Source organism: Cognatundibacterium luofuense, from assembly GCF_018139685.1.
Lineage (GTDB): Bacteria > Pseudomonadota > Gammaproteobacteria > Burkholderiales > Burkholderiaceae_D > Undibacterium > Undibacterium luofuense.
The window spans coordinates 1-57671 of the sequence record NZ_JAGSPN010000016.1; the positions used below are offsets into that span (position 1 = coordinate 1).

Consider the following 57671-nt stretch of genomic DNA (forward strand, 5'->3'; position numbering starts at 1 on the left):
AAACCGGTTCGCTCTCATTAAGTGCCCACATTTATTGGCTGTTGGTTGTTAAAGAACTGTATTCTTTTCTGCTATCGCTTCGAAGCGTTGTGTTCGTCAGCAGCAGAGAAGCGAGATTATGACCGACCTCCCGGTGTTTTGCAAGCCCCTTCGCTCAAAATCATTTATACCGGGAGTATCGCAAGGCAAAACTCAGCGGTGTTTAAATTCCGCCGGACGTTTTTCGAGGAATGCGCGCATTCCCTCTTTCTGATCTTCAGTGCCAAAGGTTGCCTGGAACATACGGCGCTCGAAATGCACACCTTCAGCCAGCGTGGTTTCGTAGGAACGATTCACGGACTCTTTGATCATCAATACAGCCGGCAAAGACATCGATGCAATCGTGTTCGCTGCACTGAGTGCTTCTTCCATCAGCATTTCCAGAGGAACGATGCGGGAAACCAGACCGGCGCGCTCTGCTTCCGCTGCATCCATCATGCGGCCTGTCAGACACATATCCATGGCTTTGGATTTAGAGATAGCGCGTGGCAGGCGTTGCGTACCGCCAGCGCCGGGAATTGTTGCCAGTTTAATTTCAGGCTGACCGAATTTAGCGTTATCTGCAGCAATAATAAAATCGCACATCATCGTCAGTTCACAGCCACCACCCAACGCATAGCCGGCGACCGCCGCAATCACTGGCTTACGGATCGTGCGAATGGTCTCCCAGTTACGGGTAATGAAATTGCCTTTATAAGTATCCATGAAAGTGTAGTCCACCATGGACGCAATATCCGCGCCTGCCGCAAATGCTTTTTCGCTGCCGGTCAGGATAATGCAATGAATAGCATCATCATGATCAAAGGCTGTCAGCGCCTGACCGAGCTCAGACATCAGCTGATCGTTCAGTGCGTTCAGCGCTTTCGGACGATTCAGGGTAATTACACCCACTTTTTCTTTGGTCTCTACGATGATACATTCGAAATTCATAGGAACTCCTGTCAGTTATAAGATAGTGGCAATCATCTGCGGACAAATTTATTCTGCAGAGTCACCCGGTCAATCAATAAGAAAGGCACAACGATGTGGATACTATTACTGGAAGCCGGCGTTGCAATGCTGATCCTGATCATGATTGTCTGGTGGACGATGTTCAGCAAAAAACCGGATCAACAGACCGGACAAACGAGAGATCAGCAGCAAAAATAAAGTCAGTGCAGCGTACGCGGCAGTGACAGCGTAAATTCCGGAATTTCTACTTCAAACCGGTGCGCATCTTCTGCCACACAAAAGTAGTGGCCGCGCATTGTTCCCTGCGGTGTTTTCAGCACACAGCCACTGGTGTATTCAAAACTCTGACCAGGGCGCAGAAATGGCTGATGCCCGACGACACCGAGACCTTTGACTTCTTCGCGATGATTTGCAGCGTCAGTAATAATCCAGTGACGCGCAATCAGCTGCGCAAGCACATCACCGCTGTTGGTGATTGTGATCGTATAGGCAAACGTGAAATTTCCCTGATCAGGATCGGATTGCTCCGCCAGATATTGCGTAACAACCGCGACTTTCATCTGATAATTGGCCATGAATAGCTTCCCGGATAATTTGTGTGCAGAAAATTGCACAATAACATCATCGCATTTTGCCAGAGCTTCAGCTATCCGGCATAAACAGGCGCGGTAAAATAGCGTATCTTTTTCAGCAGGAAGCAAACATGACTACCTATCGCATTGCCCCAAGCATCTTATCCGCCGATTTCGCCCGCCTTGGTGAAGAAGTCCGGAATGTCGTTGCTGCAGGTGCAGATATGATCCACTTTGACGTGATGGATAACCATTACGTTCCGAATCTGACTGTCGGCCCGCTGGTGTGTGAGGCGATACGCCCGCATGTACAGGTGCCGATTGATGTGCATCTGATGGTCAAACCGGTTGACCGTATTATTCCGGACTTCGCCAAAGCGGGCGCCAATTACATCAGCTTTCATCCTGAAGGCTCCGAACACATCGACCGCAGCCTGCAACTGATACGCGATCATGGCTGCAAAGCCGGTCTGGTACTGAATCCGGCAACACCGCTGCATGTGCTGGAACATGTAATGGACAAACTGGATCTGATTTTGCTGATGTCGGTGAATCCGGGCTTCGGCGGACAATCGTTTATTCAGCACACACTGAAAAAACTGGCCGCAGTCAGAAAACTGATTGACGAATCCGGTCGCGACATTCTGCTGCAAGTCGATGGCGGCGTGAAAGTCGACAATATTGCAGAAATTGCGGCTGCCGGGGCCGACACCTTTGTTGCCGGTTCAGCGATTTTCGGTAAGCCGGATTACACGGCGGTGATCAGCGCAATGCGCGCCGAACTCGCCAAAGTCTGATTTCGCAGATACCACCACCCCGTCGCAGCCAGCGCCGGGGTTTTGTTTTTTGTTTTTTTATCTTTCGTTGTCCCGCGTTTTACCTATCTGAACTTCTCACCATGCAAAAACTTCAGCCTGTCAAAGCACTGATTATCGATCTCGACGGCACACTGGCCGACACCGCTCCCGATTTCGTCGTTGCGATAAATCAGGTCCGCGCTGAACTTGATCTGGCACCTATGCACAGCGACGCGGTCATGCGTATGGTCGGGAAAGGTGCCGAGCACCTGATTTTATCGATGCTGAAGCTGGAATATCCGGAAGATCAGGCTAACAGTAAACATGCCGCCGTGCTGGAAAGATACTTTCATCACTATCAGTTAGTGAACGGCAAATATGCGCAATTATTTCCGGGCGTCACAGAAGGCTTGCAGGCGCTGCAGCAACAGGGATTTCGTCTGACTTGTGTCACCAATAAGTCATTACAGTTTGCAGAAGACTTATTACAGTTGACCGATATCCGCCACCATTTTGAATTCGTGTTCGGCGGCGACAGCTTTGCCCGTAAAAAACCCGACCCGACACCGATGCTGGAAACCTGTCGCGCACTGGCACTGACACCGGAGCAGGTTCTGGCGATCGGCGACTCAGAAAACGATGCACGCGCAGCCCGTGCAGCAGGTTGTCCTGTGCTGATTTTGCCATATGGATATAACCACGGCGAACCTATACAAACAATTGAAAGTGATGGTATAGTCGATTCCCTGATGGTAGTAGCTGAGCTGCTGGCATCAGTAAATACCCAATGAATTTCTCATTCAACATCACGAATGTTTCTCGATAACAAACGTCTGACAGTAATACCAGGTACCTATGAGGCCTGGCTATGGCGACGCTGGCAATTCTGAACCACTGAATGCCGCGAGTGGTTGTGCACATCCTTCGTACAACCACCCGTTTGTTAACTCTTCCCTCGTTTTATTTTTTCAACACCCGGTCGCGCTGCTGCCTGCTTTGGCACAGTCGTATCCGGGCGGCTGAGGAAAATCCATGACAGAACTCGAATTCAAATCGCTGGCCGCGCAGGGCTATAACCGCATTCCTATGATTGCGGAGGCGTTTGCGGATCTGGAAACACCGCTGACGCTGTATCTGAAACTCGCTCAGAGTAAAAATTACGGCAAAAATACCTTTTTGCTGGAATCCGTCAAAGGTGGCGAACGCTTTGGCCGCTACTCCTTTATCGGTCTGACCGCTACCACACTGATCCGTGCCACCGGCAATCAGGTTGAAGTGGTGCGTGATGATCAGGTGACTGAACAGCACGACATGAACCCGCTGGATTTCATCGCTGAGTATCAACAGCGTTTCCGCGTCGCGACACGTCCTGGCTTGCCGCGTTTCTGTGGCGGTCTGGCCGGTTACTTCGGTTATGACGCCGTCCGTTACGTCGAAAAACGTCTGGCAGGCAAAGCGCCGAAAGATGAACTCGGTATGCCGGACATTCAGCTGATGCTGACCGAAGAAATCGCCGTCATCGACAATGTCTCTGGCAAACTGTATCTGATCGTCTACGCTGATCCATCCAAACCGGAAGCCTTTTCTCTGGCAAAACAACGCCTGCGCGAATTGCGCGCGATGCTGCGCCGTCCGGTGGATGTTCCGGTGACATCTGCTTCCGTGCGCACAGAAAGTATCCGCGACTTCAAAAAAGAAGATTTCCTGCAAGCTGTGCTCAAAGCCAAGGAATACATCATGGCCGGCGATCTGATGCAGGTACAGGTCGGTCAGCGGATTAAAAAGCCGTATGTGGATTCGCCACTGTCCCTGTACCGCTCGCTGCGCTCGATCAATCCTTCGCCTTACATGTATTTCTATAACTTCGGTGATTGCCAGATCATCGGTGCATCACCGGAAATTCTGGTGCGCAATGAGGCGCTCAGCGACGGCAACCGCAAAGTCACGATACGCCCGCTGGCAGGCACCCGTCCGCGCGGCGCGACTGCAGAACTGGATGAACAACTGGCAAAAGAATTGCTGGCCGATCCGAAAGAAATCGCAGAACACGTGATGCTGATTGATCTGGCGCGCAACGATATCGGCCGTATTGCCCAGACCGGCAGCGTGCGCGTCACCGAACAAATGGTCATCGAAAAATATTCCCACGTGCAGCATATCGTTTCTAACGTCGAAGGCTTGCTGCGTCCGGAACTCAGCAATCTCGACATTCTGAAAGCCACCTTCCCTGCCGGTACCTTATCCGGCGCACCGAAGGTTCGTGCGATGGAATTAATTGATGAGCTGGAACTGGTGAAACGCGGTGTTTACGGCGGTGCCTGCGGTTATCTGTCGTTTGGCGGAGAAATGGATCTGGCGATTGCGATCCGTACCGGCGTACTGAAAGACGGCATGCTGCATGTACAGGCTGCAGCAGGTGTCGTGGCCGATTCGGTACCGGAAATGGAATGGCTGGAAACAGAAAACAAAGCACGCGCCGTATTGCGCGCTGCGGAACAAGTGCAAGACGGACTGGATGGAGAAATTTAAATGTTACTGATGATCGATAACTATGATTCATTCACCTACAACCTCGTGCAGTATTTTGCGGAGCTCGGTGAAGATGTCCGTACTTACCGGAATGATGAAATCACGATAGAACAGATCGAAGCGCTGAAACCGGATCACATCTGCATTTCGCCCGGCCCGTGCACACCGAAAGAAGCCGGTGTGTCGATTGCCGTGATTCATCACTTCGCCGGCAAAATTCCGATTCTGGGTGTCTGCCTCGGCCATCAGAGCATAGGTGCTGCCTACGGTGGCAATATCATTCGTGCCAAAGAAGTTATGCATGGCAAAACTTCCGCGATTGCGCATACCGGCGTCGGCATTTTCAAAGATATTCCCAGCCCTTACACCATTATCCGTTATCACTCGCTGGCGATTGAACGCGCCACCTTGCCGGACTGCCTCGAAGTCACGGCCTGGACAGATGACGGCGAAATCATGGGAGTACGACATAAAGAATTTAATTTACAAGGCGTGCAATTCCATCCGGAATCGATTTTGTCCGAGCATGGTCATGCCTTACTGCGCAATTTCCTGAAAGGAGAGCAGTGATGGTGATTTCTCAGCAAGAAGCATTAACCCGCTTAATCGAACACCGTGAAGTGTTTCACGATGAAATGCTGTACCTGTTCCGCCAGTTGATGAGTGGCGAGTTATCACCGGTCATGGTTGCGGCGATTACCATGGGCTTGCGCGTGAAAAAGGAAAGCATCGGTGAAATCACGGCTGCGGCGCAGGTCATGCGTGAATTCTCGACCAAAGTTCCACTGGCAAATAATAAGCATCTGATTGATATCGTCGGTACCGGCGGCGACGGCGCGCATACTTTCAATATCTCGACCGCATCGATGTTTGTAGTGGCTGCTGCCGGTGGTCGTGTTGCCAAGCACGGTGGCCGCAGTGTGTCTTCTTCATCCGGCAGTGCGGATGTGCTGGAAGCGCTGGGCGCGAATATCAATCTGACGCCGGAACAGATCGCACAGTCGATAGCACAAACAGGCATCGGCTTTATGTTTGCACCGAATCACCACGGCGCGATGAAGCATGCAGCACCGGTACGTAAAGAACTGGGCGTTCGGACGATTTTCAATATTCTGGGCCCGCTGACCAATCCGGCTGGCGCACCGAATATTCTGATGGGCGTCTTCCATCCGGATCTGGTCGGTATTCAGGTACGTGTATTGCAGCGCCTCGGCGCGCAGCACGCGCTGGTGGTCTGGGGTCGTGACAATATGGATGAGGTATCGCTGGGCGCGCCGACCATGGTGGGCGAACTGGTGAATGGTGAGATCCGCGAATATGACATTCATCCGGAAGACTTCGGCCTGCAAATGGTATCGAACCGTCAGCTGCGTGTGGAAGGTGCCAGTGAATCGCGCGAAAAAGTGCTGGAAGTGTTGCGCAATACCGATGGTCCGGCACGCGATATCGTTGCGCTGAATGCCGGTGCGGCTTTGTACGGTGCCGGCGTGGCAGCATCGATTGCAGACGGCGTCAAAAAAGCGCAGGAAGCGCTGGCTTCCGGTGCGGCAATGACCAAGCTGGAACAGTTCATTCAGGTTACCCGCCAGCTGGGCAAATAAGTCAACGGAGTCGGTATGTCAGATATTCTAAATAAAATCCTTGCGGTGAAAGCGGAAGAAATCGTGGCTGCCAAAGCCCGGTTATCCGCCGCCAGCCTGCAGGCACAGGTAGAACAGGATCAGGCGCTGCGCAGCAATCTGCGTGGCTTTGAACAAGCAATGCGCAAGCGGATTGCCGCCGGTGATCCGGCTGTCATCGCTGAAATCAAAAAGGCCTCGCCATCCAAAGGCGTACTGCGGGCGGATTTTCATCCGGCGGACATTGCCAGAAGCTATGCCGCACATGGCGCAGCTTGTTTGTCCGTGCTGACCGATGAGCAATTCTTTCAGGGCAGTCCGGCGTATTTGCAGGCAGCGCGTGCCGCCTGTGATTTGCCGGTGCTGCGCAAGGATTTCATGATCGACACCTATCAGGTGTATCAGGCCAGAAGCTGGGGTGCGGATTGTATTTTGCTGATTGTGGCGGCGCTGGAACTGGCGCAAATGCAGGAGCTGGAAGCCTGCGCCCATGCACTCGGAATGGATGTGCTGGTCGAAATTCACGGTCAGGATGAACTGGACGCGGCACTGCAACTGAAAACGCCGCTGTTAGGCATCAACAACCGCAATCTGCGCACGTTTGAAGTCAGTCTGGATAACACGCTGCAACTGCTGGATCAGTTACCGGCTGACAAACTGGTGGTCACGGAATCGGGCATTCTGCAGCGCGCAGATGTGGAAATCATGCGCAATGCGAACGTCCACAGTTTCCTGGTCGGCGAAGCATTCATGCGGGCAGACAATCCCGGCGCCTGCCTGCAGCAACTGTTTTACTGAGTAAATTCGGTACGGGTCTGTGCAAATATCGTCATTTGATGTTTGCGGAGGCCCGGACTTTCTGCCGACGACCGCCGGATCGCTATGCTGAAGTCCGCATTTGAGGCATTTTCGGGCTGCGGCGGGCAATAACAGGGCAAGCGAAGATGCTGACAGGTCGTCCTCCGCTCAGACTCAGATTCAGCCTCAGCAAGCGCCGGATCCACGCGCAGATGGTATTTTCTGCAGCAGCTCTCCTGCAAAACAAAACGGCGCACTGATTGGTGCGCCGTTTTGTTTTTTGCTGTCAGGCCGGTTTGTAAGCCAGCCGGAAAATCAGCGTTTGCCTGCTTTACGGAAAGTCGGGCGATGCGTTTGCAGCGCGGCTTTGCCGCCATCCAGCAAACGCAATTGCTGCGCCGGAACATCATCCGCCTGCAGGGTAGCTTTGACGACGATCAGCTCATCGCGACGGAATGCATGAATCTCGACTGTTTCACCAACACGGTAACGTGCCAGCTGACTGTTTAAGCCATCCGCAGCATCGGCTGCGGTCACGCGCAAACCATTGATCGCTACCAGAATATCCAGCGCCGACAATCCGGCCAGATGCGCGGTGCGGCCTTCGAAGGCACTGGCGATTTTGCAATCGTTGCCGTCTTTCACCACGCGCACACCGAGACCGGCTTTGACTGGTACCGGCACATCCAGCGTGACGCCGAACGGTGCATACAGTTTTGCCAGCGGCACATCTTCCGTACCGTACACATGCTTGCTCAGGAATTTACGCAGATCGACACCGGTCACTTCTTCAGCAATCTCCGCAAATGCCTGTTCCGGCAAGCCTTGCTGTTTGCCTTCGGCAGTCAGCGTGTAGAAGTCACGGCCATAACGCTGCCACAGCGCGCGCATCACATCATCCAGCGATTTTTTACCGGCAGTTTCAGCACGGATGGTCAGATCCAGACCCAGCGCGACCAGCGAACCTTTGGTGTAATAGCTGACAATCGCGTTCGGGGAATTTTCATCCTGACGGTAGTATTTGGTCCATGCATCAAAGCTGGAATCCGCCACGCTTTGTTTCAGACGACCGCTGCCGCGCAGCACGCCGTTAATCGTTTTGCTGACCAGTTTCAGATACGCCGCTTCATCGATCAGGCCGGAACGCACCAGCATCAGATCATCGTAATAACTGGTGAAACCTTCAAACAGCCACAACAGGCTGGTATAGCTTTCCTGACGCAGATCGTAGTCAGCAAACACCGCCGGTTTGATACGCTTCACATTCCATGTGTGGAAATATTCGTGACTACACAGACCGAGGAAAGCTTTGTAGCCTTCGCTCATCTCCGGATTGTGTTTCACCGGAATATCGTTGCGGTTACAGATCAGCGCGGTTGATGCGCGGTGCTCCAGACCGCCGTAGCCCTCGCCCACCACCATGGTCATGAACACATAGCGGTCCATCGGTGCTTTGCGGGTTTTCGGTTCGAAGAAGGCAATCTGCGTTTCGCAGATTTTCTTCACATCGGCCACCATGCGGTCCATGTCCATATTCGGTACACGACCGGTGATTACAAAGTCATGCGGAATACCGCAGGCGTCAAACGAAGCGATCGCAAAATCACCCATTTCCACCGGATGATCGACCAGCTCATCGTAATCCGCTGCGATATACGTCCCGAAGCCGTAACGTTTTGCTTTCAGTTCCGGCAGCGAAGTTGCCACGCGCCAGGTTTTGCATGCTGCATCCGGCGCACGCTGGATATCCACCACATGCGCTTCGCGCTCTTTACCTTCTGCGCACAGGAACACACTGGTGCCGTTAAAGAAAGCATGGCTCTGATCCAGATGCGCAGCGCGCACTGACAAATCCCATGCATACACTTCGTAGCGAACTTCCAGCGCTTCTTTGCAGGCTGCGGCTTTCCAGCTGGTTTTGCTGAGTTTTTTCAGCGCGATTTTTTTACCGCCGCTGCGTGCTTCAATACGAATAATGTTGCGCGCAAATTCGCGCACCATGTAGCTGCCCGGAATCCAGACCGGCAGACTCAGCACCTGACCGGCAGGATCAGGATGTTGTACCGTCAGGCTGACTTCAAACAGATGACCGGCCAGATCTTTCGGCACGATCGTATATGCCACTGCAAACTGCTTATCCCCGGTTTGGTTTCTTTTTAATGTTGCCATTTTCGACAATCTTTCTGTATTTCTGTGTTATGTACAACCGTGTGCTGCGCTCAGTTACGCACGTTTGCTGCGATAAAGGTCAGGATCTGGGTCGTGACCACAACGCGAGTCAGTTGCAGACGCAAACGGATAAACCAGTCCGGCATGTGATATGCCTCGTACAGTTTTTTATCGATTTTGTAAGAAGCGATAAATCCGGCTACCTGCACAATGAAACCAATCAGCATATTGCCGATGGAAAACCAGCCGATCAGAATCGGGATCACACCCCAGATCAGCGCCTTGCGGGTTTGCTCATCGTTATCATCACGCGCCATGATGGTTACACCCCAGTGCAAACCACCCAGGAAAGACAAAATCACAATGCCGTACACCAGCTGCGCTTTAATGAAATAGCCAAGCCAGTCCGGATGCACGACCCAGCAACCCAGTGTCATCAGGAAAAACGGGATCAGTCCAACCAGACCCAGACGGGTCAGCAACTTCTGATTTTGTACATGCATCATGTCAGCACACGTCACTTTCATTTCAGTTTCTTCACATCTGCGGCCAAAATCTGACAGAGTTTTCACCGCAAATACGTTAATTCTGAAAATTTTTTATCAAAAAAAGGAAAACGCTATTTTAGGGGCAAAAAGCAATGCGGAATACTGTTATGCAAAAATGCTGCACTGCATTTCCGTGTTCCGCCACACTCTGTGTATTTCAGGGAAACTTACTGTTGCTATTCTTGCCGCATGCCATCTGCAAATCTGCAGGAAAATCAATATCCTGCACCACACCGGCGTCCGTAACCGGCACCTGCAACACAGGGAAGCTGCGTAGCAAAGCCCTTGCCCCCTGATCACCTTCCAGCGCCTTCAGGTGCGGATACAGTGCCGCCGGAAACCGTACCGGATGACCGGGCTGCGCCTGAAACTGTGGCTGCACAATGCGGGGTTCATCTGTGCTGAGCTGCGCCAGCATCTGCAGAGTGTTTGTCTGGATGAATGGCATATCCGCCAGCGCAATCATCACCGATGCACTGTGCTCAGCAGCAGCAACACCGGCAGCCAGACTGTGCCCCATGCCCTTTTCTGCGCTGGCACAATCCACAATCTCACAGCCAGCTTCCGCGAACAACGCAATCAGCTCCTGCTGTTCAGGTCGCACAACGGCAATGACACGGGCAAATACGCTGTTGTATAAAGCCGCAGTCTGTGCGGCAACACGGTTACCGGATGGCAAAAAGGCCAGCAGCTTTTGCTGCCGGCCTTCTGCATCAAACCGTGTTCCCTTGCCTGCCGCCAGTATGACTGCCGTACAAGCGACGGGAGCAATCCGGCTCATCGTTCAGCGCTTTGCCGCCTGTCCGATGCTGGCGAATTTTTCTTCCAGCGCTTTAGCATCCACTGCCCCCGGAATACGGGTACCGTCTGTGAAGAAAACTGCCGGTGTGCCGTTAACATTCAGTTTACGGCCCAGTGCATAGACTTTGTCGTGCGGTGTCACGCAATTTGCCGGCGCAGCAGCCGTCGGCATTTTTCCGTTCAGCATCCATTCATCCCATGCTTTATTGCGGTCCGAAGAACACCAGATGTTTTTCGATTTCGCGACCGAGTCTTCCGACAGAATGTTGTACATGAAGGTGTACACAGTGACGTTGTCCAAGCTGGCCAGCGTTTTACGGAAGCGTTTGCAGTAGCCGCAGTTAGGATCTTCAAATACAGCGATGACGCGTTTACCGTCGCCTTTTACCATTTTCAGTGCGGAATCCAGCGGCAGATCGGAGAACTTGATCTTATTCAGTTCTTCAACACGGTTACGGGTATAGTTAGTACCGGATTTGGCATCCACGACATTACCGACAAACAGAAACTGGGCTTTTTCATCGGTATAAATAATATCGCCGCCGACACGGACTTCAAATAAACCGCTGTAAGGCGTCTTCACAACGCTGTCGACTTTGACACCATCACCGAGACGCGGCTCCACCAGTTTTTTAACAGCTTGTTCCTGCGCTGTCTCCGCCATCGCGCTGCCAGCCAGCAACATCAGCCCGGCGATCACAACTTTTTTCAGCATTTCATATCCTTATTATTCAGCTGCCGCGGTCAGTTATCCGCGTCCCATGGCATGGGAAATCAGCCGGTTTTTAATCAACGGCAAACGATCCAGCAAATTCATGCCGGCTTTTCTTGCCAGACGTACCGGTGCCAGATCCGAACCGAACAGGCGGGCCAGCCCGTCTGTCGTCAGCTGCATCAGCAATACATCTTCTTTGCGCGCACGGCGGTAACGCTCCAGCAAGCGACTATCGCCGCAATCTTCTGTATCGCCAGGTTTACCGAGCACACTGACCAGATCCGCCACATCACCAAAGCCGAGGTTCATACCGTGTCCGGCCAGCGGATGCACGACGTGCGCAGCATCACCCACCAGCGCAACACGCGGTGCAATCAGGCTATGGGTGCGGATCAGTCGTAATGGAAATGCCTGTACATTTTCCGGCAACACCGGCGAGAGCTTACCATGAGTGGCATAACAGTAGTGTTCAAGGCGGCTGATCAGATTTTCCATGCCACCGCGTACCAGCTCGTCCGCCAGCAAATCCGGTGCAGACCAGACCAGCGACACCCGCTGTCCCGGTAAAGGCAGCAATGCAATGATGCCCAGATCTTCAACAAACCACTGATGCGCCACACCATGATGCGGCAGACTGGCTTCAAAATTAGCGACTACGCCTTTTTGTCCGTACGAACGGTAACTCATCCCGATATCGCACTGACCGCGCACCCAGGATTGCGCGCCATCGGCACCAATCACCAGCTTGCTGCGAATCTGCGTACCATCCTGCAAAGTAATGCAGGCATGATCCGGATGCTGCTGCAATCCGGTTGCCATGCCGCCGACAGCCTGCACACCCGGCGCAAAGCGCATTGCAGCGTCCAGCGCCAGCATCAGATTGCGGTTTTCCAGTATCCACGCCAGCTCATTGCTGCGCGCGCCGTAGGCGTCGAAACCAAGGCGACCATCCTGCATGTTTTCACCGCCTTTGACATGCATCGCAGTTACAGGCTCAATACGGGCAGCATTCATCGCATCCCAGACCCTGATCTGCTTCAGCAAAGTATGCGCTGTATGGTTCAGTGCAAACACACGCACATCCCATTCCTCAGAAGGCTGCACCGGCGCCAGCGACGGACTTAACACCGTGACCTTCCAGCCCGACTGCGCCAGCGCCAGTGCTGCAGCCCTTCCGACTGCACCGTTACCGACTACGCAAATATCGCTTTCATACACCTGAGCAGACATGATTTCATCCTGGCGGAGATTAAAGATGCGCCATTATACGGCAGCCATCTGCTGCTCAAAAATGCGCTAGCGCAAGAGCATACAGCGCAGAGATTTCCTTTTTTACCGCCAGCTCTTGCAAAAACCCTCCCACTTCCCTATAATGCGTCCTCGTTGGCCTGGTAGCTCAGTCGGTAGAGCAGAGGATTGAAAATCCTTGTGTCGGTGGTTCGATTCCGCCCCGGGCCACCAAAATATACAAAACGTCGCCTTGTGCGGCGTTTTTTGTTTTCCAAACCTGAAATTCAATCTGCTCAAGCCAGCACCCGCCCTTTTCTTGCGCCACCACCACATCCAGCACTGAGTTTTTTGCAATCCTGTTCAGCAGTTGGTAGCATTAGTCTTTTAGCAGGTGATCTGCAGCGCACGTGTATGATCAACCTGTCTGCGCGTATTTACTTATCTGACTTATGCAAACCAATTCAAGCAGCAAGCCGATAGAGGTCAAAATATCCACGGTAGTGGCTGTTGTCATTTCAATCAGCGATGCTGACCCCGTCAAAATGGAAGAGGCACTGCGCAAAATGACTGCCGGTTCCCCGGACTATTTTGACGACGAGCTCGCTGTAATTGATGTCGCCGCAGTCAGCGGTCAGCAGCCGGACTGGAACGCGATGCTTGCACTGTTCCGCCGCTACGGCTTGCATGTCGTTGCAGTCAGAAATGCCAGCGATGATGAAGAAACTGTTTTGCGCGAACTGGGACTCAGCATTGATGTAGTCAGTAAATCACGCACAGAGCCTGTCGCAGAGGCTACCACTGAACCTGCTCCTGCTCCGGTCGAGCCTGCACCGGTACCAGAGCCACAAGTAATCTACCGCAATCAGCCGGCAATGGTTATTGATCAGCCTGTGCGCGCAGGTCAGCGCATATATGCACGCGGCGGCGATTTAATCATTATGGCCGCAGTGAATAATGGGGCAGAAGTCATCGCCGATGGCAGCATCCATATTTACGCACCTTTACGCGGACGCGCACTTGCCGGCGCAACCGGCGATACGCAAGCCCGAATTTTCGCCCGCACCATGGAGCCGGAACTGGTTTCTATTGCGGGCATTTACCGTACGTTTGAAAACGGCTTTCCCGATCTGCCCGGCAATACGCCCGTGCAGGTAAGGCTCAACGGCGACAGTATTGAATTGTCCGCTGTGAGTTCAGCAAGCTGAATCACCGGCATAAACCCATCATTTCAGATTCATTAAAGGAGCGATTTGTGGCAAGAATCATTGTTGTGACATCCGGTAAAGGCGGAGTGGGCAAAACCACCTCCAGCGCCAGCTTTGCATCCGGTCTCGCGTTGCGCGGCCATAAAACCGCTGTGATTGATTTCGACGTCGGTCTGCGTAATCTGGACCTGATCATGGGCTGCGAACGTCGCGTTGTGTACGATCTGATCAATGTCATCAGTGGCGAAGCGACCCTGAATCAGGCGCTGATCAAAGATAAACATTGCGACAATCTGTTTGTATTACCTGCTTCGCAAACCCGCGATAAAGATGCGCTGACGGAAGAAGGCGTAGAAAAAGTGCTCAATGATCTGGCAGCGATGGAATTTGAATATATCGTTTGCGACTCACCGGCAGGTATCGAAAAAGGTGCAGTCATGGCGCTGACCTTTGCCGACGAAGCAATCGTTGTCACTAATCCGGAAGTATCGTCCGTGCGTGATTCCGACCGCATTCTCGGCATTATTCAGGCCAAATCGCGCCGCGCCCAGAATGGTGGTGAGCCTGTCAAAGAACATTTGCTGATTACCCGCTACTCACCGAAACGCGTTGAAGCCGGCGAAATGCTGTCACACACTGATGTACAGGAAATCCTTCGTATTCCACTGATCGGTGTTGTACCGGAATCTGAGGCAGTGCTGCATGCATCGAATCAGGGTACTCCGGCAATTCATATGAAAGGCTCTGATGTGTCTGAAGCGTATCAGGACATCGTTGCCCGCTACCTCGGTCAGGAGATGCCGCTGCGCTTTATCAACTACGAAAAGCCTGGCTTACTGCAGCGCATTTTCGGAGGTAAATAATATGGCTCTGCTTTCGTTCTTATTTAACAGCAAACCGAAAACAGCTAACACTGCCAAAGAACGCCTGCAAATTATCATTGCCCGCGAACGCATTGGTCGTGACGGCTACGACTTTCTGCCAGCTCTGCGCGAAGAGCTGATTGCCGTGATTTCCAAATATACCAAGGTCAATCCTGACGACATTAAAGTGTCACTGGATCGCCAGGGAAATCTGGAAGTTCTGGACGTCAATGTCATTCTGCCGGAAATGGATAAAAGCAGCTGAGAAAACAACGCAACAACAGTAAAGGCTGAAGAGAAGTCTGACGTTGCGTTTAATGCTTGCAAATTCCTTATGCTCAGATATGCTTTGCGAATAATGCAGGCAAGAAATGCAACAGTTAACACTGAATCTGTACCGCCGGTAAGGCAGTCACAGTAAGCGACTGTTGATGTTTCGGGTTTTGACCATGCATTCGTTATAATGGTAAGAATCACAATCTCCGCCTGTCACTGACGGTAATAATTATGAGAATCGCTGTACTCGACGACGATAACAACCTGCTGGAACTGGTTTGCACCATTCTGAATGCGGCAGGCCACACCTGTCACCCTTTCCTGAGCGGCAAAGAAATGCTGCACCAGTTAAGGCGTGAAAGCTACGATATGCTGATTCTGGACTGGCAGGTTCCCGACCTGAGCGGAACAGAAATCCTGCACTGGGTACGTGAGAAGTTATCACCAACCCTGCCTGTGCTGTTCATGACCAGCCGTTCGGGTGAAGAAGATATCGTCCAAGGGCTGGCTGCCGGCGCAGACGACTATATGATCAAACCGATACGTCGCAGTGAGCTCGTGGCCCGGGTGCAGGCATTATTGCGCCGTGCATATCCGACACAAACTGCATCGGAAACACTGCAATTCGGCAATTACAAATTCGAAACTCGCGCCGGACGCGTCACGATGAGCGACGAACCGGTCGAAATGACACAAAAAGAGTTTGACCTCGCGCTGTTGCTGTTCCGGAATCTGGGACGCCCTCTGTCACGCGCATACATTCTGGAAGCAGTATGGTCACGTGACGTCGACATTCCGTCGCGCACGATGGATACGCACATTTCCCGTGTCCGCAGTAAGCTGGAATTGCGACCAGAGAATGGCTACCGCCTCGCGCCGGTCTACAGCTACGGCTACCGACTGGAACAAGTCACTGCAGAATAAGCATTACCGGGTCAGCTAGTCTGACCCGCTTCGTTTTTACCATCGGGTTTTCTTATGCGTTCAGCTCTTCCTTCCTTTTCTCTCGCGGTACTGATCACTGCAATGAATCACCCGGCGCTGGCAGCGATTGCGCCCGTCAATCCGGCTGAACTGCAAACTACCGCAAGCGATCTGATTTATACAACACGTCAGGGCGATACCCTGATGGATATTTCTCAGCAGTTCACTGGCACTACCCGTAACTGGTCGGCTATTGGTGAGCGCAATAAAATCAGCAATGATCGCACCATACCGATCGGCACGCTGATTCGTATCCCGCTGACATTGCTGCCGGATGAGGAAAGCGAAGCAAAAATTGTTGCGATGGCAGGTTCTCCGTTGATACGCCCCCCCAAAGGTAATGATGCTGCTGCAAGCATAGGTGCGATACTCAAGGAAGGAACAGAAATCCGAACCGGAAAAAGCGGATTCATGACGCTGGCATTGCCCGACGAATCGCGCATTTCCATTCCGTCTAACAGTGCTGTTGCACTGAGCAAACTACGTAAGACCAGATTCACCGCCAGCCCGCGTACGGAAGTATCCGTACTGGAAGGCAAAGTGGAGTCAAGAGTGACATCGCTGGTCAGTAATAAGGGGCGCTTTGAAGTACGCTCCCCTCTGGCGGTCGCCGGTGTACGAGGCACTTTCTTCCGCGTCGGTGTTACGGATGGCGGAACCGCCAGCGAAGTATTGGAGGGAGGCGTTGCGGTCGGTATGGCTGCGACGAAAAAATCGCCGCAAACGCTGGTCAGCGCTGGCAAAGGTAATCTGACAACAGGAAAAGGGGTGGGCTCACCCGTTGATCTGCTGCCACCACCATTGGCAGATGCAGCGAGTCAACTGCAAATTCGTCCGACCATGGTATTTAATGTGCAACCCGTCAAGGGAGCTGTCGCCTACCGTGCGCAGATTGCCCGGGATGCAGAAGCACTGGATATTTTGCAGGAAGCGCAGTTTACACAAGCACGTTTCAAATTCGACAGTCTGGATGACGGGCGCTATTTCCTGAGGACGACCGCAATCGACGCTCAGGGACTGGAAGGAAAACCTTCTGTCACAGCCTTTACACTGAAAGCCAGACCAGAACCGCCATTCACGTCGGAACCGAAAAACAAGGTCCGGGCAGCGCAGGTGAAATTCGTATGGACAGAAGCGACTCAAGCCAGCGCCTATCGCATCCAGGTTGCAACAGACCCGGATTTCCGTCAGCCTCTGATTGATCAGTCAGACCTGCGGGATACGCAATTCAGCACAGACCAGCTCGGAGACCAGCGCTATTACTGGCGGGTTGCCAGTATCGCGCAAAAAAACGGCACAGCCGACCAGGGGCCGTTCAGTGATGCACAGGCGTTCGTCAAAATGCCTGTACAGTCAGGCGCTAGTTTCCGAGATTCCGAAGGTAAAGACATCACGATTAACTGGCAGTCCGAACCGGGGCAGCGCTTCCTGATTCAGATTGCAACGACACCGGATTTTTCCAGCCTCTACCTGACCAGAGAATTATCTGAGGCAGAGTTGAAATTACCACGCCCGCCTTCGGGTGACTATTTCATTCGCGTAAGAGCAACCGATGCAGACGGCTACGTCGGAGCGTTCTCTGCCGCGCAGAAAATCCGGATCGAAGCGCGCTGGGCCGACAGCAGTGGTGAAGCGATCCGCAGCAGCGACGGGGTAATCCGTACCGGATTCTGAGATGAGTCAGCACCGTTCAGAAGTCCGGCATATCGCGTTCCGCGAATGGCTGATTCTTAGTTTACTGCTGTTGCTTGTTACAGCAACTGTCAGTATTTCCGGCATCATGCAACGCTCAGGCCTCGGACTGTATGACAGGTTCATGCAACTGGACTCGCGTCCTGCAAGAGAAGATATCCTGATCGTTGCGATTGATGACTACAGCCTCAGCGAACTGGGAAAATGGCCATGGCCGCGACAGCATCACGCTGCACTGATACGTCAGCTCAGCGCAGCAAAGCCGCTGGCGATTGGGATGGATGTGTTGTTCTCAGAAGCAGACAATACATTGACTGCCGATGGCGGCATACCGGCAGATCAGGCGCTTGCGACTGCAATGAAAGAAGCCGGCAACGTCGTCGTTCCACTGACCTCACAAAGTGCAGGCCGCGGGTTAAGCGCAGCAAAACCAGCTCCGCAAATTGCGGCAGCTGCACGCCAGACTGGCCATATTCACATCGAACTTGACGAGGATGGCGTCGCACGCAGCGTGTTCCTGCGCGAAGGGAATGGCTCAGAATGGTGGCCGCATTTCTCGCTTGCACTGAAAAATGTGGGGCAGAATACCGCTGCAGGTACCGAAACCTGGATTCCCGGCACACGTTTGCCACTGGCAGAACGTAAAACATCCTCCGGAGAAGGCAGCTGGCTGCGTGACTACCATATGCAAATACCGTACTCCGGCAGTTCAGGCCACTTTACTTCGGTGCCGTATGTTGCTGTGTTACGCGGAGAGGTTCCGGCAAGCTTCATTCAGGGTAAGTATATTCTGGTAGGTCCGACAGCGACCGGCATGGCAGATTCCTTCCCTACACCGGTAACTGGAAATGAAGGTGTGGTCTCCGGTATCGAAATCAATGCAAATATTCTGGCCGGTCTGCTGGAACACCGTGCCATAGAATCTGCATCGGTCTGGCTGGCTGCAATTGCAAATCTGCTGCCGGTCCTGCTGACCATGTGTTGCTTGTTGTGGATGACACCAAGGAAGGCACTGATCTGTACCGGCATCATTTTTATGATGACTTTGCTGAGTTGTGGCCTGCTGCTACATACAGGTCACTGGCTGAATCCCGTTCCAGCCTTACTCAGCCTGATTATCGCCTATCCTTTGTGGAGCTGGAGACGGCTGGAAGCAGCTATTCGCTACCTCGGTGCAGAACTGCATTTGCTTGAACAGGAACCGGATTTACTGCCGGAATTTCAGGATGACGATGCACAAACTGAATTACAGACTGTGCTGACAGATAAACTGGAAAAGAATATTCAGGCGGTGCATGACGCGGCAAGCCGCGTCCGCAATTTGCGCCAGTTTGTGACAGACAGTCTGGCCAGCCTGCCGGATGCGACACTGGTTACCACCACCGACGGAAATGTCGTCTTATCCAATCAGCCTGCACGCGCTTATTTTGCTGGTATTGGCATCCCACAGGTCAATGATGCACTGGTGCCGTATCTGTTTGCAAAAATGTCGCAGCCGGTCAACACAGACCCTGTACATTCGCAAAGTTTCAGCTGGTGGGATTTACTGGATCTGAAACAGACCAGACTGATGGCGCAGGGTATCGAAGTCCGCGACCCTGCAGGCAAAGATCTGCTGATTAAAAGCGCCCCTTGCTACGATGCAGATAAACATCTGACCGGCTGGATTGTCAGCATGGTCAACATCACAGCCATTCGTGCTGCCGAACGCAGCCGCGATGAAACTCTGCACTTTATTTCTCATGATATGCGCGGCCCACAGGCATCAATACTGGCTTTACTGGAAATGCAAAAAGATCCGGAAACTGCGCTGAGCAATGAAGAATTCATGAGCCGGATTGAACGTGCCTCGCGGATCACTTTGGGACTGGCAGATAACTTCGTACAATTAGCACGCGCGGAGTCGCAGGATTACCGGTTTGAAGAAGTGGATTTTCAGGACATGCTGATTGATGCCACCGAAGAAATGTGGTCGCTGGCGCGCAGCAAAAAAATCCGCATCCGGACAGAAATTCCGGAAAAAGAATTTCCGGTTCGTGCGGACCGTGCACTGATGACACGTGTTCTGACCAATCTGATCTCGAATGCGGTCAAATACAGTCCGCGCGAAACAACCATTACCTGCTCACTGGAATTACGTCAGGACATGAACGGCTCACTCATCCTTTGCCACATTGCTGATCAGGGATACGGCATACCGAGGGCAGAGCAAAGCAAACTGTTCCAGCGTTTTCAGCGCTTTAAAACTGCAGAGCAACCCAAAAATGACGGTGTTGGGCTCGGCATGGTATTCGTGAAAGCGGTTATTGACCGGCATATGGCAAATATCAGCTTTCAAAGCGCACCGAACGAGGGAACGACCTTCACAATCCAGATACCGTCGAGCCAGTTTTGAGGCATATCAAAGTCCCCCTGTCGGTCAGACTCGGGGATACCGCGCTATAATGCAGGCTGAACTTTGAATCCTGACGAGCATGATACTGACCGCTGTAGGCCTGAACCATACGACTGCCCCGCTGGCATTGCGGGAGAAGGTCGCTTTTGCGCCTGAGCAAATTGGTCAGGCAGTGGCAGCCGCCCGCAGCTGGTTCGGTCAGCGCGCATCGGGATCTGCATCCGGCAATAACGAAGCCGCCATTCTGTCCACCTGTAACCGCACAGAGTTGTATGCCGCATGCAGCGCCGATAATCCGGTTGATGCAGCAGCCCACTTCCTTGCGGATTTCCATCAGTTGTCTTACGGTGATCTTCGTCCGCATCTGTACACCCTGCCACAGGATAACGCGGTACGCCATGCTTTCCGTGTTGCTTCCGGTCTGGACTCCATGGTGCTGGGTGAAGCACAGATTCTCGGTCAGATGAAAAATGCAGTGCGCCAGGCTGATGAAGCAGGCGGGCTTGGCACTTATCTGCATCAGATGTTCCAGCGCACGTTTGCTGTTGCAAAAGAAGTGCGCAGTACGACAGAAATCGGCGCGCACAGCGTTTCTATGGCCGCTGCAGCAGTACGGTTATCACAACGTATCTTTGATGATATTGCCGGTCAGAATGTTCTGTTCATTGGCGCCGGTGAAATGATCGAACTCTGTGCGACACACTTTGCTGCGCAGAACCCGAAATCGCTGACGATTGCAAACCGTACAATGGAACGCGGTGAATCGCTTGCACATCGCTTCAACGGTAAAGCAATCCGTCTTGCAGACCTGCCGGAACAATTATCTCAGTTCGATATTATCGTTTCCTGCACAGCATCTTCATTACCGATTATCGGGCTCGGCCTGATGGAGCGCGTAGTACGCGCACGTCGCCACCGCCCTGTATTTATGGTCGATCTGGCTGTTCCGCGCGATATTGAGCCGGAAGTCGGCAAACTGGACGATGTGTTTCTGTACACCGTCGATGATCTGGGCTCCGTTGTTCAGACTGGCATCGAGAACCGCCAGGCAGCAGTTGCACAAGCTGAGGCTATCATCGAAAACAGAGTCCGCTCTTTCATGCACTGGATGGATGGACGTGCAATTGTGCCAGTCATTCAGGATTTGCATGAAAGCTCCGAGCAGTTACGTCTGGCTGAACTGGATCGTGCGCGCCGTATGCTGGCGCGCGGTGACGATGTTGAGCAAGTGCTGGAAGCTCTTTCGCGGGGTCTGACAGCCAAATTCCTGCATGGCCCGCAGCAAGCCTTACATCAGGCCAGCGGTGATGACCGTGCGCGTCTGGCCAGCCTGCTGCCGCAATTATTCCGCACTAAGCGTTAGATACCCGTCCATTCGCAGGCAGCGCGTTCGTGCTGCCCGCTTCAGAATATCAGCCTGCCGGGCTGTCTTGTAACACCCTCACCGATTATTCAAGATGAAACCATCAATGCTTGCCAAGCTGGAACAGCTGGCGGAACGACTACATGAAGTGGCCCAGTTGCTGATACAGGAAGGTATCACCAACGATATGGAGCAATACCGCAAACTGAACCGTGAACATGCAGAGCTGGAACCAGTGGTTGCTTTGTATCACCAGTACCAGCAAGTTCTCAGCGATCAGGCTGATGCACAGGAAATGCTCGCTGATCCGGAAATGAAAGCGTTCGCTCAGGAAGAGATTCAGCAGGCGCGCGAGCGTATGGAGCAATTACAAAAAGAATTGCAAACCATGCTGCTGCCAAAAGATCCTAATGATGAAAAAAATATTCTGCTGGAAATCCGCGCCGGTACCGGCGGCGATGAAGCTGCTTTATTTGCCGGAGATTTGTTACGGATGTACACACGCTATGCGGAACGGCAGCGCTGGCAGATAGAAATGATGTCCGCGTCGGAATCCGAACTCGGTGGCTATAAAGAAGTCATTATCCGTATTGCCGGTTTCGGCGCGTATTCCCGCCTGAAATTTGAATCCGGCGGTCACCGCGTGCAACGTGTTCCTGCAACGGAAACGCAAGGGCGCATTCACACATCTGCCTGTACTGTTGCTGTGATGCCGGAAGCGGATGAGCTGAATGACGTCATCATCAACAATGCCGATTTGCGCATCGATACTTTCCGCGCAAGCGGAGCCGGTGGTCAGCATATTAATAAAACAGATTCTGCTGTCCGCATTACGCACATCCCAACCGGTATCGTGGTTGAATGTCAGGATGGCCGCAGTCAGCATCAGAACAAAGCGCAGGCAATGCGTGTGCTGGCAACCCGTATCATGGATGGCCAGATCCGTGAAAAGCAGGCGAAAGAAGCTGCAACACGCAAGAGTCTGATCGGCTCCGGCGACCGTAGCGAACGCATCCGCACTTACAACTATCCGCAGGGACGCATGACGGATCACCGTATCAATCTGACCCTCTACAAGCTGGATTTCATTATGGATGGCGAACTGGACGAGCTGACCAATGCCCTGATCGCAGAACATCAGGCAGAACTGCTTGCGGAACTGGGTGAGGATTAAACAGTCAGAACAACAATGCTGGTCAGCCGTGGCCGGCAAAACCAGTCGTATCTGCAAGCCTGAATTCAGGTAAGCTGACGACCTCCTCTTTTTTGAGTGAACACCATGCGTTTGAATTCTTATGTTTATTTCGGTATCGCCGCAGTTTGTTTCAGCCTGATCGGTGCTGCAGTCTATATGCAACTGGCACTGGATATGCTGCCCTGCCCGCTTTGTGTCTTACAGCGCTATGCGTTTATTGGTACCGGTTTATTTGCCCTGATTGCAGGTGTGCAGAATAGCTTTCGCCGTCCTGCCACTGCACTTGCACTGGCATCTGCGCTTGGCGGTGCAGGTGTTGCAGCCAAGCATTTGTACGTACTAGCCAATCCGGCTACTTCTTGTGGTATCGATCCGCTGGAAACTGGTCTGAACAAAATTTTTCTGGCCGACTGGCTGCCTGCCGTTTTTCGTGCTGACGGTTTATGCGATACGCCATATGCACCGATTCTTGGCTTATCCATTCCCGGCTGGACCATGGTCTGGTACTGTCTGATGTCCATCGTACTGCTGGTCTTGCTGCTGCAAAAAAATCGTCCTGTCAGCATTTTCTCGGACGCACGCTGATGAAAGACTGGCGACAGCCCGGTCTGACGCTGGCGGAATATGAGCAACTGGTTCCGCTGGATAAGACCGATATCCGTATGTTGCTGATGTTCGTCACCGGAAAATCACGCATTCAGCTGATTACACAGGGTGACACCGTGCCGGATGCAGCCCAGGCAGAGAGTCTGCAATCATTGCTGGAACGCCGTATAGCCGGTGAGCCAATCGCCTACCTGACGGGCGAGCGGGAATTTTTCGGCCTCAGCTTCATTACCACGCCTGCCGTCCTGATACCGCGTCCTGACACGGAATTACTGGTCGAACTGGCGCTGGAAAAAGGCCCGCCACAAGCAAGGGTACTGGATCTGGGAACCGGTTCCGGTGCAATTGCGATCAGCATTGCCAGTCACCGCCCAGACTGGCAGGTGACTGCTGCCGACATCAGTACGGCCGCTTTAGAGGTCGCAAGACGAAATGCGCACAGGATTTTGCCGACGTCCGCACTAACTCTGGTCGAGAGCGACTGGTTCAGGACGATACCTGCACAGCGCTGGGATCTGATCGTATCCAATCCACCCTATATTGTGGCCGGCGATCCGCATCTGTCGCAGGGGGATTTACGGTTCGAGCCCTTATCTGCGCTGACAGATCACGGTGATGGGCTGAGCGCCTACCGTACGCTGACACGTGACGCGCGAACACGCCTGCAAGCGGGTGGCTGGCTGCTGATGGAGCATGGTTATGATCAGGCATCCGCAGTACGTGACTTACTGGATGCGGAGGCATATACAGAAGTACAGAGCTGGCGTGATCTGGCTGGTATAGAACGGGTCAGTGGCGGCCGTTGCCCGCCGGACTGAATAAGGAGTTGCTGATGGAAATCCGGACTGATTTGCAACAGATGGATCTCGATGCGGTTTACCGTTTTCTGTCAGAACACTCGGCATGGGCCAAAGGCCTGCCGCGCAGCATATTTAATAAATCTTTACAGCACTCTTTGTGTTTTGCAGGCTGGGATCAGGGGCAACAAGTCGCATTTGCAAGGGTCATTACCGATCATGCTACCTTTGCGTATCTGGTCGATGTGTATGTGGAGGAAGCAGCACGCGGGCGCGGCTATAGCAAAATGCTGATGCAACAATTGCTTTCCCATCCTGAATTGCAGCATTTACGGCGCTTTGTTCTGGTGTCCAGTACAGCACGAGGGCTGTATCAGCAATTCGGTTTCCGTGCGCTGGCGAAGCCCGAAACTTACATGGAAATTCTGCAAGCCGACATTTACCGGAACTTCGCTGATCAAAGCTGAGCCGGCAAATTTATCTGACTTGCTGCTTATTCAGCTTACGTGCCAGCGTACGCCTGTGCATCCCTAAACGGCGCGCGGCTTCAGAAATATTGAAATCTGACTCTACAAGAACTTCGTGGATTCGTTCCCATTCCAGCGTTTTAATCGATGTGGCACGGTTTGGTAACTCTGGTTCGCTGACACCGGCGACATGACCGAAAGCAGCTTCAATATCGTCGGTATTTGACGGCTTTGCCAGATACTGACAAGCACCCAGCTTTACAGCCTCCACTGCGGTTGCGATACTGGCGAAACCCGTCAGTACCACGATCAGCATCTCTTCATTGTGGCGGTTCAGCATTTGCACACAAGCAAGCCCGGATGCATTGCCATTAAGCTTCAGATCAACTACGGCATAACCGGGTTTATGCTCGGTCAGCAAGGCGCTGACCTGTTCCAGATTGTCAGCATGCAGCACGGTGTAGCCACGACGCTCGAACGAACGCATCAGCGTCCGCGCAAATGCGGTATCGTCTTCCACGATCAGTAACAGACGATTGTCTGACATTCCACCTATCCTTTTAAAGCTTAAACGCCGTGACCGGCAACTGCACTTCTACGCAGGCACCGCCTGCAGGCAGATTCTGCGCATTGACTGAACCACCAAGTTTTCGTACTACGTTCATCACAAAAAACAAGCCCAGTCCGCTACCGGCACGACCTTTGGTCGACTGATACGGCTGCCCCAGTTTTTCCAGTATCGCAGGACGGAAACCAGGGCCGCGATCCGTTACACGCAAAGTCAGTGCATCCTGCTCACGTAAAACCTCGAAACAAACCCAGTCAGGCGATGCTTCCAGCGCATTGTCGAGCACATTGCAAATCATTTGCTTCAGAGCGACATCGGAAACAACAGGAATATCTTCCGGATTACGGTTGTGATACTCAAATCCAGTGACCTGCCGGGTTGTGCGGAACTCTTCTGCCAGCGCATCCAGAAAATGATTCAGTGTCGTTTTAGCTGCGGATTCACCGCGTGCCTCACCGGCTGATAACAATACACCACTCACGATACTCTTGCAGCGCTTGAGCTGATGCTGCATTTCATTCAGTTCTTCCAGCAATTCCGGATTGTCGCGAAACTCCGGCATACGTCGCCAGTCACCAAGAATCACGGACAAAGTTGCCAGCGGCGTACCCAGTTCATGCGCGGCACCCGATGCCAGTAAGCCCATACGGACAATATGTTCTTCTTCCGCAGCCTGCTGCTGCAGTCCAGCCAGCTGTGCATCGCGCTCCTGTAGATTTCGGCTGATACGGGTCAGAAAATACACCAGCAGCCCTGCATTCAGCAGAAAGCAGATCAGCATACCGTCGCGGTAAAGACCAAACAGACTGAAAGGAGAGTCAAACGGAAGTTGCAGTGGCAGCGAATAACGCGAGAGCCCCATCAGACAAAAGGTTGTAATGGCAACGACCAGCCAGGTCGACCAGACTTCCAGCAAAACTGCGCTCAGAATTACTTGCAACAGATACAGGAATGCAAAGGGATTTCCGGTTCCGCCACTCAGATACAGCTGCGCGGTCAGCGTACCGATATCAACCAGCAGCGCAAAAAATAACTGCCGGTTGGAAACGCTGACTTCTTCATGCCAGCGCAAATGGCTGCCGATATTGAACGCGATCAGCACCGCCAGCACATACAACATCGGCAAAATTGGTAAACGGATCCCAAAGCCTTGCGTCGCCAGCAGGATAGTCGAGATTTGTCCGATCACCGCCAGCCAGCGCAGATGAATCAGTTGCAACATGTTTTTATGGCCGGCAAAGCTTTCAAACTCTGCCGCACCTGCGGACAAAGACTTCCAGTGTTTTTGTAAAGCGTTTCTGGCCGACATTGCTTGCTCCTGCGTTCAGATATCAGTCTCGGTCATCACGACGGTGACGACGGATTAAGCGATATCCGACCAGCGACAACGCAGCAAGTGTGAACCATGTCAGCGCATACACGACATGACTGTTCTGAAAGCGAATCATCGTCAGTCCGGCAACCGGGCCATCACTGACTTCTGTACCGGCTTCCTGATCCACAAAATACGGTGCTAGATCTGCCAGCCCCATCGCTTGCCCCATCGCTTTCACATCACGTGAATACCAGCGACGTGCATCAGGATCGTTCTTACGCAATACACTGCCTCCAGGCTCGCTGATGCGTAACAAGCCCGTAATACTGACTGGCTGCTCATCACGCTTTTTCAGCTCAGCGTCAAAGGCTGCCATGTTTTTCACAAAACCACGATTGATCAAGATGCGTTCGCCGTTATTTCTGATCAGTGGTGTCATAACCCAGTAGCCACTGCCGTGAATCGTTGATGCGACAACTGGCAAACTGCGTGCGTATTGCAGTTGCCCTTGCAGATTCACATGCAGGTATTCTGACTGGTCGCGGCTGACTGCCGGCCAGCCTGCACGATCCGGTGCAGCAACCGCCGTCTGGTGTACACGGCTTTCAACCCGCTGTATCAGATCCAGCTTCCATTGCCAGCGATAAACCTGCCAGCAACCTAGAGAAAATAAAATGACAAAAACCACTCCGGTACAAATCACCAGCCAAAGGCTGGCAGATTGACGGGAGTGGTCACCGGAGCCGGTTACGGCTTGCGCCGTAACCTGATTACCGTGATCTGCCGGAGACATTACATGTTCGGCATTTTCTGGCCATCCTGCTTAACCGGTTCCTGCTGGAACGATTCCGGTTTCGGCTCATGATCCATGATCATGGATGGCATCATGTTGTGATTCAGGTGATGCATTACCCACATAGAACCAGTCAGCATAATAACGACCAGAATCGTGGTAAAGATCAGCGACAACATGTTCCAGCCACCTTCCGATTTGGAATTCATGTGCAGGAAATAGACCATATGAACAACGATCTGAACCGCAGCAAACGCCAGCAGTACATAACCAGTGGTTGCCGGGTCTTTAATTACTTTGCCCATCACCAGCCAGAACGGGATTGCCGTCAGAATCACCGACAGAATAAAACCCGTCGCGTAACTTTTCAGATCGCCATGGCTGTGATCATCGTGGTGGTCGTGATGACCATGTGCGGAATGTTCGTGATGTGCACTCATGGCAGAACTCCCATCAGATAAACAAAGGTAAATACGCCAATCCAGACAATGTCCAGGAAGTGCCAGAACAATGACAGGCAATTCAGACGGCGCATGTTAGCGCCGGTCAGACCGTGACGCTTCAGCTGGAAGCACAGTGTTACCAGCCAGACGATACCAAAGGTAACGTGCAAACCGTGAGTTGCTACCAGAGAGAAGAACGCTGTCAGGAAGCCACTGCGCTGCGGTCCTGCACCTTCATGCAGCAAGTGCATGAATTCGTACAGTTCCAGGCTGATAAAACCTGCACCGAAGATACCGGTCACAACCAGCCACAGAATGGTAGTGTTCAGGCGTTTTTTCTGCGCTTCCAGCATCGCAAAACCGTAGGTAATGGATGACAGCAACAGCAGAGATGTATTAATTGCCACCAGCGGCAGATCAAACAATTCAGCGCCGGTAGGACCACCTGCATAGTTACGGCCGAGCACCGCGTAAGCTGCGAACAGACACGCGAAGATCAGACAGTCACTCATCAGATAAATCCAGAAGCCCAGCATAGTGCCGTTTTCCGGATGGTGTTCCAGAACGTAGTAGCGAGAATTCCCGTGGGTTTTCTGCACTTCAGGAGAAATAACGATATCAGACATGATTAGCTAACAAACGTGTGCGTTCATCTTCAGTGCGGGTTACTTCTTCCGCAGAGATATAGTAATCGCGGTTGTAATTAAAGGTATGGATGATGATGGCAGCCAGCAGAGCAGCGAAACCAACCACTGCAACCAGCCACATGTGCCAGATCACAGCAAAACCAACCAGACCACTCAGCGCGGCGATGATGAAACCCGCACCTGTATTTTTCGGCATGTGAATCGCGATAAAGTCTTTTACCGGACGTGTGTAGCCATTTTTCTTCATATCAGCCCATGCATCAGACTCATGTACATGTGGCGTGAATGCAAAGTTGTAGTTTGCAGGCGGAGAAGAAGTTGCCCACTCCAGCGTACGGCCACCCCATGGATCACCGGTCACATCACGCAACTGTTCACGACGCATGAAGCTGACGAATAACTGGATCAGGAAAGAAGCGATACCCAGGGCGATCAGAACCGCGCCAATCGCAGCGATCACAAACCAGATTTGCAGAGAGCTATCTTCAAAGTGGCTGACTCGACGTGTCACACCCATCAGGCCCAGTACATACAACGGCATAAATGCCATGTAGAAGCCAACTATCCAGAACCAGAACGAGCATTTACCCCAGAAATCGTCCAGTTTGTAGCCGAAAGCTTTCGGGAACCAGTAGTTAATCGCAGCAAACGTACCAAACACCACACCACCAATAATCACGTTATGGAAGTGAGCAATCAGGAACAGACTGTTGTGCAGAACGAAATCAGCAGGCGGAACAGCCAGCAGAACACCGGTCATACCACCAATCACAAAAGTGATCATGAATGCGACTGTCCACATCATCGGCAATTCGTAACGGATACGACCGCGGTACATCGTGAACAACCAGTTGAAAATCTTCGCGCCGGTCGGGATCGAAATAATCATCGTCGTGATACCGAAGAACGAGTTAACACTCGCACCCGAACCCATGGTGAAGAAGTGATGCAGCCATACCAGATAAGACAGGACGGTAATCACAACGGTTGCATATACCATCGATGTGTAACCAAACAAACGCTTGGAGCAGAAAGTGGAAACCACTTCCGAGAACACACCGAAAATAGGCAGAACCAGAATGTAAACTTCAGGATGACCCCAGATCCAGATCAGGTTCACGTACATCATGGCGCTGCCGCCCAGATCGTTCGTGAAGAAGTTCGTACCGAACAGACGATCAACCGACAACATTGCCAGTACTGCTGTCAGTACAGGGAATGCAGCGATGATCAGGACGTTAGTACACAGTGCGGTCCACGTGAATACCGGCATTTTCATCATACTCATGCCCGGTGCACGCATCTTAACGATGGTGACAACCAGATTCACACCGGATAGCAAGGTACCGACACCGGCAATCTGAAGCGCCCAGATATAGTAATCAACACCGACGTCAGGACTTCCCAGAATACCGGACAATGGCGGGTAAGCCAGCCAGCCTGTACGGGCGAATTCACCAACGAACAGCGACACCATCACAAGTGCTGCACCGACAGTAGTCATCCAGAAACTGAAGTTATTAAGGAACGGGAATGCAACGTCACGTGCACCGATTTGCAGCGGTACCACATAGTTCATCAGACCTGTCACGAAAGGCATCGCGACAAAGAAAATCATGATCACGCCGTGAGCTGTAAATACCTGATCGTAATGGTGGGGAGGCAGGAAACCCGCATTGTCACCAAATGCCAGCGCTTGTTGCGCACGCATCATCAAAGCATCAGCAAAACCGCGCAGGAACATGATCAGACCAAGGATCATGTACATAATACCGATCTTCTTGTGATCGATACTGGTGATCCAGTCACGCCACAGGTAACCCCAGAGGCGGAAGTAAGTCAGTGCACCCAGTAATGCAGCGCCGCCAAGGGCAACGCCGCAGAAGGTCGCAATCAGAATTGGCTCGTGGAGCGGGAGCGAATCCCAGCCCAATCTGCCAAGCAATAGCGTAGACATATCCATTTGATTCAACATCCTTATTTCGCAGTGGTAGTCGTTGGTGTCGTACAGATTTCAGCTTCCGGACGACGACCTTGCGGGCTCTGTACCAGCATATTGCCCAGTTTGCCGTTCATGGCGTTTTTCACGTTCGCATCAACAGTCATCATCTTGTCGAGGCAAACTTCACCGTCACGGACGCAGCGGTTCAGAATGGCGTGGTACAAATCTTTATCCACATTCGCAAACTGACGCACAGGATCTTTGATACTTGGTTTTTCCAGTTCCAGATAATTTGCGCGGTTCAGTTCACCCTGACCTGCTTTTGCTTTCTGTACCCATTGTGCAAATTCTTCAGTGCTCAGGCCATGGAAAGTAAAGCGCATATCGGAATAGCCAGCACCGCTGTAGTTTGCGGAGAAGCCTTCATATTTACCTGCTTTATTGATCACAGCGTGTAACTGTGTCTGCATACCAGGCATTGCATAAATCTGGCCAGCCAGTGCAGGGATAAAGAAGGAGTTCATTGCGTGCGTCGCAGTAATCTTGAACTGGACTGGCACATCAACAGGAGCAGCCAGTTCATTCACTGTCGCAATACCTTGCTCTGGATAGATAAACAGCCATTTCCAGTCCATCGCAACCACTTCAACCACCAGTGGTTTTACCGACGCAGGCAACGGACGGTTTTCATCCAATCGCTCTAACTTTCGATATGGATCAAGCTTATGCGTATAAATCCATGTCACCATGCCCAAAGCAATAATGATCAAGAGAGGAGCACCCCAGATCACGAGTTCGAGCTTAGTCGAATGATCCCATTCCGGATCGTACTTTGCGGAAGTGTTACTTTGACGGTAACGCCAGGCAAACAACAGGGTCAGCAAAATCACCGGAACGATGATCAGAAGCATCAAAACTGTCGAAATGACAATCAGCTTGCTCTGCTGAGCAGCGATGTCCCCGGATGGATTCATCACTACAGTGTTGCATCCAGCCATCAGTGCTGCGGAAAGCAATAGCAATCCGCGACGAGCTAAACGTGAGTTCATGCAGAAAAGTCCAGTCGAATCATAAAATCGTGGTAATGTACACTGACTGATAGGCATTAGCGATTGGACGTTTTGTCCTACCCCTTCTATTCTGAAATCGGAACAGTCGGGGCGTGTGCGAGGCGTCCGTACATCAACCACAACGACGGAGACGACTATGCACATCATCAGCCAGAACGGCGACATCCGTGACGCCGGAGACCTCCCTACTTCGACTGACACAAGTCCAGCCAAACCGTATAGCGTTGCCCCCGGCGAAATCGCCATCGGCGTGATTATAGGCCGTGCGTCGGAGTATTTCGACTTTTTTGTCTACGCAATTGCTTCCGTACTGATATTTCCTTCGGTCTTTTTTCCTTTTGAGGACAGACTTGAAGGTACTTTGTACGCATTCACCATCTTTTCTTTTGCCTTTTTGGCACGCCCCATCGGCACCATGATTTTCATGAACGTGCAGCAAAGACTGGGGCGAGAGGCGAAGCTGACCATCGCGCTGGTGTTGCTCGGATTTTCCACGGCAGGAATTGCGTTTCTTCCCGGATTTGATCAGATCGGCGCCAAGGCAATCGTACTGTTAGCCCTGTTCCGCATCGGACAAGGACTGGCACTGGGCGGATCATGGGACGGACTCCCCTCACTGCTTGCACTCAGCGCACCGGAAAACAAACGCGGCTGGTATGCGATGCTGGGTCAGCTCGGTGCGCCGACAGGCTTTGTTCTGGCTGCCGGGATGTTTGCCTATATGCTGGCAGAACTGAAGCCGGATGATTTTCTGGAATGGGGCTGGCGCTATCCTTTTTATGTTGCATTTGCGATTAACGTCGTAGCCCTGTTTGCCCGTCTGCGCCTGGTATCCACCGACGAGTACACTCATTTACTGGAAGATCGCGAACTGCAACCGGTCAATGTGCTGGAATTGCTGAAAAATCAGGGCCGTAACGTCATCATCGGTGCACTCGCTGCTCTGGCAAGCTATGCATTATTCCATCTGGTCACCGTTTTCCCGCTTTCCTGGATCACCTTATATTCCAACCGGAATATGAGTGAGTTCCTCTACATACAGGCTGGATTCGGCATTCTGATGGCTGGCTCCATCGTGTTATCCGGTGTTATCGCCGACAAAATCGGTCGTCGTAACACGCTGGGTACACTGGCGGTACTGATCGGACTTTTCAGTGCGTTTGTTCCTACGCTGCTGAAGGCCGGAGAAGCCGGTGAAAATATCTTCCTGTTTTTCGGATACATCTTACTGGGTTTGTCTTACGGACAAGCTGCAGGCGCAGTAACAGCTAACTTCAGCGCACAGTACCGTTATACCGGCGCTGCGCTGACTTCTGATCTGTCATGGCTGATCGGCGCCGGCTTTGCACCGCTGGTTGCGCTTGGTCTCTCAGCACATTTCGGCCTTGCCTACGTCAGTCTGTATCTGCTTTCCGGTGCAGCCTGCTCGCTGGCGGTTTTGCATCTGAACCGTGCACTGGAAATCCGCAAATAAGCTGGTTTTTGAGTTTCATGACCAATAAAAAACGGACGCAGCTGCGTCCGTTTTTTATTTCCTTTTTGCTTTTCAGGTTTGACTGCCATGCAAAGGCAGACTTACCCTGATCTGACAACCCGCCCCCTTCATTGCCCTGATCTGAATCTCCCCTTGCAGCGCCATCACTCTTTCCCGCATTCCCGCCAGACCGATTCCCTGACTGGCCTGCCCCGGCTCAAATCCGCAACCATCATCGCTGATCTGCATCAGTAACTGATCTGATTCCGCATGCAAGTGCAGGCGGAAGGTCTTCGCCTGCGCATATTTCATCGTATTCGACAGTGCTTCCTGAGCAATGCGGTAAGCAGAAATGGCTAAGCGCTCACTGAGTTCCGGCCAGTTATCCTGCGCCTGAAACTCAAAACGCATTGCCGGACAGGATTGTTGCGCAACCCGTAGCATCTCCTCAAGCGCACCGGCCAGCCCGAGTACTTCCAGCACTTCGGGACGCAAGCGCTGAACCAACTGGCGTCCGTTCGCATATAAAGACCTGCTGATCTCGGCAATTTGCCCTGCCAGTTGCACAATATCCTGCTGCGACTGCGGATTACCGTCTTGCGCAAGTTGCACAATACGCTGCGCGAGCAACTTGGTACCGACCAGAGAAGCGTTCAGTTCGTCATGAATTTCAACCGCAATACTCTGACGCTCCTGCTCAATCGCCTCATGCATCCGCCCCAGCAAGTGACGTATTTCTTCACGGGCAGCCCAGGCATCATTGCGCGACTGTTCAAGTTCACTTGTACGTTCCGCGACCAGTGCTTCCATACGATGCCGCGCAGCATCAAGACTGTCACTCATCTGATTAATACTCTGCTGCAACTCGCCCAGTTCGCCTCTATCCAGTGCTACCAATCGCTCAGGACGCTCCCCCTGCCGAATGGCGCGAATCGTCTGCATGGCCTGTTCCAGTCCACTGGTCAGCCGGCCGGATAACTGAGTCACAACAAACATACTGACCAGCAAAGCCAGCGAAGTAATCAGAATACCGACTGAAAACTGCTGCGAACGCTTGGCAAGCGCCTGCTTTGCCGTCAGCGCAATGCGTACTGTGCCGATTTTTTCCTGATTCAGCGTCGCAGACTGCGCGCCGTTTGCACTGCCGGATTGTTGCAAGCTGACCCAGTACAAAGGCTGACGAATAACAGCCTCCGTATTCATATCCGCAACGCGGGTCTGCCCCTTTGTGCTCGCTTCATGCAGAATCGCCTGCCGCTTATCTCCGTAGATGGTGACGGACAATATCTGGGGATCGGATTTCAGCAAAGCTTGCACACTCTCCTTTATCTGCGCCAGTTGCCCCTGGCTCAGCGCATAGGCAGAGCGGTCGGCCAGCGCGGTTGCAACAGTCTGACCGTGATTGCGTAACTCTTCGCGCACCTCACGGTCACGTGCCGAATAGGCATACCAGACCACAGAAGCAAACAGATACAAAGTCGGCAACACACATAAAGCGATAATCTGCCAGCGCAGGCTGCCACTGGCACGCAATACGGATTGCCAGAGTTCGCGCATCACGGCTCAATCAGGCCGTATTTCACAGCGAGACGGGTAATGTGCGCCGGACGATGCGCATCCAGCTTTTCTTTGATTGCCTGACTGGTATTGCTGATCGTTTTCAGCGACAGTCCCAGACGTTCGGCAATTTCCGCATTGGTTAAACCCTCTGCCATCAGACGGAAAATTTCCAGATCGCGCTCATTCAGCACCGATTGCGGCGACATATCGCCGCGCACCGACAGATTAGCCAGCCGTTCAGCAATCGCACGCGGGAAATACAGGCTGCCTGCTGCTGCCTTCGTGACCGCTTCCAGTAACTCTGCCGGATCGCAGTCTTTACTGACAAAAGCACGTGCGCCGGTGCGATAGGCTTCGCGGATCAGGCTGTCCTGATCAAACTGACTTAAAAAAATCAGATTCGCATCCGCATCCTGCTGCAGAATCTGGCGCGCCGCATCCAGCCCGGTCTGGCGTGTGCCAAACCGTATATCCAGCAAAGCCACATCGGGGCGCAGAGACTGATACAGCGCCAGCGCCTCTTCCGGCGTGCGCGCCCTGCCGACAATCTCCAGACCCGCCGAAGCCAGCGTCATCGCAAAGCCATCCATCACAATCGGATGATCATCCGCCAGCAAAACCCGCAAACCTTCCATAGCAACACCTCAAATTACGCTTGAAGCGCAATTTTAATGCACTTCAAGCGCAACTTTGTTGTTTTTCCTCACTCAGTCTATGTACCTGTTCCGCACTATCGAAAACGATCTTCTTCTTTCATTAGCATCGAAAACTGGGTGAACTTCCGGCTAAATGCACCCAATCCAAAAATAACAGGCCGCCATTGGCGCGGAAAAACCGGACCACCCAACCATCAGCACCATCGAAAATTACGTAAAACTACTTTCAAAGAGCACTTTTAATTGCTATCTTAAAACCATCAAAACCACTCACTGATAGCAAGGAGAGAAGCATGAATATCGCAACCCAACATACCTTCGGAGAGAAAACCGGTAAATTTGCGGCAGTAGCCGGATTGCATATCGCACTGGTTTTCGGTCTGATCCAGGGCATGCAGGTTTTTCATACACCCGCGCCACCGGAAAACACCGGTACCTACCTGCCGCCGGAGCCATTAAAGCCGTTCGATCCACCGCCACAGCCTCAGCCACCGGCTAGCCGGCTCAGCGATCCGGTGATCCATCCGTTTCCGATCCCGGATGAATTTACAACGAAAGAAACAAAAACTATCTCTGATCTGCCACCACTCGACCCTCCCTGCCGCCCCGGCGAATGCAGGAAAACCGACGGCGGTGAGCAGGGCGGCAAACCAGACATTGTCACTCCGCAAAAACCCGCCGGCAAAACCAGCCCGCCGGTAGTGGATATGCAAAGCTGCACCAAGCCGGTGTATCCACTGGCTTCGGTACGCAATGGTGAAACCGGTACCGTGACGCTCAGCATGCTGATCGCACCGAATGGTCAGGTCAGCGACACACGGGTTGATCAGTCCTCCGGCTATAAGGCTCTGGATAAAGCAGCCCGCAGCGCCTTATCTGCCTGTCACTTCCAGCCGGCAATGCGTGATGGTGTGGCGGAGTCTGCATGGGTGCAAATTCAGTATGTGTGGAAACTTGATGACAACGGAGGCTGACATGGCAGCAGTATCGATGACAAAACAATCCCTGCAGGATAGCTGGCAACTATTGCGCCGCTATCCGGTGCGCTGGCTCACGCTGAGCATCATGCTGCTGATACTCGCCGAGCTGTGTATGCTGATCCCGCTTGCCGGGCCGGCACTGAAGTTACCGGTCGCCACTTTACTCAGCGCGCAATTCTGTCTGCTGATACACCGCAGTCAGCACGGCAATCAACCCGGTTTCAGTGATTTACTGCGAGGCTGGGAAATTCGCTGGCAGGCCGCTGTCACACTATCGCTGCTCGCATTGATCAGCGTGATAACCGGGCTCCTGTTTCTGGCACTGAGCGGACACAGCGACAGTCTGCAAGCGTTTTTCGCCGGGTCCGGCAAATTCAGCCGGATTCCTTTGCAGGATTTAATGCTGTTCAAACTCGGGGCGGCACTGGCCGGTACACTGATGTTTTACTGCCTGCCGCTGCTGGCACTGGAAAAGCAAGCCATCTCCTTGCTGTTAACACGCGGATTCAGCGAATTACTGCGCCATCCCGCCCCGGCGTTGTTAGCGTTGGCACTGCTCAGTCTGCCTGATGGCTTGCTGCTGTTATCTGCACGAATGCAGCTCGGCATACCGGCATGGCTGCTGCTGATACCCGGATTTTTCCTGCTGATCTGGCTACCGTTTTTCCGCTACAGCAGTGCCAGCAATCATGGCTTGTTGCCGTCTGTCTCCTGAATTCACAAATATAGAAAAAATCAGTATCAAAAGATGCACATAGCATTGCAAAATCCGCTATTGTTGTGGTTTTGCTTCTGATTCAGGCTTGATTTCCCGCCTTCCGGCGCTGCCCGACACCGGACCATGCATCCAATGCATGCCCGTCTGATGATGAGGTCAGGCAGCGCTGTCTGTTCGCCCCGCCTGCTCCCATCCGGCTGCACGGAATCCGTGCCCTTATCCGGCCTGCTTTTACTCTGACACGACTATGATTATTGGCATTGATCTCGGCACCACCAACAGCCTCGCCGCCATCTGGCGCGACGGCAAAGCAGAACTGATTCCTAACAGCTTAGGCCAGATGCTGACGCCTTCCTGCGTCAGTCTGGATGAAGACGGCAGCGTACTGATCGGACAGGCAGCGAAAGAGCGTCTGCAAACGCATCCAGAACGCACCGCTGCTGTGTTCAAACGCTTCATGGGCAGTGACAAAATCATTACCCTGGGTGATAAAAAATTCCGTCCTGAAGAATTATCTGCGCTGGTGCTGAAATCCCTGCGCGCGGATGCCGAAGCCTATCTGGGCGAACCGGTGACTGAAGCCATCATTACCGTACCGGCGTATTTTTCTGATGCCCAGCGCAAAGCAACACGCAATGCGGGTGAACTGGCAGGTCTGCGCGTCGAACGCTTGCTGAATGAGCCGACTGCTGCTGCACTGGCTTACGGCGTACACAATACGCACAGCGAATCCAAGTTTCTGGTCTTCGATCTGGGCGGCGGTACGTTTGACGTATCGATTCTGGAATTGTTTGAAGGCGTGATGGAAGTACGGGCGTCTGCCGGTGATAATTTCCTAGGCGGTGAAGACATCACCAAAGCGATTGTTGATCTGTTCTTCCAGCGTCAGGAACTGAATACCAGCCTGCGCAATGACGGTCGTTTAATGCAGCGTCTGACAGCGGCTGCAGAACAAGCCAAGCGCGCATTAAGCGCCGGTGAAAAAGCTGAAATCGATATCTTCATTAATGAGCGTCAGCATACAATGGCACTCGGCGAAGGCGATCTGGAACAAGTCTGCGCCCCGATTCTGAAGCGTTTGCGCGATCCGGTAGAACGTGCGCTGCGCGATACTAATCTGCGCACTTCAGAACTCGATCAGGTCGTACTGGCAGGTGGCGCTACCCGCATGGGTCTGGTCAAACGCTTAGTGACGCTGATGTTTGGCCGTTTCCCTTCCTGCGATATCAATCCGGATGAAGTAGTGGCGATGGGCGCGGCGGTGCAAGCCGGTCTGAAAATGAAAGACAGCGCGCTGAACGAAGTCGTGATGACCGACGTCGCGCCGTATTCGCTGGGGATTGATGTTGCTGTGCGTGTCAGCCAGAACCAGAGTTCATCCGGCCACTTCTCACCGATCATTGAGCGTAACTGCACCGTACCGGTCAGCCGCGTTAAACGTTATTTCCCTGAAACCGATAATCAGGCTTTCATCCAGCTGGAAATCTATCAGGGCGAATCACGCATGGTGAAAGATAATATTCGTCTCGGCGAATTAAAAATCAGCCTGCCACCGAACAAATCCGTTGATGAGAATGCGATTGACGTGCGCTTTACCTATGACGTGAATGGCTTGCTGGAAGTGCTGGTCAAACACGTGGAAACCGGTAAAACCGATACGCTGGTGATTCAGGGTAACGGCGGCATGATGTCACCGGAACAAATTCAGGCACGTTTTAAAGAACTGGAAAAAATCAAACTGCATCCGCGCGACACACTGGAAATCCGCACCATGCTGGCACGCGCTGACCGTATTTATCAGCAATTGCGCGGCGATATCCGCCAGTGGCTGGGCCAGCAAACCACCAGCTTTGAAGGCGTGCTGGAAACGCAGGATGCGCGCCAGATCGCGCAAGCCAAGCGCCGCTTTCAGGAAATTCTGGATTCGATTGAAAACGATAACCGCATTCACACCGATCTGAACGATGAATGACATGTACTTGCCGGCGTTTTTCCGGCGCTATGAATTAGCGGCAGACAGCGACGAGCGGACACTGAAACGCACTTACGCACGGGAACTGAAAAAGATAGATCAGGCCACCGAGCTGGAGGCGTTTCAGGACTTACGCGACAGCTATGAAGAGGCGCTGAACTGGCTGCGCTATCGCGATGAAGAAAATGCCGAAGACAACGCAGAAGCGCATACCGGTGACGACACCGGCGCTGAATGGCAAACCGCAACCGGTCTGAACACGCCGCCGCAACAGCCTGACAGCACAGATGGTGAACACGATGCAGCACCGGCGCAGTCACCGGAGACCGTGCATTTTCAGGGCTCTGATCCGCTCGCGACTGCGAAGCAAGCCTTTGAATTAGTTAAAGCGCTGACGGAAAGCGCAACGGTATCCGAACAAGCCATAGACGATCTGTTACGGGAGCAAGCCGAGCATCCGGAAATGCTGAATATGGATGCACGCTTCCTGTTTGAAACCGGTATCGCACGCTATCTGATTGAGGGCTGGCAACCGGGCAAAGAATTGCTGTTTTTCAGCGCCGTACGCCATTTCGACTGGCTGAACCGTCAGGAACGCCTGAACTATGCCAGCGACTACGCTTACGTCATTCAGAACGCCATCAATGAATGGCGGGAAATGCAGAACAAACACATTTCCGTCAAAAACAAATATCAGGAACTGATACAGGCAGCGCGCGAGCACCGCACACTGACAGCTGACTACCTGCGTATCAACCTTCAGCTGCTGAGCCGTATGACAGAACATTACGGCAGCCTGTTGTATCTGATCACTGACCGTGCGCAGATACAGCAGTGGATAGAGCAGACGCAGACAGCGATTGCGCAGGCTGAGCAGGCGGCGCAACAAGCCCGGGAAAATGCAAACTGGCTGCAAAAGCGGTGGCATCAATATCAGAATGGCAGTCAGCAGGAAAGGTCCAACACTGTCGGTATTTTGCTGGCGATTTTTGTTGCCATCATTTTTGCGGCCGGCTATTTCAAAGGCAGCAGTAAGGGACAGCAAGAATACAGTGGCAGCCCCGCCGACATCGCCTATCAGCAAGCCGAGGCCGCATTAAACGGCAGCAACGGTCAGCAGCGCAATCCGCAAATGGCGATGGGCTTATGGTCCCGCGCATTTGAACTGGGTCGCACTGACGCCGGCTTGCGGATTGCTAAGCTATACAAGCAAGGTTACGGCCTTCCGAAAGATCCCTCTCTGGCGTTGTACTGGTACGAAAAAGCCGCTCAGAAAGGTAATCAGGAAGCGCAGGCCAATGCCGGAGACATGTATTACCGGGGTACAGGCACCAATAAAGATGAGGTCAAAGCGCTTGAGTATTTCCAGCACTGTGCCATCACTATTCCGTATTGTCAGAGTATGTGGGCTGTCATTCTGGAGTTTGGTAAGGCCGAAAAAAAAGATACTGCGAAGTCGCTGGAGTTACTGCGCACTGCTGCGGCAAAAGAAGAAATCAATGCACAACGCTGGTTGGGAATTGCTTACTTTGAAGGAAAATTGGGTCTCCAAAAAGATGTGAAAGAAGGCATAAGACGGCTGGAACAAGCTGCAAAGACAGATAAGCCCAGTCAACACCTGCTCGGCCGTATTTATGAAAATGGCTGGGAAGTCAAAAAAGACCTGAACCTCGCAAAAACCTGGTATCTGCGCGCAGCAAAATTCGGTTTTCAGGATAGCTTCGATGCGATGGAGCGTCTGTGCAAAGGTGCGAAAGATCCGCAATGTCAGGACTGGCAAGCCTTCCGCACCAACAAACCCGCCGCAACACCCTGACCGCATTCGATTCTGTTTTAAGCTGCGGTGTTTTCTGAAATATGGAATTCAGAAAACACCGCTTATCTGATTGTTCTCCGGCACAAAATCTTTTTATATGGAACCGTCCAGACCACCCCAATCCGAATTGCCGGAATTTTTTTTACCCGACAGTACATCGCCGCCTCCGAAAAAATGGCTGAGCAACCGCGTGACCAACGTTCTGTATTGCATCTTGTTCGGACTGATCATTTACGCGGGTCTTCAGCAATCAAAACGACAGGCATCACCTGAAACATTCGCAAATGCCAGCGCTCAGGATTTATTTCTCGCCGGAGAAGATGCTTATTTCGGGCGTGAACACCGGCCACAAAACACCGGACGAGCTATCGCGCTGTGGGAGCTTGCCGCAACAAAAGGAAGCCTGCAGGCAGCCCGGTCACTGGCGCAGTTATACGAAAATAAGGAGCTGCCGGAGCAAAGTCCGGGACTGGCAATTCACTGGTACGGGCGTGCAGCGGAACTTGGCGACAGTCGAGCTCAACGCTACGTTGGTGATGCGTTTTACTCCGGCGAAGTTGCGCCGCGTGATCACACAAAAGCAATGAAGATGTTCCGCCGCTGCGCCACAAAAGAAGCTTATTGCAAAACCATGTGGGCAAGCCTGTTGCTGGACAATGCACCGGATGACGCTGCGCAGAAAAAAGCGCTGGAATTACTGCATCAGGCGGATGATGCCGGTGAATCGAATGCACAGCGAATGCTGGCGATGGCACAGCTGGAAGGCAGCCTCGGTATGAGCAAAAATACGGAAAAGGGATTGGATCAGCTGTTCCGTAGTGGCTACCGCGATGCGAAAAGTCAGTATCTGATCGGCCAGTATTACGAACAGGGAAAATATCTGCGCCGCAACGATTCAGAAGCAAAGGCGTGGTATCTGAAGGCTGCGCAGAACGGGCATCATGATGCGGTTACAGCGCTGCAAAAGCTGTGCAAATCCTCTGCGGATAAAGATGCCAGCTGCCTGACATGGCGGGAAGTACAGGCAAAATTGCATACATCCTGAGCATCCGGATTTCCCAGTACAGAGATCACATGTCAGCAAGCCTGAAAACACCCGTTTTGCGGATTACAGCACAGCCATGCGGCGCTCGTCGGCAGAAAGTCCGGGCCTCCGAGAATGCCTGATGCGGATAGCTGCACAATACGAAGCTCTGCCCGTCACCGGATCTGACCGCTTTCATGAACTGACTGAATGCATCATCAACATCACTGAAACACACGTATGAATCGCCCGTACTTACCGCCGTTCTTTACTCTTTATGATTTACCGGCTGACAGCGACGAACGCACGCTGAAGCGCACTTATGCGCGTGAGTTAAAAAAGATCGATCAGTCCACTGAACTGGAAGCGTTTCAGGCATTGCGTGACAGCTATGAGCAGGCGCTGGAGTGGTTGCGTAACGGTGCTTCTGACGCGCAGATATTTTGTCAGGATGCGGTTGTTACGCCGCTTTCCGATGATCAATCCGTAGCTACGAAAATTACTCCGGCTGTCATCGATACTGCTGCGGATGAAGCAGCTCCATTCAACGACAGCGATACGCCGTCTTTTGACGCGTTTCGTCGAGCGAATGGCATTCCTGTCACGCCAGGCAACACAGCATTCACACAGCGTGATCCGGAAGTCCTCGCCAGACTGGCATTTGAAACCGTCATAGCTGCGGTGACCAGCACGCAAGCGTCCGAACAAGCTATCGACGCTGCTCTGTCTGCACAAATGGAAAACCCGGACATGCTGAACATGGATGCACGCTTCATGTTCGAAACCGCCATCGCCCGCTATTTGCTGGATGGCTGGGCTCCCGGCAAGGAATGTTTGTTTCAGAGCGCCGTCCGGCACTTTGAATGGATCGATCATCAGGAACGCGCAAAGCAAGCGAGTGGTCAGGCTTTCGTGCTGCTGAACGCTATCGATGAATGGAAACAATTACAGCGTCTGAAAGTTGCTGTGCGTAACAAGCTGCTGGAGATCGTTCAGCTCGCGCGTGAGCACCATGTACCGCGCAACGACTATCTGCACACCAATTTCAGCCTGCTGTGCCGCTTAGCTGAAAACTACGACCACTTGCTCTGGCTGGTGACAGACAGAAAACAGATACAGCAATGGATCATGCAAACCCGTGCAGAGATTGAAGAAGCAGAACGGATTGCGCGGCAACCGGTCAGGCCGTTAAGTGGCCGCGAGAAATGGAAGGCATTCTTTCAGCGCGACAATCTTATCTTTTGGATCAAGGACCATTTTGCCGCAATACTAGCTATTGCCTTCTTCTCTTTCTGGTTCTGCCTTGGATTCTTTGGAAAAAATGACCACAACAGAACTGATACAAGAAGCCAAACCGAACTGCATCAAAGTCTGAATAATTACAGTAAGGCCAACAAGCTATTTCTTGCCGGTGAAGATGCCTATTTTGGCAGGGATAAGCAACCCAAAAATATCGAACTGGCCGTTCAGCTGTGGGAGCAGGCGGCCAAACTCGGTTCTGTTGCCGCCGCTAAATCACTGGCACAAATGAATTCAGATGGAAATGAAACCAAACGGGATTTAACGAAAGCGCTGCACTGGTATTCGGTGGCAGCGGGGCTCGGTGATGTTCCTTCACAACAACGCGTAGGCATAGCCTATTACTGTGGTGAGGGAGTTAAAGTGGACCGGCAAAAAGCAATGGCGGCATTCGGATACTGCGCTAGTCAGGACGTGGTTTGTGATTCCATGCATGTCCTGATGCTCCGCGATACCAGATTTCCACCTAAGAGCAAGGCGGATATCCCGCATGTCATAACGCAGAAAGACCCGAATCTCCAGTATGCAATGAAAATCGCCGTAAATTTGTGTACACCAGTGAAAGAGCGTTCAGGTCAATCATTAAAATAATTTTTATTGACATCAGCGCTTCGCGAATACCAGCAGGCAATGCGGCAGGCCGCCAACGGCCCGCCAATACCTTAAATGCGGATTTTCGCACAGCCATGCAGCGCTCGTCGGCAGAAAGTCTGGCCGTCCGAAAGTGCCTGATGCGGATGGCTGCACAATTTTCGGTTACGCGTAACAGGATGAACGGAGCTGAGCACCGCTCACAAAAGCCAATAAAAAACCCGCCTGATCAGGCGGGTTTTTCTTTGTACTGCTGAAAATCAGCGGTAAACCGTTACCGGTTCCGGTTGTGGTGTGACGACCGGTTGTGCGGCGTTGCCGTTGGCGTTGGCCGGACGGTTCATGCCGCGTGGCAGGCCGAACTGAACCATCAGTTCGTTGTAAGCATTGTCGGCCAGTGTGCGGGAAGTTTCCTGCATCACTTTGCCACGGTTGAATACCACGCGGTCACCCGCGCGACTGATGATTTTGGTATCCACGCCGGAGCCTGCAGCACTGAAGGCGGCTTTGACTTCAAAAGTCTTGGTATTGATCAGGCTGAAATCAACGACCAGATCCAGCGACAGCGATGCGGTCATGGAATTGCCGTATTGCAGCTGATTGCTTTCCTGACGGAACTGGATGTTGCTGACCGTGCCGAACAGCACGTAGTCTGCGCCCGGATACATACCTTGCTTGATACGACCAATGATGTCGTAAATTTTTTCCATCGGTTTGCCGACATACGGACGCGCCTGCACCAGATGTACAGCACCGCCTTTCAGCAATGCGCCTTTCAGATCGGCAGTGTATGTTTTCAGTTCGCCACGGTCGATGTAGGTGTAATAGCCTTCGGCTTCGTAGTAGCTGCTTTCGCTTTTTGCGTTGATATTGCCGCGCTGCGAATAGCTGTGGTCGGTTTCGCGTTCGCTGTAGCTGCCTTTGACGCTGCTTTTGCTGGAGGCTGCAACCACACGGAAATACTCACTGACTTTTTCTTCATAAGTCAGATCGGTCACGGCGATTTTCGGTTCTGCTGCCCATGCGCTGAGGCTGGACATCGCCAGCACTGCGGCGCTGATAAAGTGTCTGCGTTTCATCGTTTTCCTTTACGCTGTCTGATCAGCGTTTAGAGGTTTTACGGATTTCTTTTTCATCCTGCCATTCGATCGTGCCTTCCTGCACGTCGTACAGCTTCAGCGTCATTTTGTAGAACACGTCTTTGGTATTGGCGTTTTGCTTCACGATGGAAACGATTTCACCTTCCAGTGCAAACTTGGCAGCAGCCATCTGACCGATTTTTGCTTTACCTTCATTTTTGTACAAACCGCTCTGGTTCTGACGTTGCAGTTCGTCCACGCCTTGCTGCATTTCATCTGCGCTGCGGGTGAATTTCACTTTACGGCTTTTGATCAGCGCAGTCTGAATACTGTTCATGATCGATTTCGTATCGATGTATTCAGATGTTTTGTTACGCACGCCGCCCAGTGTCAGGGTAGGACGGTTAGCCAGTACCGGATCTTCCAGCAGAGAGCCAACCATTTTTTCTGCGATCATTTGCAGGTCGGTGGAACCGAATTCATTGGTAACAGTTTCAACGGCTTTGTTATCGCCATAGCTGACCTGACGCGCGAGGCTGACAGTAGGCTGGGACAGTTTGGTCTGGCAACCAGTCAGTGCGGCACCGGCAACAGCGATAACGCAGGCTGCTTTGGCAAATGCTTTTACGTGTTTCATCGTTTTTCCTTATTCTGAATAATGTAATTAATTTTCTGATCAGCGTGGCTCTGCGCTCATTTCAATTTTGAAATCAGATGCTTGCGGGCCCGGCGCAGTGCTGCGGATAAACTGGCTCTGACGGCCCAGCATCATCAGCGGTTTCCAGACTTCACCGTCACCCACCTGCATGCCGGATGCATCCAGCCAGCGGAAGCGGTAATACACGCGTACATCTTTATCGATCATGCTTTGCAGTTCAGCCTGCACCACCATCACATCATTTTTACGCTGTGAACGCAGATCCACGACCTGCACGCCTTCCAGCGTGCCGCGTACGAGCATTTTGGAAGCGATGCCCGGAGAAATCGCATTCGGGATATCCGCTGCGGCTGCCGGAACTGCCTGCAGTGCGCCCGCTACGGCAGCGACCATCAGTAATGTTTTGAATTTCATGGTTCAGTCCTGTTCTGAATTAATTGGTTTTCACCGCTGTGCCGCTCGTCGCAGCGTTTGCTTTCGCCTTGGCTGGCTTTTTAGCTGCCGGTTTGGCTTCCGCAGCCGCTGGTTTGGTTTCCAGTTGCGCTACCGGTGTGACATTGCCAAACTTCGCCAGATCGCCGATATAGGTTTTGTTGTTATACAAACGTACCGGCACCACCAGATAACGGCCATCGACCGTGATATGGTTGACATCGCCCGGACGACCGGTAAAGTTGACATCATACTCACCCGGCGGCAGGAATGCACGGGCGATGAACACACGCTCCGGCAGGCTGCGCCACAGGCGGTCGTCGGCCGGACCTTCGGTCGCAGCGACAGCAATATTCGCTGCCAGACCGGCTAAAGCACCAAAGTTTTTATTGACCTGATCCTGCGCCACACCTTTGACCACAGCGCGGATTGCCGCACGGGTGTAAATGCCCGGCAGTTCATCTTTCAGTGCGCGGCGTGCCATCACGTTGAAGTCGGTAACCAGTGCAGTTGGCAAGGCTTTGTCGCCGACGCGGATCGTGGAAATCACCGGTGCATCCGGATCAGGATAAATGACCGGGAAAGCGAACGATGCTGTAATCAGACCACGACCGGTTGGAATCGGGAATTGCAGTTTTTTCGACTGACGTGCAGGCGAGTTACCGGCTTCGACCACGAACAGCACATCGGTCACACCTTTCTGACGACGGAAACTGGTACGCTGATCCAGACCTTTGAGGCCATCTTCCAGCACTGGCAGATCAGGACGCAGTTCAATCGCTTTACGGTAACCCGGCGCTGCCAGGCCTGGTTCATTCAGTGCTTCATAGACAAAACCGGCCAGATAATGGCTCAGCGCATTCTGGTAACCGTTTTTCAGTTTCAGTACTTCAGGGTCATTCAGCGTTTCTACCGGATAACCGTTGAGTTCTTTATTACCGCTGGTCACGCCTTTGGATTTAGCTTCTTCTTCCGCTGCCACGGTTTCTTTAGCGCGGAATTCCGCAATCACGGCTTCGCGTTCATGCGTACGTTTGATATCGACGCGGGCATTGTCCAGATCACCCAGGTTGATGCGGTCCATCGCCATGCGCGTGGTCAGCATGACTTTTTCGTAGTCCTGACCTTCGTAATCGCGGCTGGCGTCGCCGAGGAAAGTTGCCGAAATCTGGCTCATGACTTTCTGCGGATTCGACTTAACGTTTTCTTCCCATTCTTTGACTTTACCGTCAGCAATCGTCAGCGCATTCAGACTGTCCTGATAGCGTTTGCCGATACGCATCAGTTCACCTTTTTCCAGATTCAGCAAAAAGTCTTCTGCGCTTTTTCCTTGCGTCTGCGCTTCGATTTGTGCAATCGCTTCATCGATTTGTCCGGTCTTGGCAACGGCCAGCGACTGCGACACTTTGCTGTCATGGGTTTGGGTGGTCACGCAACCGGTCAGGGCAATTGCTGCCGCCAGCGGCGTCAGTCTGATCAGGGAGATAGGCTTCATATTGAAATGTGGAAAGGATCGTTCGGGAAGACATCCGGCAACTGCGATACCGGAATCAGAAATCAATCCGTTATTATAAAGATGCACACATTTTCAATTATTGAAACAAATGCAATTAGATAGATGAATTTGTAATAATTTGTAATAACTTGAATGCTGGTCAGACGGAAGCGTGGCGTGCATGCGACAAAGCAGGTCTGCTCAGGAAGCGGGTGCAGCAGACAGGCTGCGACAATCCGCATCATCCGGCGCTGCCATCAGCCAGCGTTCGATTTGCCACATCAGATCGGGCAGGCGCGAACGCTCTCCGGTATGGAAGCCGTGGTCTGCTCCGGCATACTCGCAAACCCGCCATAAACGCTGACGCGCAGGACTTAAGTTTTGTTGCAATTTTCTGCGCGCATCATCAGGAATTAAGCCGTCTGCCCCACCGTAGGCCCAGAAAACCGGTACAGTGATTTGTTCCAGCAGAGCAAGATGCTGCACCGCCGCCAGTTCTGACCAGTAACGCCAGCTGCGGCCATGAATGCGAGCCGCATCCGGATCAGCCGGTGGCTCGCGCAAACGTCCCTGCAAAGTCCGCCAGCCAGCGCGCATATGCGGATAACGCTGCGCCAGTGACTGATAGGTATCCAGCGCACCGGAACCGCTGTGCGACAACAGAATCACCTGCGTCAGCCCGGGCACAGCGGGAGCCAGTCCGGCCACCACTTCTGCACCCTCCGAAATTCCCATCAGAATCACACGGCGCGGACGTTGCGGCGCCTGTTGCAACTGGCTGCGTATCCATGCCTGCTGATCCGCCAGCCAGACCGACCAGTGATCCTGCCGGATGAATGCATCGCTGCATTGTTTGCCATCGTCCGCCGGCGCTATACCGCGTTTTTGCAGGATGAAGAACCGGGTCAGGCCGGATTCGCCTTCCAGTCCGCGAAAATATGCCGGCAGAAAAGTCTGCAAGCCGGCACAACCGGAACCCGCCACCACAAAAATCCAGTTTTCCGGCAATACCGGATGCGGCTGACCTTTGCTGAAGGTGTAGCTCCACGCCTGTTCCCCGTCCGGCAGACGAAACAGCTTTTCCTCCACCTGCTGCGCTTGCGCAACGGCAGCCAGCGCCAGCCCGCCTGCGACAGCAAGGGCGGCAGCGAAGCGGGAGCACAGCGGATAAACGGAGGTCAGCATTGTTGTGATCAGAAAGTACAGCAAAGAAAGGCGGATATCCGGTTCTAGCCCGACAAAGGGCTGGTGTCAAGACTGGTAAGTCGCGCCAATTTGCGTATCATCAGCGCCTTCATTGCACTGGAAAACCGATTTATGTTGCCTTCTATCGAACAAAGACTTGCTGTTGAACTCGCCGCCCGCCCGAATCAGGTTGCGGCAGCTATCGGGCTGCTGGACGAAGGCGCGACCGTGCCGTTTATTGCGCGTTACCGTAAAGAAGTGACCGGCGGACTGGACGACACCCAGTTGCGTACGCTGGAAGAGCGCCTGCGTTATCTGCGCGAGCTGGAAGACCGCCGCGCCACCATCATCGGCTCGATTGAAGAGCAAGGCAAAATGACGCCGGAACTGTTACAGGCAATCTCGCTGGCGGAAGACAAAACCCTGCTGGAAGACCTGTATCTGCCGTACAAACCGAAACGCCGCACCAAGGCGCAGATCGCGGTCGAAGCCGGTCTGCTGCCGCTGGCGGACAGCCTGCTGAGCCAGCCGGAACTGGTGCCGGAAGAAGAAGCTGCCAAATACCTGAAACCGGCCTTCACCGGCGCGAACGGCGATAATCCCGGCGTGGCCGATGCCAAAGCTGCGCTGGATGGCGCACGTCAGATTCTGATGGAAAAATTCGCTGAAGACGCCAGCCTGCTGGCAGCGCTGCGCGAATACATGAATGAACACGGCATCGTCGAATCCAAAGTCATCGAAGGCAAGGAAGATGCCGGCGAAAAATTCACCGATTATTTCGATTACAGCGAAACCCTGCACACCATTCCTTCGCACCGCGCACTGGCGCTGTTCCGTGGCCGTCGTGAAGAAATCCTGAATGTCAGCCTGCGTCTGGATACCGAAGAAGAAAAACCGAAATGGGATGCGCCGCTGAATCCTTGCGAAGGCCGCATCGCCAGCCATTTCGGTATCAGTCAGAAAGGCCGTCCGGCTGACAAATGGCTGGCCGATACCGTGCGCTGGGCATGGCGCGTGAAAGTCTTCATGCATCTGGAAACCGAGCTGATGGGCAAGCTGCGCGAAGAAGCCGAAGCCGAAGCGATCCGCGTGTTTGCCCGCAATCTGAAAGATTTGCTGCTGGCAGCACCAGCCGGCCCGCGTGCGACGCTGGGTCTGGATCCGGGCTTGCGTACCGGTGTAAAAGTGGCAGTTGTCGATGCCACCGGTAAAGTCGTCGATACCACCGCGATTTATCCGCATGCACCGCGTAACGACTGGGAAGGTTCGCTGCATGTGCTGGCACAGCTGGCGCGCAAACATCAGGTCTCGCTGATTTCTATCGGTAACGGTACCGCATCACGTGAAACCGACAAACTGGCGCAGGATCTGATCAAACGCCATCCGGAACTGGGCATGACCAAGATCGTGGTATCGGAAGCCGGTGCTTCTGTGTATTCCGCATCGGAGTTTGCATCGAAAGAATTGCCGGAACTGGATGTGTCGCTGCGTGGCGCAGTGTCGATTGCGCGCCGTCTGCAAGACCCGCTGGCGGAACTGGTCAAAATCGATCCGAAATCCATCGGCGTCGGTCAGTATCAGCATGATGTGAGCCAGACCCAGTTAGCGCGTTCGCTGGACGCGGTGGTGGAGGATTGCGTGAATGCGGTTGGCGTTGATGTGAATACCGCTTCTGCACCGCTGCTGGCGCGTGTTTCCGGTCTGACTGCCAGCGTGGCGCAAAGCATTGTGCTGTACCGCGATGCCAAAGGCATGTTCCAGAGCCGCGCCGATCTGCGCTCGGTGCCGCGTCTCGGCGATAAAACCTTTGAACAGGCGGCTGGCTTCCTGCGCATCATGAATGGCAGCAATCCGCTGGATGCCAGCGGCGTCCATCCGGAATCCTACCCTGTAGTTGAAAAAATTCTGGCGGATATTCAGAAAGATGTGAAAAACGTCATCGGCGACAGCAGTCTGCTGAAAAAACTGAATCCGGCAAAATACGCGGATGAACGTTTCGGTGTGCCGACCGTGACCGATATTCTGAAAGAGCTGGATAAACCAGGCCGCGATCCGCGTCCGGAATTCACTACGGCGACGTTCAAGGAAGACGTGGAAGAAGTCAAAGATCTGCGTCCGGACATGATTCTGGAGGGCGTGGTGACCAACGTGGCGGCCTTCGGCGCATTTGTGGATATCGGCGTGCATCAGGATGGTCTGGTGCATATCTCTGCGCTGTCGGATACCTTCGTCAAAGATCCGCACACCGTGGTCAAAGCCGGTCAGGTGGTCAAAGTCAAAGTGCTGGAAGTCGATGTGAAGCGTAACCGTATCGCGCTGACCATGCGTCTGACCGACAGCGCCCCCGCCGCCGGCAGCCGCCCTGAACAACGCGGTGACCGTCAGGATGCGAAACGTCTGCAGCAACACCGTGCGCAATCCGGCCGCACAGAATCGCCATCAAATGCAATGGCAGCGGCGTTTGCGAAGCTCAAGCGCTGATGTGCTGATGCGTTGATCAGCTGAAAAGCTGATCTTCAGCGGATTCAGTGAAACATGAAAACCGGGCTGCAGCCCGGTTTTTTATTGGCTACGTGCGGCGTGGATAGCGGTCGTCTGTATGTCGGGATTTCCGTAGTGAGCGCACTGACCGCAGTGACAGTCATTCACGTCACTCTCGTTATCCTCCCGAATACCGTAACGGTCGGCGCAGATGCCTGCGGATTTTTTCTGTGGAAAATCCCAACTTTTTACACAGGTCACAGCGCCATCCTGAGCAACTACCAAGCCCTCCGTAAGCCGTCAAAACCTGTGCCGCTTCACTGGTTTTTACCCTACAATTCCGCATCAAAACAGATACTCCCCCCTGTTTTCAGAAAAATCGCCCTGTCGTCGGCATGAATGCTGGGGCTTTTGAGATACCCCCTGGGGTATTTTTTTGCTATTTTCAGGTATTTTCGGGCTGTTTTTGCGGTTTTCCAGGCTGCCACAGGCGGCGTTCCGACGGTGTGCGCAGGCAGCGCCAGCCCGTTTCTGCCAAGCGTTTCTGCCAACCATTTCTGCTAACCGTTTCTGCCGCCAGCCTGTTCCGCTGTACCTTCGCCCTTCTGCCATCCGGCGGCGCATGTGTCACTACAACGTCTCAGCCTGACACAGTTGTCACAGCCAGCTGTTCCGTTTCGTGACACCTGACACAACACCACTGCAGCGCAACAAAACAGTCCCGTCCGCCGAAAACCTTTATCGCTATTGGGTTTAACGCGATTTCGCATGACTGGCACAGCGTTTGCAAACCATTGCTTGTGCACGCAAGACTGCGTCGCCAACCATCACAACAAAACAGGAGACACGCATCATGAATCTGGCCGACATCAGCCATCTGGGTATTCAGAATCCGTTCAAATCGCGTTACGACAATTTCATCGGCGGCAAATTTGTCGCGCCGGTGAAAGGCCAGTATTTTGAAAATATCAGTCCGGTCATCGGACGTGCGTTTTGCGAAATCGCACGTTCCACCGAAGACGATATCGAACTGGCGCTGGATGCAGCGCATGCCGCTAAAGCAGCGTGGGCCAAAACCTCTCCGGCAGAACGCGCCCTGATTCTGAACCGCATCGCTGACCGCATGGAAGCGAATCTGAGCCTGCTTGCAACGGCGGAAACCATCGATAACGGCAAGCCTATCCGCGAAACCACCGCAGCCGATATCCCGCTGGCAATTGATCATTTCCGTTATTTCGCCGGTTGTATCCGTGCGCAGGAAGGCACGGTCGCGCAGATTGATGCGGACACCTATGCTTACCATTTCCATGAACCGCTGGGCGTGGTCGGTCAGATTATTCCGTGGAATTTCCCGATTCTGATGGCGGTCTGGAAAATGGCACCGGCGCTGGCTGCCGGTAACTGTATTGTGCTGAAACCGGCAGAACAGACTCCGGCATCCATCATGGTGCTGGTGGAACTGATACAGGATTTACTGCCGCCGGGTGTGCTGAATGTGGTCAATGGTTTCGGTCTGGAAGCCGGTAAACCGCTGGCGTCCAGCAAGCGTATCGCGAAGATTGCATTCACCGGCGAAACCGGTACCGGCCGCCTGATCATGCAATATGCGGCGCAAAACCTGATTCCGGTGACGCTGGAACTGGGTGGCAAATCGCCGAATATTTTCTTTGAAGATGTGATGGATAAAGACGATGCTTTCTTCGACAAATGTCTGGAAGGCTTCGCGATGTTTGCACTGAATCAGGGGGAAGTCTGCACTTGTCCAAGCCGCGTACTGGTGCAGGAATCGATTTACGACCGCTTTATCGAACGCGCCATTGCACGGGTTTCCGCGATCAAACAAGGCAATCCGCTGGATGCCGGTACCATGATCGGTGCGCAGGCGTCGCAGGAACAGCTGGAGAAAATCCTGTCGTATCTGGAAATCGGCCGTCAGGAAGGCGCTACCGTGCTGACCGGTGGCAAGCGTAAAGAACTGAGCGGTGACTTTGCCGGTGGCTATTACGTGGAACCGACGATTTTCAAAGGCCATAACAAAATGCGCATCTTCCAGGAAGAAATTTTCGGCCCTGTGGTATCGGTCACGACCTTCAAAGATGAAGAAGAAGCGCTGCATATCGCCAACGATACGCTGTTTGGTCTGGGCGCCGGTGTCTGGACACGTGACGGCAGCCGCGCGTTCCGCGTAGGCCGTGGCATTCAGGCGGGTCGCGTCTGGACCAACTGCTATCACCTGTATCCGGCACATGCGGCGTTCGGCGGTTACAAGCAATCCGGTATCGGCCGCGAAACCCACAAAATGATGCTGGATCATTATCAGCAAACGAAAAATCTGCTGGTCAGCTATAACCCGAACGCACTCGGCTTCTTCTGATCTGCCGTCAGCGCCGCATTGCCAGTCGTCCGGCACTGCGGCGCAGTTTTTCGTTGCCTGAGATCATGCACACACCACCTCCCCGCGTTGTTGCTACCGTCGCAGCGCTTGGCCTGCTGTCGCAGCTGGAAGTCCGCTACGGCAGGCTACTTTTATTTCAGTCCGGTGGCTGCTGCGATGGCAGCACACCGATGTGTTATGCGCAGGGTGATTTTCTGACCGGTGACGCCGATATCTGTGTCGGCTTTGCGGGCGAAACGCCGTTGTATATGACGCCGGAATTGTTCAGTTACTGGCAAAACTGCCAGATCGTGCTGGATATTGCCGATGGTCGCGGCGGCATGTTTTCGCTGGATAGCGGCACCGGCAAACGTTTCGTGACTCATTCGCGCCTGTTCAGCGATACCGAACTGGCGGCACTGGCTGCCATCACCACAGCCGCCTCCGCTACTCACGCTGCGCGCTGAATGCAGCAGATACGCTCAGTCGCTTTCAGCCGACAGCTTGCGGTACAAGGTATTGCGCGAAATGCCGAGTTGTCGCGCTGCTGCTGATACGTTGCCGTCGCAGGCAGCCAGCGTATCGCGGATCAGCCGGCGTTCTGCTGCAGCGACCGTCGTTGCCTGCGTTACTGCCGATGCTGCAGACGCCGTCCCCATTTCTGCTGCGGCTACCGTGTGTGTCTGTGCTGCGGGCAAAGATTCCCAGAAGTCGTCCGGCAAATGCTGGATTTCGATCCGGCTGCTGTCGTCTGCCATCAGCATCGCGGTACGCAATAAACTGTGTAACTGACGCAGATTGCCCGGCCACGGATGACGGCGGAATTCATCCATCACCGCCTCGCTGATTTCCCATATACGCTGGGCGTCCAGCTCTGCCAGCATGCGTTGCACCACCACGGCCAGATCCGTCCGTTCGCGCAAGGCAGGCAAGCGCACCACCATGCCGTTCAGGCGGTAATACAAGTCTTCACGGAATAATTTATCCGCAATCATTTGCCGCAAGGGCTGATGGGTCGCGCAGATCACTTCAATATTCACCGGAATCGTGCTGACTGCCCCGACCGGCAACACAGCGCGTTCCTGCAGCACGCGCAGCAAACGGGCCTGCAGATTCAGCGGCATATCGCCGATTTCATCCAGAAACAAGGTGCCGCCGTGCGCCTGCAGAATTTTGCCTTTCTGGCCTTTTTTGCGCGCACCGGTGAACGCCCCTTCTTCATAGCCGAATAACTCCGCTTCAATCAGGCTTTCCGGAATCGCTGCGCAATTCAGCGCAACAAAGGCTTGCCGGTGGCGTGGCGAAGCCTGATGAATTGCACGGGCAAACCGCTCTTTGCCGGTGCCGGTTTCACCGGTCAGCAAGACAGGAATTCCCTTGCCTGCCACTTTGCTGAGCTTGCTGATCACGGCATCAATCTGAGCATCACCGGTTGCCAGCGCGGCCAGGCTTTGTCCGGCAGAAGCGGGCTGCAGCGGCGATTGCGGCGTTTCTCTGAGTGTAAGCCGATCGGCAGCATGACTGATCATCTGACGCGAACGTCCGCCATCGCTGGCACGGACATGCATACGGATGCCATTGAACAGATTCAGCGCCAGCAATCCGCCATCGGCCCTGCGCAGTTGATCCATCAGTTGCGCAATGCTGATACCGAACAAAGACTGGAAGCTATGCATTTGCAAGGCTGCCATCGACATGCCGGTCTGAAACAGACCACTGCGGCTGGCGGCCAGAAAACGGCCATCAGGACGGAAGCAAATCAAACCCTCCATCAGCGTACCGATAAATTCCGGGCGGCTGTGCACATGCAGTAACACGGCATCCTGATAACTGCTGGTGAACAACTGGTTTTCTATCATTTGCGCCGACATCCGCACCAGTCCCAGCGTATGGCGGTGAAAATGATGCTGGTCACCGGTCACGTCCAGCACACCAAGCAGCTTGCCACCGGCATCGAAAATCGGTGCAGCGGAACAGGTCAGAAAGTGGTTAGCGGACAGATAATGCTGCCCGGCATGAATCACCGTGGCGGACTGTTCGGCGATTGCAGTACCAATCGCATTCGTGCCTTTGCTTTGCTCTGACCATGCGACACCGGGGCTGAGTGCAACCCGGTCAGCTTTTTCCATAAAGTCAGCGTCGCCGATGGTATGCAGAATTGCACCGCTGGCATCGGTCAGTACCACCATGTGATGGGTGTGAATAATCTGCTCATACAGCGACTCCATAACCGGCGTCGCATGGCGGTACAGCGCATGATTCCGCTCCAGCAGGATTGCCAGTTCGCCGCGGCTTAAGGGCGTGTAATCGGCCACACTGTCGGGACGCAGGCCGTAGGCAGCAGAACGCCGGTGCGCTGAATCAATCAGCGTATCCGGTGCGGGAACCACCGGCCACTGACAGGCTTGCGCCACGCTCAGTCCCGGCAAAACAGCGGCGCCGGACGGCATTGCTGCCGCCGCGCCCGGAATCATTCCTGACATCCTTGTCTCCTTGCAAAGAGCGCAGCCGCAGTACGCCGGCTTGATATGCAGTACCGGTCTGTCTGCTTTATTGTGATCGTGGGTGCGGCGCTCTGACCGGCGGTTTGCCGGATGATGATGACTTTCCTGATACGAACTTTCTGACTCTAGCACCATTCCCGCCGTTTACCAATGCGGATTGATACGACTTCCCTGCGGGAAAACAAAGCAGGCGCAAACAGTGAAAGCTGCACATCCGGCAAACCCTATCCGGGGTCAATACATGCCCGCTGAAAATCTGGGATAATGAAAGTTATTTTCGTGTTGAAGGATGTGTCATGAGCGACGTACAAAACTGGATTAAAGAAACCGTTACCCAAAACCCTGTCGTGCTGTTTATGAAAGGCACTGCACAGTTTCCGCAATGCGGCTTTTCCGGCCGTGCCGTACAGATTCTGAAAGCCTGCGGCGTGCAGAATCTGGTGACCGTGAATGTGCTGGAAGATGCAGAAGTCCGTCAGGGCATCAAAGATTACTCCAGCTGGCCAACCATTCCTCAGCTGTACGTCAAAGGTGAATTCATCGGCGGCTCTGACATCATGGGTGAAATGTTTGAAAACGGCGAACTGCAGACTTTGCTGAAAGACTGAAAATGCAGCACACCGCAACGGAACCACAACGTCTGATCGTCGCGATCACCGGTGCCTCCGGCGCGGTGTACGGTTTGCGCCTGCTGCAGGTCTTGCAGCAGAATCCGCAGGTCGAAACCCATTTGCTGATTTCGGAAGCCGGTGTTCTGAATATCCATCAGGAAACCGGCCTGCGCCGCAAAGATGTGGAAGCTTTTGCCGATGTTGTGCATCCGGTGCGCGATATCGGCGCCAGCATCGCCAGCGGTTCGTTTTTATCACATGGCATGGTGATTGCGCCGTGCTCGATGAAAACCCTCGCCTCTGTGGCGCACGGCATGGCTGACAATCTGATCAGTCGCGCAGCTGACGTGGTACTGAAAGAGCGCCGCCGTCTGGTGCTGATGGTGCGCGAAACCCCGTTCAATCTTGCGCATCTGCGCAATATGACAGCCGTCACGGAAATGGGGGGCATTATTTTCCCGCCACTGCCCGGCTTTTACCACCGGCCAGCCAGTATCGATGAAATGATCGACCACACGACGGGTCGTGTTCTGGATTTGTTCAGTATTCCGCATCAGCTGACACCGCGCTGGCAAGGCATGCACGGCACTGATAATTCACGCAGCTGAATGCCGGCTTAACCAGCCAACGGTAAAAAATTCCGCAGGCTGTGGCCGTTCAAAGTAATATCCCTGCGCCGCCATATTCGCCATACCCGCCAGAATTGCAGCCTGTTCTGCAGTTTCTATGCCTTCGGCAGTCACTTCCAGTCCAAGACTGTGCGCCATTCCCAGCATTGCAGATACCAGCCCGGTATCCTGCGCTCTGCCCGGCAAAGCACTGACAAACGAACGGTCAATCTTGATCCGGGATACCGGTAAATGCCGCAGCAAGGACACGGACGAATATCCGGTTCCGAAATCATCAATTGCCACTGTACAGCCAAGTGTGCGCAGTGTTTCGACAATCCGTTTGCTGCGCTGAAAATCCTGCAGTATGGATTCGGTAATTTCAATTTCCAGTGACTCACCGGACAATTGATAGCGTTGCAGTGCCTGCTGCACAATCGCCCCGAAATCTGCATGCACAAACTGTCGTGGTGACACATTGACTGCCATGAATAATGGACGTTGTGTCATTTGCTGCCAGATCTGAATTTGCTGCAATGCCTGTTCCAGTACCCATGTACCAATCGGCTCAATCAGCCCGCTTTCCTCAGCAACCGGAATAAACTGATCCGGCGATAACAAACCGGATACCGGATGCTGCCAGCGCAATAAGGCTTCGAAGCCCGCGAGACCACCGGTATTCAGGTGCATGACCGGCTGATAGTACAGCTGCAATTCCTGCCGTTCCAGCGCGTGATACAGACTTTGCTCGGTCTGTAAACGCGT

The 57671-nt window shown here is 53.2% G+C and carries 54 protein-coding genes and 1 tRNA gene (1 of these 55 running past the window's edge); 32 read left to right on the forward strand and 23 right to left on the reverse strand.

Annotated features, from left to right (window positions below):
• Nucleotides 1-192 precede the first annotated feature (192 nt).
• On the reverse strand, nt 193-969 hold the full coding sequence (locus KDM89_RS17170; protein WP_212689157.1) for an enoyl-CoA hydratase: 777 nt from the start codon (nt 967-969) through the stop codon (nt 193-195).
• A 93-nt stretch (nt 970-1062) separates the two neighbouring features.
• Between KDM89_RS17170 and KDM89_RS22755 the strand changes: the two genes are divergently transcribed.
• Complete coding sequence (locus KDM89_RS22755; protein ID WP_268977887.1) at nt 1063-1188, forward strand: hypothetical protein; 126 nt, start codon at nt 1063-1065, stop codon at nt 1186-1188.
• 2 nt (nt 1189-1190) lie between these two features.
• On the opposite strand, the gene apaG is transcribed toward KDM89_RS22755, so the two are convergent.
• Entirely contained in the window at nt 1191-1565 is a 375-nt protein-coding gene (gene apaG, locus KDM89_RS17175; protein ID WP_212689158.1) for a Co2+/Mg2+ efflux protein ApaG, read from the reverse strand.
• Between the two features lie 128 nt (nt 1566-1693).
• Between apaG and rpe the strand changes: the two genes are divergently transcribed.
• The 6 genes from rpe (at nt 1694) to trpC (ending at nt 7305) form a co-directional block, all read left to right on the forward strand.
• A complete protein-coding gene (gene rpe, locus KDM89_RS17180) occupies nt 1694-2359 on the forward strand; it encodes a ribulose-phosphate 3-epimerase (protein WP_212689159.1) in 666 nt (221 codons plus the stop codon).
• 101 nt (nt 2360-2460) lie between these two features.
• Entirely contained in the window at nt 2461-3150 is a 690-nt protein-coding gene (locus tag KDM89_RS17185) for a phosphoglycolate phosphatase (RefSeq protein ID WP_212689160.1), read from the forward strand.
• 241 nt (nt 3151-3391) lie between these two features.
• Nucleotides 3392-4888 (forward strand): anthranilate synthase component I, encoded by a 1497-nt coding sequence (trpE, locus tag KDM89_RS17190; RefSeq protein ID WP_212689161.1) that lies wholly within the window; start codon nt 3392-3394, stop codon nt 4886-4888.
• The gene (locus tag KDM89_RS17195) at nt 4889-5458 is read left to right on the forward strand and encodes an anthranilate synthase component II (RefSeq protein WP_212689162.1); all 570 of its coding nucleotides are present in this window, start codon (nt 4889-4891) and stop codon (nt 5456-5458) included.
• Nucleotides 5458-6489 carry an anthranilate phosphoribosyltransferase gene (trpD, locus tag KDM89_RS17200; protein WP_212689163.1) on the forward strand — a complete coding sequence of 344 codons (1032 nt, stop codon included), beginning with the start codon at nt 5458-5460 and terminating at the stop codon, nt 6487-6489. Before KDM89_RS17195 ends, trpD begins: the two co-directional genes overlap by 1 nt.
• A 15-nt stretch (nt 6490-6504) precedes the next feature.
• A complete protein-coding gene (trpC, locus tag KDM89_RS17205) occupies nt 6505-7305 on the forward strand; it encodes an indole-3-glycerol phosphate synthase TrpC (protein WP_212689164.1) in 801 nt (266 codons plus the stop codon).
• A 315-nt stretch (nt 7306-7620) separates the two neighbouring features.
• Here the strand turns inward: trpC and KDM89_RS17210 are convergent, their stop codons facing one another.
• From KDM89_RS17210 to KDM89_RS17230, 5 genes are all read right to left on the reverse strand, one after another.
• Nucleotides 7621-9474, reverse strand: a complete 1854-nt coding sequence (locus KDM89_RS17210; RefSeq protein WP_212689165.1) for a M61 family metallopeptidase — start codon at nt 9472-9474, stop codon at nt 7621-7623.
• A gap of 50 nt (nt 9475-9524) precedes the next feature.
• Complete coding sequence (locus tag KDM89_RS17215) at nt 9525-10001, reverse strand: DUF3429 domain-containing protein (RefSeq protein WP_230427942.1); 477 nt, start codon at nt 9999-10001, stop codon at nt 9525-9527.
• A gap of 178 nt (nt 10002-10179) precedes the next feature.
• The gene (locus tag KDM89_RS17220; protein WP_212689166.1) at nt 10180-10803 is read right to left on the reverse strand and encodes a nucleotidyltransferase family protein; all 624 of its coding nucleotides are present in this window, start codon (nt 10801-10803) and stop codon (nt 10180-10182) included.
• 3 nt (nt 10804-10806) lie between these two features.
• Entirely contained in the window at nt 10807-11538 is a 732-nt protein-coding gene (locus KDM89_RS17225; RefSeq protein WP_230427943.1) for a DsbC family protein, read from the reverse strand.
• A gap of 33 nt (nt 11539-11571) precedes the next feature.
• On the reverse strand, nt 11572-12768 hold the full coding sequence (locus KDM89_RS17230; protein WP_212689167.1) for a UbiH/UbiF family hydroxylase: 1197 nt from the start codon (nt 12766-12768) through the stop codon (nt 11572-11574).
• 155 nt (nt 12769-12923) lie between these two features.
• Between KDM89_RS17230 and KDM89_RS17235 the strand changes: the two genes are divergently transcribed.
• From KDM89_RS17235 to KDM89_RS17290, 12 genes are all read left to right on the forward strand, one after another.
• Nucleotides 12924-12999, forward strand: a tRNA-Phe gene (locus KDM89_RS17235).
• Nucleotides 13000-13217: 218 nt separating this feature from the next.
• Nucleotides 13218-13973 (forward strand): septum site-determining protein MinC, encoded by a 756-nt coding sequence (gene minC, locus KDM89_RS17240; protein WP_212689168.1) that lies wholly within the window; start codon nt 13218-13220, stop codon nt 13971-13973.
• A 47-nt stretch (nt 13974-14020) separates the two neighbouring features.
• On the forward strand, nt 14021-14836 hold the full coding sequence (gene minD, locus KDM89_RS17245) for a septum site-determining protein MinD (protein ID WP_212689170.1): 816 nt from the start codon (nt 14021-14023) through the stop codon (nt 14834-14836).
• Between the two features lies 1 nt (nt 14837).
• On the forward strand, nt 14838-15101 hold the full coding sequence (gene minE / locus KDM89_RS17250) for a cell division topological specificity factor MinE (RefSeq protein ID WP_212689171.1): 264 nt from the start codon (nt 14838-14840) through the stop codon (nt 15099-15101).
• Between the two features lie 242 nt (nt 15102-15343).
• Nucleotides 15344-16036 carry a response regulator transcription factor gene (locus KDM89_RS17255; RefSeq protein ID WP_212689172.1) on the forward strand — a complete coding sequence of 231 codons (693 nt, stop codon included), beginning with the start codon at nt 15344-15346 and terminating at the stop codon, nt 16034-16036.
• 54 nt (nt 16037-16090) lie between these two features.
• Nucleotides 16091-17770 (forward strand): FecR domain-containing protein, encoded by a 1680-nt coding sequence (locus tag KDM89_RS17260; protein ID WP_212689173.1) that lies wholly within the window; start codon nt 16091-16093, stop codon nt 17768-17770.
• A gap of 1 nt (nt 17771) precedes the next feature.
• Entirely contained in the window at nt 17772-20183 is a 2412-nt protein-coding gene (locus tag KDM89_RS17265) for a CHASE2 domain-containing protein (protein ID WP_212689175.1), read from the forward strand.
• 79 nt (nt 20184-20262) lie between these two features.
• A complete protein-coding gene (hemA, locus tag KDM89_RS17270) occupies nt 20263-21546 on the forward strand; it encodes a glutamyl-tRNA reductase (RefSeq protein WP_212689176.1) in 1284 nt (427 codons plus the stop codon).
• A 94-nt stretch (nt 21547-21640) separates the two neighbouring features.
• Nucleotides 21641-22720, forward strand: coding sequence for a peptide chain release factor 1 (gene prfA / locus KDM89_RS17275; RefSeq protein ID WP_212689178.1), 1080 nt, complete (start codon nt 21641-21643; stop codon nt 22718-22720).
• Nucleotides 22721-22825: 105 nt separating this feature from the next.
• Nucleotides 22826-23326 (forward strand): disulfide bond formation protein B, encoded by a 501-nt coding sequence (locus tag KDM89_RS17280; protein ID WP_212689180.1) that lies wholly within the window; start codon nt 22826-22828, stop codon nt 23324-23326.
• On the forward strand, nt 23326-24165 hold the full coding sequence (gene prmC, locus KDM89_RS17285) for a peptide chain release factor N(5)-glutamine methyltransferase (RefSeq protein ID WP_212689181.1): 840 nt from the start codon (nt 23326-23328) through the stop codon (nt 24163-24165). The genes KDM89_RS17280 and prmC overlap by 1 nt, the downstream gene beginning before the upstream one ends.
• 14 nt (nt 24166-24179) lie before the next feature.
• Nucleotides 24180-24611 (forward strand): GNAT family N-acetyltransferase, encoded by a 432-nt coding sequence (locus tag KDM89_RS17290; RefSeq protein WP_212689182.1) that lies wholly within the window; start codon nt 24180-24182, stop codon nt 24609-24611.
• Between the two features lie 10 nt (nt 24612-24621).
• On the opposite strand, the gene KDM89_RS17295 is transcribed toward KDM89_RS17290, so the two are convergent.
• The 7 genes from KDM89_RS17295 to cyoA are packed head-to-tail and all read right to left on the reverse strand — an operon-like array spanning nt 24622 to nt 31368.
• Nucleotides 24622-25158, reverse strand: coding sequence for a response regulator transcription factor (locus tag KDM89_RS17295; RefSeq protein ID WP_212689183.1), 537 nt, complete (start codon nt 25156-25158; stop codon nt 24622-24624).
• Between the two features lie 13 nt (nt 25159-25171).
• Entirely contained in the window at nt 25172-26488 is a 1317-nt protein-coding gene (locus KDM89_RS17300) for an ATP-binding protein (RefSeq protein WP_212689184.1), read from the reverse strand.
• A gap of 22 nt (nt 26489-26510) precedes the next feature.
• Nucleotides 26511-27287 (reverse strand): SURF1 family protein, encoded by a 777-nt coding sequence (locus KDM89_RS17305; RefSeq protein WP_212689185.1) that lies wholly within the window; start codon nt 27285-27287, stop codon nt 26511-26513.
• On the reverse strand, nt 27287-27727 hold the full coding sequence (cyoD, locus tag KDM89_RS17310; RefSeq protein ID WP_212689186.1) for a cytochrome o ubiquinol oxidase subunit IV: 441 nt from the start codon (nt 27725-27727) through the stop codon (nt 27287-27289). Before cyoD ends, KDM89_RS17305 begins: the two co-directional genes overlap by 1 nt.
• On the reverse strand, nt 27724-28356 hold the full coding sequence (gene cyoC, locus KDM89_RS17315) for a cytochrome o ubiquinol oxidase subunit III (protein ID WP_212689187.1): 633 nt from the start codon (nt 28354-28356) through the stop codon (nt 27724-27726). The genes cyoD and cyoC overlap by 4 nt, the downstream gene beginning before the upstream one ends.
• Nucleotides 28349-30334 (reverse strand): cytochrome o ubiquinol oxidase subunit I, encoded by a 1986-nt coding sequence (gene cyoB, locus KDM89_RS17320; RefSeq protein ID WP_438947528.1) that lies wholly within the window; start codon nt 30332-30334, stop codon nt 28349-28351. Before cyoB ends, cyoC begins: the two co-directional genes overlap by 8 nt.
• Before the next feature lie 20 nt (nt 30335-30354).
• Entirely contained in the window at nt 30355-31368 is a 1014-nt protein-coding gene (gene cyoA, locus KDM89_RS17325; RefSeq protein WP_189358607.1) for a ubiquinol oxidase subunit II, read from the reverse strand.
• 157 nt (nt 31369-31525) lie between these two features.
• On the opposite strand from cyoA, the gene KDM89_RS17330 reads away from it, so the two are divergent.
• Nucleotides 31526-32863 carry an MFS transporter gene (locus tag KDM89_RS17330; RefSeq protein ID WP_212689189.1) on the forward strand — a complete coding sequence of 446 codons (1338 nt, stop codon included), beginning with the start codon at nt 31526-31528 and terminating at the stop codon, nt 32861-32863.
• Between the two features lie 72 nt (nt 32864-32935).
• On the opposite strand, the gene KDM89_RS17335 is transcribed toward KDM89_RS17330, so the two are convergent.
• Both KDM89_RS17335 and KDM89_RS17340 read right to left on the reverse strand, forming a co-directional pair.
• The gene (locus tag KDM89_RS17335) at nt 32936-34420 is read right to left on the reverse strand and encodes a sensor histidine kinase (protein ID WP_212689190.1); all 1485 of its coding nucleotides are present in this window, start codon (nt 34418-34420) and stop codon (nt 32936-32938) included.
• Nucleotides 34420-35058, reverse strand: a complete 639-nt coding sequence (locus KDM89_RS17340; protein WP_212689191.1) for a response regulator transcription factor — start codon at nt 35056-35058, stop codon at nt 34420-34422. The genes KDM89_RS17335 and KDM89_RS17340 overlap by 1 nt, the downstream gene beginning before the upstream one ends.
• A gap of 314 nt (nt 35059-35372) precedes the next feature.
• Between KDM89_RS17340 and KDM89_RS17345 the strand changes: the two genes are divergently transcribed.
• From KDM89_RS17345 to KDM89_RS17370, 6 genes are all read left to right on the forward strand, one after another.
• On the forward strand, nt 35373-36053 hold the full coding sequence (locus KDM89_RS17345) for an energy transducer TonB (protein ID WP_212689192.1): 681 nt from the start codon (nt 35373-35375) through the stop codon (nt 36051-36053).
• 1 nt (nt 36054) lies between these two features.
• Nucleotides 36055-36774, forward strand: coding sequence for a hypothetical protein (locus KDM89_RS17350; RefSeq protein WP_212689193.1), 720 nt, complete (start codon nt 36055-36057; stop codon nt 36772-36774).
• Between the two features lie 250 nt (nt 36775-37024).
• Complete coding sequence (locus KDM89_RS17355) at nt 37025-38749, forward strand: Hsp70 family protein (RefSeq protein ID WP_212689194.1); 1725 nt, start codon at nt 37025-37027, stop codon at nt 38747-38749.
• Nucleotides 38742-40565, forward strand: a complete 1824-nt coding sequence (locus KDM89_RS17360) for a tetratricopeptide repeat protein (RefSeq protein WP_212689195.1) — start codon at nt 38742-38744, stop codon at nt 40563-40565. Before KDM89_RS17355 ends, KDM89_RS17360 begins: the two co-directional genes overlap by 8 nt.
• 97 nt (nt 40566-40662) lie before the next feature.
• A complete protein-coding gene (locus KDM89_RS17365) occupies nt 40663-41610 on the forward strand; it encodes a tetratricopeptide repeat protein (RefSeq protein ID WP_212689196.1) in 948 nt (315 codons plus the stop codon).
• 219 nt (nt 41611-41829) lie between these two features.
• Complete coding sequence (locus KDM89_RS17370; protein WP_212689197.1) at nt 41830-43479, forward strand: tetratricopeptide repeat protein; 1650 nt, start codon at nt 41830-41832, stop codon at nt 43477-43479.
• 260 nt (nt 43480-43739) lie between these two features.
• On the opposite strand, the gene KDM89_RS17375 is transcribed toward KDM89_RS17370, so the two are convergent.
• The 5 genes from KDM89_RS17375 to KDM89_RS17395 all read right to left on the reverse strand — a co-directional run bounded on the left by KDM89_RS17375 (nt 43740) and on the right by KDM89_RS17395 (nt 48328).
• Nucleotides 43740-44558 carry a hypothetical protein gene (locus tag KDM89_RS17375; RefSeq protein WP_212689198.1) on the reverse strand — a complete coding sequence of 273 codons (819 nt, stop codon included), beginning with the start codon at nt 44556-44558 and terminating at the stop codon, nt 43740-43742.
• Between the two features lie 22 nt (nt 44559-44580).
• Nucleotides 44581-45195: a penicillin-binding protein activator LpoB gene (gene lpoB, locus KDM89_RS17380; protein ID WP_212689199.1), complete on the reverse strand. Its 615-nt coding sequence runs from the start codon at nt 45193-45195 to the stop codon at nt 44581-44583.
• 39 nt (nt 45196-45234) lie between these two features.
• Complete coding sequence (locus tag KDM89_RS17385) at nt 45235-45630, reverse strand: YcfL family putative periplasmic lipoprotein (RefSeq protein ID WP_212689200.1); 396 nt, start codon at nt 45628-45630, stop codon at nt 45235-45237.
• Between the two features lie 19 nt (nt 45631-45649).
• Entirely contained in the window at nt 45650-47143 is a 1494-nt protein-coding gene (locus KDM89_RS17390; protein ID WP_212689201.1) for a COG3014 family protein, read from the reverse strand.
• A 201-nt stretch (nt 47144-47344) separates the two neighbouring features.
• On the reverse strand, nt 47345-48328 hold the full coding sequence (locus KDM89_RS17395; protein WP_212689202.1) for a dienelactone hydrolase family protein: 984 nt from the start codon (nt 48326-48328) through the stop codon (nt 47345-47347).
• Nucleotides 48329-48460: 132 nt separating this feature from the next.
• Here KDM89_RS17395 and KDM89_RS17400 point away from each other — a divergent pair, with 132 nt between their 5' ends.
• The 4 genes from KDM89_RS17400 to KDM89_RS17415 all read left to right on the forward strand — a co-directional run bounded on the left by KDM89_RS17400 (nt 48461) and on the right by KDM89_RS17415 (nt 53650).
• Entirely contained in the window at nt 48461-50809 is a 2349-nt protein-coding gene (locus KDM89_RS17400) for a Tex family protein (RefSeq protein WP_212689247.1), read from the forward strand.
• A 54-nt stretch (nt 50810-50863) separates the two neighbouring features.
• Complete coding sequence (locus tag KDM89_RS17405) at nt 50864-51208, forward strand: hypothetical protein (protein ID WP_212689203.1); 345 nt, start codon at nt 50864-50866, stop codon at nt 51206-51208.
• A gap of 454 nt (nt 51209-51662) precedes the next feature.
• Entirely contained in the window at nt 51663-53183 is a 1521-nt protein-coding gene (gene adh / locus KDM89_RS17410; RefSeq protein ID WP_212689204.1) for an aldehyde dehydrogenase, read from the forward strand.
• A 65-nt stretch (nt 53184-53248) separates the two neighbouring features.
• Complete coding sequence (locus KDM89_RS17415; protein ID WP_212689205.1) at nt 53249-53650, forward strand: DUF779 domain-containing protein; 402 nt, start codon at nt 53249-53251, stop codon at nt 53648-53650.
• A gap of 15 nt (nt 53651-53665) precedes the next feature.
• Here the strand turns inward: KDM89_RS17415 and KDM89_RS17420 are convergent, their stop codons facing one another.
• Nucleotides 53666-55666 (reverse strand): sigma-54-dependent Fis family transcriptional regulator, encoded by a 2001-nt coding sequence (locus KDM89_RS17420; RefSeq protein ID WP_230427944.1) that lies wholly within the window; start codon nt 55664-55666, stop codon nt 53666-53668.
• A gap of 317 nt (nt 55667-55983) precedes the next feature.
• On the opposite strand from KDM89_RS17420, the gene grxD reads away from it, so the two are divergent.
• Both grxD and KDM89_RS17430 read left to right on the forward strand, forming a co-directional pair.
• Nucleotides 55984-56295 carry a Grx4 family monothiol glutaredoxin gene (gene grxD / locus KDM89_RS17425; RefSeq protein ID WP_189358636.1) on the forward strand — a complete coding sequence of 104 codons (312 nt, stop codon included), beginning with the start codon at nt 55984-55986 and terminating at the stop codon, nt 56293-56295.
• Nucleotides 56296-56297: 2 nt separating this feature from the next.
• The gene (locus KDM89_RS17430; RefSeq protein ID WP_212689206.1) at nt 56298-56906 is read left to right on the forward strand and encodes a UbiX family flavin prenyltransferase; all 609 of its coding nucleotides are present in this window, start codon (nt 56298-56300) and stop codon (nt 56904-56906) included.
• On the opposite strand, the gene KDM89_RS17435 is transcribed toward KDM89_RS17430, so the two are convergent.
• Nucleotides 56895-57671, reverse strand: the 3' portion of a protein-coding gene (locus KDM89_RS17435; protein WP_212689207.1) for a two-component system response regulator. Its footprint extends 1641 nt past the window's final position; 777 of the gene's 2418 nt are visible here — the last part of the coding sequence; its start codon lies beyond the right edge, outside the window — the gene reads right to left on this strand; the stop codon is at nt 56895-56897. The two genes, KDM89_RS17430 and KDM89_RS17435, sit on opposite strands and share 12 nt — an antisense overlap.

Bases quoted from the DNA above. Each gene is read 5' to 3' on its own strand.
- KDM89_RS17170 (WP_212689157.1), bottom strand. From the start codon at position 969: ATGAATTTCGAATGTATCATCGTAGAGACCAAAGAAAAAGTGGGTGTA.
- KDM89_RS22755 (WP_268977887.1), top strand. From the start codon at position 1,063: ATGTGGATACTATTACTGGAAGCCGGCGTTGCAATGCTGATCCTGATC.
- apaG (WP_212689158.1), bottom strand. From the start codon at position 1,565: ATGGCCAATTATCAGATGAAAGTCGCGGTTGTTACGCAATATCTGGCG.
- rpe (WP_212689159.1), top strand. From the start codon at position 1,694: ATGACTACCTATCGCATTGCCCCAAGCATCTTATCCGCCGATTTCGCC.
- KDM89_RS17185 (WP_212689160.1), top strand. From the start codon at position 2,461: ATGCAAAAACTTCAGCCTGTCAAAGCACTGATTATCGATCTCGACGGC.
- trpE (WP_212689161.1), top strand. From the start codon at position 3,392: ATGACAGAACTCGAATTCAAATCGCTGGCCGCGCAGGGCTATAACCGC.
- KDM89_RS17195 (WP_212689162.1), top strand. From the start codon at position 4,889: ATGTTACTGATGATCGATAACTATGATTCATTCACCTACAACCTCGTG.
- trpD (WP_212689163.1), top strand. From the start codon at position 5,458: ATGGTGATTTCTCAGCAAGAAGCATTAACCCGCTTAATCGAACACCGT.
- trpC (WP_212689164.1), top strand. From the start codon at position 6,505: ATGTCAGATATTCTAAATAAAATCCTTGCGGTGAAAGCGGAAGAAATC.
- KDM89_RS17210 (WP_212689165.1), bottom strand. From the start codon at position 9,474: ATGGCAACATTAAAAAGAAACCAAACCGGGGATAAGCAGTTTGCAGTG.
- KDM89_RS17215 (WP_230427942.1), bottom strand. From the start codon at position 10,001: ATGAAAGTGACGTGTGCTGACATGATGCATGTACAAAATCAGAAGTTG.
- KDM89_RS17220 (WP_212689166.1), bottom strand. From the start codon at position 10,803: ATGAGCCGGATTGCTCCCGTCGCTTGTACGGCAGTCATACTGGCGGCA.
- KDM89_RS17225 (WP_230427943.1), bottom strand. From the start codon at position 11,538: ATGCTGAAAAAAGTTGTGATCGCCGGGCTGATGTTGCTGGCTGGCAGC.
- KDM89_RS17230 (WP_212689167.1), bottom strand. From the start codon at position 12,768: ATGTCTGCTCAGGTGTATGAAAGCGATATTTGCGTAGTCGGTAACGGT.
- minC (WP_212689168.1), top strand. From the start codon at position 13,218: ATGCAAACCAATTCAAGCAGCAAGCCGATAGAGGTCAAAATATCCACG.
- minE (WP_212689171.1), top strand. From the start codon at position 14,838: ATGGCTCTGCTTTCGTTCTTATTTAACAGCAAACCGAAAACAGCTAAC.
- KDM89_RS17255 (WP_212689172.1), top strand. From the start codon at position 15,344: ATGAGAATCGCTGTACTCGACGACGATAACAACCTGCTGGAACTGGTT.
- KDM89_RS17260 (WP_212689173.1), top strand. From the start codon at position 16,091: ATGCGTTCAGCTCTTCCTTCCTTTTCTCTCGCGGTACTGATCACTGCA.
- KDM89_RS17265 (WP_212689175.1), top strand. From the start codon at position 17,772: ATGAGTCAGCACCGTTCAGAAGTCCGGCATATCGCGTTCCGCGAATGG.
- hemA (WP_212689176.1), top strand. From the start codon at position 20,263: ATGATACTGACCGCTGTAGGCCTGAACCATACGACTGCCCCGCTGGCA.
- prfA (WP_212689178.1), top strand. From the start codon at position 21,641: ATGAAACCATCAATGCTTGCCAAGCTGGAACAGCTGGCGGAACGACTA.
- KDM89_RS17280 (WP_212689180.1), top strand. From the start codon at position 22,826: ATGCGTTTGAATTCTTATGTTTATTTCGGTATCGCCGCAGTTTGTTTC.
- prmC (WP_212689181.1), top strand. From the start codon at position 23,326: ATGAAAGACTGGCGACAGCCCGGTCTGACGCTGGCGGAATATGAGCAA.
- KDM89_RS17290 (WP_212689182.1), top strand. From the start codon at position 24,180: ATGGAAATCCGGACTGATTTGCAACAGATGGATCTCGATGCGGTTTAC.
- KDM89_RS17295 (WP_212689183.1), bottom strand. From the start codon at position 25,158: ATGTCAGACAATCGTCTGTTACTGATCGTGGAAGACGATACCGCATTT.
- KDM89_RS17300 (WP_212689184.1), bottom strand. From the start codon at position 26,488: ATGTCGGCCAGAAACGCTTTACAAAAACACTGGAAGTCTTTGTCCGCA.
- KDM89_RS17305 (WP_212689185.1), bottom strand. From the start codon at position 27,287: ATGTCTCCGGCAGATCACGGTAATCAGGTTACGGCGCAAGCCGTAACC.
- cyoD (WP_212689186.1), bottom strand. From the start codon at position 27,727: ATGAGTGCACATCACGAACATTCCGCACATGGTCATCACGACCACCAC.
- cyoC (WP_212689187.1), bottom strand. From the start codon at position 28,356: ATGTCTGATATCGTTATTTCTCCTGAAGTGCAGAAAACCCACGGGAAT.
- cyoB (WP_438947528.1), bottom strand. From the start codon at position 30,334: ATGTCTACGCTATTGCTTGGCAGATTGGGCTGGGATTCGCTCCCGCTC.
- cyoA (WP_189358607.1), bottom strand. From the start codon at position 31,368: ATGAACTCACGTTTAGCTCGTCGCGGATTGCTATTGCTTTCCGCAGCA.
- KDM89_RS17330 (WP_212689189.1), top strand. From the start codon at position 31,526: ATGCACATCATCAGCCAGAACGGCGACATCCGTGACGCCGGAGACCTC.
- KDM89_RS17335 (WP_212689190.1), bottom strand. From the start codon at position 34,420: ATGCGCGAACTCTGGCAATCCGTATTGCGTGCCAGTGGCAGCCTGCGC.
- KDM89_RS17340 (WP_212689191.1), bottom strand. From the start codon at position 35,058: ATGGAAGGTTTGCGGGTTTTGCTGGCGGATGATCATCCGATTGTGATG.
- KDM89_RS17345 (WP_212689192.1), top strand. From the start codon at position 35,373: ATGAATATCGCAACCCAACATACCTTCGGAGAGAAAACCGGTAAATTT.
- KDM89_RS17350 (WP_212689193.1), top strand. From the start codon at position 36,055: ATGGCAGCAGTATCGATGACAAAACAATCCCTGCAGGATAGCTGGCAA.
- KDM89_RS17355 (WP_212689194.1), top strand. From the start codon at position 37,025: ATGATTATTGGCATTGATCTCGGCACCACCAACAGCCTCGCCGCCATC.
- KDM89_RS17360 (WP_212689195.1), top strand. From the start codon at position 38,742: ATGAATGACATGTACTTGCCGGCGTTTTTCCGGCGCTATGAATTAGCG.
- KDM89_RS17365 (WP_212689196.1), top strand. From the start codon at position 40,663: ATGGAACCGTCCAGACCACCCCAATCCGAATTGCCGGAATTTTTTTTA.
- KDM89_RS17370 (WP_212689197.1), top strand. From the start codon at position 41,830: ATGAATCGCCCGTACTTACCGCCGTTCTTTACTCTTTATGATTTACCG.
- KDM89_RS17375 (WP_212689198.1), bottom strand. From the start codon at position 44,558: ATGAAACGCAGACACTTTATCAGCGCCGCAGTGCTGGCGATGTCCAGC.
- lpoB (WP_212689199.1), bottom strand. From the start codon at position 45,195: ATGAAACACGTAAAAGCATTTGCCAAAGCAGCCTGCGTTATCGCTGTT.
- KDM89_RS17385 (WP_212689200.1), bottom strand. From the start codon at position 45,630: ATGAAATTCAAAACATTACTGATGGTCGCTGCCGTAGCGGGCGCACTG.
- KDM89_RS17390 (WP_212689201.1), bottom strand. From the start codon at position 47,143: ATGAAGCCTATCTCCCTGATCAGACTGACGCCGCTGGCGGCAGCAATT.
- KDM89_RS17395 (WP_212689202.1), bottom strand. From the start codon at position 48,328: ATGCTGACCTCCGTTTATCCGCTGTGCTCCCGCTTCGCTGCCGCCCTT.
- KDM89_RS17400 (WP_212689247.1), top strand. From the start codon at position 48,461: ATGTTGCCTTCTATCGAACAAAGACTTGCTGTTGAACTCGCCGCCCGC.
- KDM89_RS17405 (WP_212689203.1), top strand. From the start codon at position 50,864: ATGAAAACCGGGCTGCAGCCCGGTTTTTTATTGGCTACGTGCGGCGTG.
- adh (WP_212689204.1), top strand. From the start codon at position 51,663: ATGAATCTGGCCGACATCAGCCATCTGGGTATTCAGAATCCGTTCAAA.
- KDM89_RS17415 (WP_212689205.1), top strand. From the start codon at position 53,249: ATGCACACACCACCTCCCCGCGTTGTTGCTACCGTCGCAGCGCTTGGC.
- KDM89_RS17420 (WP_230427944.1), bottom strand. From the start codon at position 55,666: ATGTCAGGAATGATTCCGGGCGCGGCGGCAGCAATGCCGTCCGGCGCC.
- grxD (WP_189358636.1), top strand. From the start codon at position 55,984: ATGAGCGACGTACAAAACTGGATTAAAGAAACCGTTACCCAAAACCCT.
- KDM89_RS17430 (WP_212689206.1), top strand. From the start codon at position 56,298: ATGCAGCACACCGCAACGGAACCACAACGTCTGATCGTCGCGATCACC.